Raw genomic sequence first — 54731 nt, forward strand, 5'->3', positions numbered from 1 at the left:
CCAGCTTCCGCCAGAACCTTCGTGATCGCCGCAGTCAGAGACGTCTTGCCGTGGTCAACGTGACCAATCGTCCCGATATTGCAATGCGGCTTGTTGCGCTCAAATTTTGCCTTGCCCATGGCTCTCGTCCTGCTCTGTCCGGCCCGGCTTCAGCCGTGACCTGTTGATCTGCTGTCCGCTCAGTACTCAAACTCACCTAAGGCTGGAGCGGGTGATGGGAATCGAACCCACGCAACCAGCTTGGAAGGCTGGGGCTCTACCACTGAGCTACACCCGCCAATACCGCGTTTTCATACCGTCCACCTGGAGGCCTGGCGACCGCTTGCACGGCCTCAGCGCGTAAGGTGGTGGAGAGGGCTGGATTCGAACCAGCGTAGGCGTGCGCCAACGGATTTACAGTCCGTCCCCTTTAGCCACTCGGGCACCTCTCCAATCGCTTCCTTTGGCACCTTTCCCGGCAAGGGAAAAACCACACAAACCAACGACCGGCATCGGCTAAAAAACGCGACAAAAGGCTCAGCATCGCCACTCTCCCCCCGATACACTGGGCTCGGAACGGCAATGTTGTTGCCTCTATCGCGGCGGAATATAAAGGCGGCCATGAGCCGGCGCAAGCATCAGCCCCCCCGTAATTCCCGACCCGCGCAACACGAAGCGCGACAGCAGGCCAGAAACCCTGGCCAACGCCATGATACGCCTGAGAAATCAGGCCATCATGGGCACCACCGCAAAGCCCCGCCAGGCAGTGGCCCGGTATGGCTTTACGGCACCCATGCCTGCCTCGCGGCCCTGGCGAATCCGGAACGCTATTGCCGCCGCCTGGTGCTGACCCGCGAAACCCTGGCCCAGGTGCAGCCCCGCCTGCCCGCCCAGCCCCAGCCCGAGATTGTGGATAAGTCCCGCCTCGACGCCCTGCTGCCGCCCCAGGCGGTGCATCAGGGCATGGCATTGCAGGTCGAGCCGCTGGACGATCCGGGCATCGAATCCCTGACCGAGCCGCAGGGCGGCCTGACCCCGGGGGCGCGCGAAATCGTGGTGCTGCTGGACCAGGTGACCGACCCGCGCAATATCGGCGCGGTGATCCGCTCGGCGGCGGCCTTCGGCGCCCGGGCCGTGGTGCTGCCCGACCGCCATTCGCCGGAAGCCACCGGCGCCCTGGCCAAGGCCGCTTCGGGCGGCCTGGAGGTACTGCCGCTGATCCGCGTCACCAACCTCGCCCGCGCTTTGGATCAGCTTGCCGAATACGGCTTCTGGCGCGTCGGCCTGGAAATGGAAACCGACAAGACGCTGGCGCAGGCGGTGGCTGGCATCAAGCGCGTGGCCCTGGTGCTGGGCGCGGAAGATGAGGGGTTGCGCCGGCTGACGCGGGAGAAATGCGACTTCCTGGCCAAGTTGCCGATGTCCACCCTACCAATAGGCCGGGCGGTGGAAAGCCTGAATGTCTCGGCCGCCGCCGCGGTGGCACTCTATGAGTGCGCCCGCGACGGCTGAGCCGGATCAGCGTTCTCAGACCTGCGACTGCAGGAAGTTCTGGATGCCGAGGCTGTCGACCAGGCCGAGCTGAGTCTCGAGATGGTCGATATGATCCTCGGTCTCCTTGAGGATGTGGCGCAGCACGTCGCGGCTGATGTAGTCGGCGGCGTTTTCGCAGGCCCCGATGGCAGCCACCAGGTCGCTGCGATTCTGGCGCTCCAGATCGAGATCGCCCTTCAGGCCTTCCGGCACCGTCTCGCCGATGCGCAGCTTGCCGAGATCCTGCAGGTTGGGCACGCCATCGAGCAGCAGAATGCGCTCGATGATCTGATCGGCGTGCTTCATCTCGTCGATCGATTCCTTGTATTCGTGATGACCGAGCTTCTCATAGCCCCAGCTCTTCCACATGCGCGCATGCAGGAAATACTGGTTGATGGCGGTCAGCTCATTCTTCAGCACCGTGTTGAGATGCTTGATAACGGTCTTGTCGCCCTTCATGGCGCTCTCCTATTGCTCACCCGATTGGGTTTTGCATAAGCGCCACATCCGCATCGCGCAATACAAAAGCCTGCTGTTGCGAGTGACTAGCGAAGATAGTCGCAGCAACTGCGAAGCACTCGCGAAAATGCCCGGTTTCGTGCCCGGAACGCATGATTTGACGATGATTTCACGCCAGCAAACAGGGTGGCGGTTTCATACTTTTTATCTGCCGCACCAAACTGGAATCGGTGCCTGGTTTCCTCAGGCTTACCACAATCATCTCAAGTTCAAGGGAGGCACGATCATGCCGCTTGCCCGCCGCACCCTGCTCGGCCTGCCGGCCCTGCTCTTCGCCGCCGGCCTGCCCCCAATTGCCAGGGCACAAAGCACCGGCCCGCTGAAATTTCCCACCGCAGAGATGGCCCGCACGGCCGAGGTGAAGGCGGATATGTGGAAAAGGCTGCCGGATTTCCCGCTCTGGACTGCCGATGATCAGGAATACCGCTTCCGGCAAAGCCTGGGCCGCATCACTTTCCTGCATTTCTGGGGCTCGTGGTGTGGGCCCTGCCAGCGTGAAATGCCACAGATGACGGCCTTTTATAAAAAATTCAAAGACCATCCCGATATGAACCGGCTGCTGGTGGTCTATGGCGAGCCTTTTGCCACCGGGCGGAAATATCTCGGCGGCAGCATCGACGATGCAGCGCTGTTCGATCCGCGCGAGGGCGGCCAGCTTGGCAACAAGCAGAATCTTTATCGCCAGCTATCATTGCGCCGGGTTCCCGGCACCATCATCACCGACCGCAATGGCCTGGTGATCTTCTGGATGGAGGATGCCACCGACTGGCAGCGGATTGAGCGCGAAATGCCCAACATCTTCGCCAATTCGGCGCCCTATACCGGTTCATGAAACAGCTTACGGAAACAGCGCCACCTGCCGCGTATGGCTGGACTGGCGCTGGCCCTCGGTCGTGTCATAGCGCACGCGGAATTGCACCGGCCCCTTGACCGGTGCCGCCACATTGCCCGCCGTGAACACCACCCAGCCGCCCGGCACCTGCTGGCTGCAATGCTGCCGCCGCGCCGTCACCGTCTGCTCGCGGATACTGGCGCTCAAGCCCTCCGGTCCGCTCAGGATGTCGATGCCGAGGATGCGGTTCAACTGCGACCGGCAATTCGACGTGTCGATCCAGTAGACCTCGAAAACATCCGTGCTCTCGCCGCTTTTCAGCATGATTTCCTGCGGCTGCGCCGCTGCCGGGAAGCCAGACAGCAGCAGGCAGAGCAGTAACAGGACGCGGAAACCTTGCATGTCTCTCTCCTAGAATTGCAGCGACCAGGCTTGGCTCAACACTTGCCACACCAGGGCGCGGGCCTGCTCGCGCGCCTCCGGGTGCGGCCCGTAGCCGAAACGCATGTTGCTGGCCGTGAAGGCGCCGCTGGCGGTGCCATCAAAGCCGTGAGACGCGCCGGCAAAGGCATGAAATTGGATCTTGCCCCCGGCAAGCCGCTTGCAGCGCCCGTAGCTTTCCTTGTGCTGGCCCCAATCGTCGGCGTCGCCGTAAAGGATATGCACCTGGGTCGGACCATCGGCCGTGTAGTCGCTGGGACAATAGCCTTCGCAGCCGGGATAGAAGGAAAACACCGCCGTCGGTGGCCGGTCGGCCGGGAAACTCTTGCGCGTGTTCAAGGCCTCGGTGCCGCCGCGCGAGAAGCCCATCACGGCATAGCGCATGGTGTCGATGCGCGGCTGCTCCAGGCGGGCCAGTTCCAGCACGGCAGCGGCGTCATAGTAATACAGCAGGCTACAGCCGGTGCCGGACCAGTTGCCGTTCGGTCGCTTGCGCGAGGCGGCGCTGCGAATCTGTACCGTGGCGATACCGCGCTGGTTCAGCCAGGGCGTCCAGGCATTCGGCGCCCAGGCGCGGCTGCCACCGGTGCCTTCCAGCATGATGACAAGCGGCACCTTATCCCCGCCCTCCGCCCTACCGCCTTCCGGCAGATAGAATTCAGCATAGTCGCGATAGGCGGCGGGCTGCGCCCAGGATGACCCCACCCCCATCGCGGCGAGTCCGAGCAACAGCATCAGCAAAGACGGCAGGCGGCACATCGGCATTGCCGTTAATCTGCTGCCGCGCCGTCAAAGCAGCGTCAAAAAGCACGAGCACCCGCTGAAAATTTCACACGCATGGCCATATTTTCATGGCTGAATAGGCTGTCACCGCTAAATCTCGAGGGTATGCGGGCCAGATCATGACATATTCGGCGAGAATAACCTCCCCGCCCAGGCTTGAGCGCGCCCTGCATCTCTGCCTGCTGGGGCCATTTCTAGCCAAGCTGGAAGGCCAGTCGATCACCGATGGCCTGGGCCGCAAGGCGCAGGCCTTGCTCGCCTATCTGGCCGCCCAGCCCGGCCATGCCGCTACCCGCGAGGAGCTTGCCGCCCTGCTCTGGGGCGAGCGTTTCGACGACCAGGCCCGCCAGAGCCTGCGCCAAACCCTGCTGACCATTCGCCGCCAGCTTGGCCCCAATGCCGACGCGATCCTGCAGGCCGGGCGCCTGCGCATCGCGCTGCAGCCGGCGCATTTCAGCACCGACCTGGCCGACCTGGAGGCGGCGCTGACTGCCGATGACAGCCATGTTCTGCGCAATGCGGTCGCGCTGCTGCGCGGCGACTTGCTGGCTGGGCTGGACATCGCATCCAGTGCCTGGGAGGAGTGGCTGCGCGTCCATCGGGTGTTATGGCGGGAAAAGGCCCTGGCATTGCTGGGCCGGTCGCTGCGCGCCAGCGTAGCCGCCGGGGCCGCAACCGATGCCCTGATTGCGGCGCAGAAACTGCAGCAGCTTGATCCCTTTGATGAAGCGGCCCATTGCCTGGCGCTGGAGGCAATCGCCCGCTTCAAGGGCCTGGCAGCGGCGCAGCAGGCGCATCGCGATTTCGCTGCCATGCTGGATACCGAACTCGGTGTGCAGCCAAGCCCGGAAACGCTGGCCTTCCTGGCACAACTGGAAGCCGCGCCGCTGACACCGCAGGTGGCGAAAATCCCCAGCCCTGCGGCAGCGCAAGCCGCATCGCCGCCTGCCGGCTGGCGCCTGCCCTATGGCCTGGCGGCCGCCTGCGCCGTGATCGCCCTGGTCGCCGGGCTGCTGCGCCCCGCATCCACCCCGCAAGCCGACGTGCCGCGTTTCGCCTTCGCACTGGCGCCATTGGCGGTGCTGGATCGCAGCGATGTTACCGCGCGCCAGGCCCAGGCCTTCGCCGACGACCTCGCCACCGCGCTCGCCGGGCTGCCGGCAGCGGCGATTGACCGCCGGCTCGGCACCAGGATACAGGGCAGCCTGCGCCAGGAACGCGATGGCTACAGCCTCAACCTGCGTGCCGAAGCAGCGAAGGATGGCCGCATCATCTGGGTGGAAAGCCGGCGCGTGGAGAGCATCACCCCGGCCTTGGCACGCGACATGGCCTTGCGTGTTTTCGTGGCGAAACTCAATGCCGCCAGCCAGGACCTGCCGCCGCGCGGCAAACCGGATGCGGCAGTGCAGGCGGAAATCAAGGCCGGCTGGGATGCCCTGCGCGGCGGGTCGAACAAGGCCAAGGCGGAAGAGTCGATCCGCCGCTTTGCCACCGCCCGCGCCCTCGATCCCGACTCAACCGACGCCCTCACCGGCTATGCCCATGGCATCGCCATGAAAGTCATCAGCGGCTGGAGCGAGCAGCGCGATGCCGATCATGCCGAGGCGCTGCGGCTGCTGGATGCCGCGATCCTGCGCGACCCACGCAACGAGACAGCGCATTTCACCGTGGCGCTGCTGCACAAGGGCCGGCGCGATTACCATCGCGGCCTGCTGGCGATGCGCGTGGTGCTGGCACTCAATCCCGGCCATCCAGCGGCCCACGCCCAGACCGCGCATATGAGTATTCTCACCGGCGACCCGGTGGCTGGCGCCGACCATGCCGAACTGGCGATCCGCCTGGGGCCGCGCGCCAATGCCATCGACCGGGCCTATCTCTATGCCGGCATGGCGCATCTGCTGCTGGGCAACTTCGCCCTCAGCGAAGAACGGCTGGCGCAGTCGCTGCGGATCAATCCGGAATTTCCCGATGCCTTCGCCTGGCGTGCCGCCGCGCTGGCGCAGCTCGGCCACCTGCAGGAAGCGCGCGCCCTGCATGGCGAGCTGCTGCGGCGCTGGCCGGACTGGCGCGTCGATCACCACCTGCTGCAAAGCCAGGACCGCGCCGCCATGGCACGCTTCACCGGCGGGCTGGAGCGCGTTACCGCGCCTGGCCGTTAAATCGGATAAGGCGGATGGATTTCAGGCTTCGGCCTGGGCCACGGCGCCAAGCGGCACGGCATGGCTGGCATTGTGGTTGGTGTTGCAGGCGGCGCGGATCATGCAGCGCACGTCACCAACACATTTACCGCATTGCGGCTTCTCGGCCAGATGCTTGTAGACCGACGCCACCGAACGGCAGCCCTGGTCGATGGCGCCACGCACATCGCGTTCGGTCAATCCATGGCACAGGCAGACATACATCGGCGGCGGAATCCGGTTGCGACTGATTATCAGACGCGAGGAATGTAGGGCGACTGCGAACCATTTGCAAGATGTCCTTGGCGCCAATTCTTCCAGCGGCTTAGATGCCGGGACGGGTTCCAGAGGCCCGCCGGGACCACCTCGCCCCCGCCCAGCCCGCTCTTGCCCTGGCGCCGCCGCTTGGCTAGAACGGCGCGGCCTTCCAGGCGGTGGATTGGCTCAGCGGATTTGCAAACCAAAGGTTAGACCGCCAATTCAATCGACGGCACGCCCCTCTTACTTTTCCATGCATCAATCATTTTAAAAAAGAATCGACGCGCCTAACCGTCGCGACGAAACACGACCAGAGGAATGTAACTTTCCGATAGGGTAATTTACGAAACTCGCAATCCAATTCGCGCGATATGCGGACTATACAAAACCGCATATGGCAGATCGCGAATTCTTTGCCTATCGATGAAATCAATCTTGGCAGAGTCCTTTCTGAAAGTTCGATTGTCGAAGAGATAATGCACGTGCCCCATCCCTTGTATATTTAGCTGTATCTCTATTTTTGTTTTCTGTTCGCCGATGTTTTTGGCCAACTCCTCATCGAATGAGAAGTTAAAATGAAACGGCGTCATCCTTGATTCTTTGATGATATACTGCCGATCATTTAATACCTCGCGCTTAATCATGCGGCTCTGAGGTTCGTCGATGCTATACGTAGAAATATCTGCCGGCCTTGAGCCTGAATTGACTTGCGAAGCATATATGTAGGACGGGTCAATCGCGCGGACAGGAAATGAACCAAAGAACAAATGGTCCTCCAGCCAAAACAGATCGCCATGCTTGATATTTCTTTGCGTATAATAATTTCGCTTAATAAGTAGAAGTTCACCTTGCAGGACATTCGGAAAACCAGCATCGGATTTATTGTATTTTAAATACCATTTCTCATCTGCAATATATCTGAGATTTCCGTCGAGAAAATATACACCCCAAGACACAACCGCCAGCACCAATATTGCAATCGAGTAGAGTGCGTTTCCTTCACTGGTCAGTGATTTCATTCCTCCATTTTTCTCTCTCAGAAGGAATGGAGCAAAGATGATAATCAATCCGAGGAAAACAAAACTATACAAAGCCCCTATCAGTAAAAGTATGGCTGAATTCTCATCTCCAATATCAATGGTGCGTATGGCTGAATAGGCAAGCAGTGCAAAAACATTGGCGAGCGCGAGAAAACAACCAGCTCGACGATAGCCCAAATAAGCAATCCCAATTCCTGGCACAAACACGTTCAGCAGGGCAATTAGGAACCTTCTCATGCGGAGCCTGATCTGCCGCAGTTTCCACCCAAATACTTGCAAACAAATTGCTGCCTGAGGCGGTCAAGCTGCACGGTCTTGTTGTTGGCAGATATATGGAAATAGGAAGCGCGAACGTTAGGCTTTATCGCCCATTCGTCAAATGCATTCAGTATCGGCATATGATCACACTTGCGGCGAAAAATAGAGATTCAAAAAGAAAACGACACCCTAAAGAGGTAGCTTAAACTATGGCGCTATCGAGAGATAGACCAAGGTGAGCTTGATGCGTGGTCCCGGATGAGCATACCTCCCCCTCGTCTTCCAACTTCAGAAACAGGATTTTCGCCTTGTGTCGCTTCCTTGACGTAACTGAAACGCCCGAATAAAACCGCGGCTTCTCAAATTGGACGCCACCGTGAAGAATCGGGCGCGCCAAAACGTCGCATTGTTCTTTTTATTCAAACAGTTGCCGGATTAGCTCAGCGGTAGAGCAGCGGTTTTGTAAACCGAAGGTCGGGGGTTCAATCCCCTCATCCGGCACCATTCCCCACGAAAAGCCGCCCCCTACTTGAAGGGATACGGCCCTGGGAAACGCTCCACATAGACATAGTTGCTGACCAGCCCCTGCTCCGGGCGCCAATCGTGCAGCGCAATCTTTGACGGCTCGAAGCAGAAGCCGAGCGGCGCGTTCTCGCGCAGATCAAGCTCGATCTGGTGCGCGGATGACGGCGCCAGCAGCACCGGCACACCGGCGATGCTGGCATGGATCACGCGATGCACATGGCCGCAAAGAATGCCGGCGATGCGCGGCGCGTGGCGCGTGATGAGCGCGCGGAAAGCCTCGAGGCCTTCCAGCACGCCGCAGGCATCCATTGGCGCGATGCCGGTGCGGAATGGCGGATGATGCATGAACAGCAGGGCCGGCTGCTCGGGCGTGGCTTTTGCCACTTCCGCTTCCAGCCAGGCCAGACGCGCCGCATCGAGCGCGCCCTCCGAGCGGCGCGGCACGATTGAATCGATGCCAATCAGCCGCAGCGGCCAGTCATCCCGGGTGGTGGCATGGCAGAACGGCGCGTCCGCCTCGGCCGCCGGCAGCATATCCGGAAAGGCGCGGCGCATGGCGGCGCGGTCGTCGTGATTGCCCGGCACCACCAGATACGGCAGGCCGAGGCCATCCAGCCCGGCCTTGAGATAAGCATATTCGCCATCCGTCGCCGTCTCGGTGAGGTCGCCGGTCACCAGCAGCAGGTCGGGGCGCGGATCAAGACTCGCCAGCCGCTCCAGGCAGCGCGAAAAAGCGGCATGGGTATCCACCCGGCCGGCCAGCAACTCAGCCCCGCGCGTCACATGCAGATCGGTGATTTGCGCTATCAGCATTTTTACGCCTCCTGGTGGCATCCAAGTCCAATCGCACTGCAACATGAGGAAATATGTGAGCTTTTAGTTTAATGCCAGATTTATTTTGTGGCATTTTGCGTAAAATTTTGGCTGAATAAGTGCCGGAAATCGACCATCTTTGCCAAAGATGAAAAATAAACGGGGGACACGAACCAACAAAAACCAACAAAACTCACAATTTTCATCAAAAGATCATCAAAGCGTAAACAATGGCACGGATCGTGCTGTTCCCCCAGCCGGCACTTCCCGACCGGCTGGCGGCAGCAAGGTCCGGCCGGGGCAACAAGAGTGGCGTACGAGAACCGGATCAACGGCTACCAACCACGAGGAACTCAACGATGACCAAGATGAAATCCCAGATTTCCCGGCGCCACTTCCTGCAGGGAAGTGCTGCGGCGGTTTCGGCGGCCGGCATGTTCGGCTCCAGCCCGCTTTTCGCCCAAGGCAGCGACGTGGTGAAGCTGCAATTCATGTATCCGATCGGCGTGTCGGGCGATATCAACCGCATCGTCACCGGCATGATCAACGAGTTCAACGCCGCCCATGACAAGATCAAGGTGGAGGCGATCTACGCCGGCAGCTACGACAATACCGAGCAGAAGGTGATGACCTCGCTGGGCGTGGGCGATCCGCCGGCCACCTGGCTGCCGATCAACTCGGCGCTGCAGACCTTCCTCGGCATGGATGCGCTGGCCGATGTGACCGCGCTGGCCAAGGCCGACGACATCTACCAGGACTTCCTGCCCGGCTTCCTCGGCATCTGCGAATCCGAAAGCAAGCTCTACGGCCTGCCCTTCCAGTGCTCCACCCCGGTGCTCTATGTGAACAAGGCCGCCTTCGCCAAGGCCGGCATCACCAAGATCCCCGATACCTGGAACGAACTGCTCGAGACCGCCAAGGCGCTGACCATCCGCCAGGGCGCCGACGTGACCCAGTGGGGCCTCACCATCGGCGGCGGCTGGCATGACTGGATCTTCGAAAGCTATGTGCGCCAGAACGGCTTGGTGCCGTGGCAGAAGGACAAGGTGCTGTTCGAATCGCCGGAAGCGATCGACGCCCTGGAATTCTGGGTGAAGATGGTGAAGGCGGGCGTGATGCCGGCGGCTTCCACCTGGGAAAGCTCGGCCAACGATTTCATGGCCGGCCGTACCGCGATGCTCTACCACTCCACCGGCTCGCTCACCAACCTGCGCAAGTCCTCGCCGTTCGATGTCGGCGTGGCCTTCATGCCGAAGAACAAGACCTACGGCGCCACCATCGGCGGCGGTCCGATCTTCATCGCCAAGAAGCAGCCGGACGCCCACCTGAAGGCAAGCTGGACCTTCGCGCGCTGGATGACCAACACCAAGAACCAGACCGAATGGTGCCAGGCCACGGGCTATATCGCGGCGCGCAAGTCGTCGTGGGAAAGCGCCGAGCTGAAGAAGTTCGTGAACGAGGTGCCGGCGGCCAAGGTGGCGCTGGATCAGGCCGCCTATGCCGGCGCCTTCCTGCAGGTGCCGGGCTATCACAAGGTGCGCGAATTCCTCAAGAGCGCACTGGACCGCACGCTGGCCGGCGAGATCAACCCCACCGCCGCGCTGAAGGAAGCCAACGCCAAGTCGAACCAGGAAATCCAGCGCCTGATGCGGCGCCGGACCTAACGGTCGCAGCCGGCCGGCGCAACCGCGCCGGCCGGCTTTTCCGCTTCACCTGTCCCGGCAATCCTGCCCGGTAATCCTGCCTGGCAATTCCGCACGAGTTATCCTGTATGCGACGTATCCTATCGGCCCCAATGCGCGAAGCGATGGTGGCAGCGGTGATGCTGCTGCCCTCCCTCGTCTTTCTAGCCGCCTTCACCTATTGGCCGATCCTGCGTTCGCTGTATTTCAGCTTCCACGACGTGATGCTCGGCTCCAGCAAGATCATCTATCTCGGCTGGGAGAATTACGAGCGCCTGTTCCAGGATGAACTATTCTGGAAATCCTTCCGCAACACCGCCTTCTACACCCTGATCACTATTCCGCTGGCACTGACCTGCGCGCTGCTGCTGGCAGTGGCGCTGGACAGCAAGATCCGCGGCATGGCGATCTACCGCTCGGCCTTCTTCTATCCGGTGATGATCCCGTCGGTCGCCGCCGGCATGGTCTGGGTGTTCCTCTACGCGCCGGGCTACGGCCCGATCAACGGCATGATGGACGCGCTCGGCCTGCCGAAGCTGGAATGGTTGTATTCCTCCGACTGGGCGATGCCGGCGATCATCGTGATGAGCATCTGGAAATATTCCGGCTACTTCATGCTGATCCTGCTCGCCGCTTTGCAGCTTGTGCCGCGCGACCTCTATGAAGCCGCCAAGCTGGATGGCGTGTCGGCCTGGCACCAGCTTATCCACATCACCATTCCGCTGATCTCGCCGACGATCTACTTCGTGATCATCATCGGCATCCTGCATTCCTACCAGATCTTCGATTATGTGTTCGTGATGACGCTTGGCGGACCCGCCGACGCGACCAATGTGCTGACCTTCTACATCTACCAGAACGCCTTCCAGTATCAGGATATCGGTTTCGCCAGCACGGTGGCCAATATGCTGCTGCTGTTCATCGGCGGCCTGATTGCGGTGATCGCCTCGACCATCGGGCGCCGCGTGCATTACCTGGGGCGCTGATCATGACGAAAACCCTCAAGCGCAACTGGCTGCATTTCGTGCTGATCCCGCTGAGCCTGCTGTGGCTCAGCCCGCTGGCCTGGATCCTCATCACCTCGGTGAAAACCCGTATCGAGGTGTTCGACCCCAAGGCCGGCGTGCTGCCGAAATCCTTCATCTGGGACAATTACCCGGCGGCCCTGGCGGTGGCGCCGTTCGATACCTACCTGATCAACTCGGTGCTGGTCACCGGCTCGATCCTGGCAGCCCAGCTCGTCACCATCTCGCTCGCCGCCTATGCCTTCGCCCGCCTCACCTTCCCGGGCAAGAACGTGATCTTCGGCCTGTTCCTGCTGCAGATCATGTTCCCGATCTACGCCATCTTCCTCACCAACTTCGTCACCGTGCGCGAGATGGGCCTGCTCAACAGCCTGCCGGCCATGGTGGTGCCCTTCGTCGCCAGCGGCTACGGCACCTTCATGCTGCGCCAGGCCTTCCGCCAGGTGCCGACCGAACTCGGCGATGCCGCCAAGCTGGATGGCTGCGGCCATTTCGAAACATTGTGGCATGTCTACCTGCCGCTGGTGCGCCCCACCCTGGTCGCTTTCGGCATCATCTCCGTGGTGACGCACTGGAACGACTATATGTGGCCGTTGCTGGTCACCAACTCGGAAGCCGTGCGCACCATGCCGATCGGCCTCGGCCTGCTCGCCAAATCCGATAGCGGCGCCGACTGGACCCGCCTGATGGCGGCCACCGTGATCGTGGTGTCGCCACTGCTGCTGCTCTTCGTCATCTTCCAGCGCCGCTTCGTCGACAGCTTCATGCATGCCGGCCTCAAGTAAGTAAGGACCCAATCATGGCAACCGTTTCGCTCCGCCAGATCACCAAGCGCTATGGCACCCAGACTGCGGTGCAGGCGCTCGACCTCGAAATCGCCGACAAGGACTTCATGGTGCTTGTCGGCCCATCGGGCTGCGGCAAATCCACCACGCTGCGCATGGTCGCCGGCCTTGAAGACATCACCGCCGGCAACCTGCTGATCGATGGCGTCGATGTTACCGAAGTAGAACCGCAGCGCCGCGATATCGCCATGGTGTTCCAGTCCTATGCGCTCTACCCGCATATGACCGCCTATATGAACATGGCCTTCGGCCTGATGAAGACCACCAAGCTGTCGAAGAAGGAGATCGAGGCCCGCGTGCTGGAAGCCTCGGACATCCTCAACATCCGTGAATTGCTGCAGCGCAAGCCGAAGGAAATGTCCGGCGGCCAGCGCCAGCGCGTCGCCATCGGCCGCGCCCTGGTGCGCAAGCCAAAGGTCTATCTGTTCGACGAGCCGCTTTCCAACCTGGATGCCAAGCTGCGCGGCCGCATGCGCGGCGAGTTGAAGCGCCTGCATAACGAACTCGGCATCACGGTGATCTATGTCACCCACGACCAGGTGGAGGCGATGACGCTCGGCACCCGCATCGCGGTGATGGCGGATGGCCGTATTCAGCAGCTCGGCGAACCGATGGATGTCTACCGCCGCCCCAGCAACGTGTTCGTCGCCTCCTTTATCGGTGCGCCGGAAATGAACATGCTGCATTGCAAACTCGATGGCGGCGGGCTGTCGCATCCGGGTTTCCTCAAGCCGCTCGGCCTTGGCCAGGGCCAGAGCAGCGGCGAGGTGCTGCTCGGCGTGCGGCCGGAGGAAATCGCCGTTGCACCGCTCGATGCGGCCACCCTCACCGGCCGTGTCGAGCGCGTCGAACTGCTTGGCGCCGAGGCACTGGCGGAACTGCGTGTCGGCGTCGACCGCATGGTGGCACGCCTGCCGGTGGAAGGCGTGCCGGAAGTCGGCACCGAGGTCGGGCTTGCGATTGACACTGGCCGGGCGCGGCTTTTCAATGCCGCCTCTGGTCAGGCGATTTATACTTGAACTCATTTCCGAACGGGGCGTGGCGATGCGCGATAGTGGCACGCTGAATATCCGGCAACGCAGCATTGCCGAATGGCTGCAGAAGACCGAGTCCGCCTCGATTCAGGACCTGAGCGAACAGTTCCAGGTTTCCGACGAGACCATCCGCCGCGACCTGCGCTTCCTGGAACAGCAGGGCCTGGTGGAGAAATTCCATGGCGGCGCGCGGCTGAACGAGGAGCGCAAGGAAGCGCCGTTCCAGCGCCGTATGCGCGAGATGGCGGATGCCAAGCGCCGCATCGGCATCGCTGCGTCGCGGCTGATCCCGGATGAGTCCACGGTGTTCCTAGATAACTCCTCCACCTCCTGCTTCCTGGCCCGCGAACTGGCCAAGCGCAGCGGCCTCAGCATCATCACGCTGTCGCTGGAAGTGGCGAAGATTCTTTCCGCCGGCAGCGGCCGGCACCGCGTGATCCTGCCGGGCGGCGAATTGCGCGTCGAGGATCAGACCCTGATCGGCGCCGATGCGATCCGCTTCGTGTCGCAGTTCACGCCCAGCATCTGCGTCATCTCGGTCGCCGCCGTGACGCCCGAACATGGCTGCATGGATTTCGACCTGTTCGAAACCGAGTTCAAGCGCGTGATGATGCCGCTGTCAAAGACCGTGCTGCTGCTGGCCGATAGCAGCAAGTTCCGCAAGTCCGGCCTGGTCAAGGTCTGCGACCTCGCCGCTTTCGACATCATGGTGACCGAGGCCGAACCGCCTGGCGTGATTGCCGACCAGCTCGCCATGGCCAATGCCAGCCTGGTGCTGGCCGGCGGCGAGCAGGATTAGGCAGCCCCAGCCGAGCCTTCCGCCGTTTCCGACTTTCGGCCTAGGATACGCGCCCGTCTCCAATACGCGCCGTATCCCCATGTTCGCTGCTTTCTCGATCTCAGCTTTTGCCGCCGGTCTGCTGGCCGGCTTCGTCGGCTTCGCCTCCTCCTTCGCCGTGATCATCCAGGGCCTTGTCGCCGTGGGCGCCAGCCCGGCCCAGGCGGCATCCGGCCTGATGGCGGTGTCCATCGCTATGGGGCTGTGCGCGGTGATCGTCAGCCTGCGCCTGAAAATGCCGGTCAGCATCGCCTGGACCACGCCGGGCGCCGCCCTGCTGGCGGCTTCTGGCGCCGCAACGGGTGGCGACTTCGCCGCCGCCACCGGCGCCTTCCTGATCTGCGGCCTGCTGATCTTCATTGCCGGCCTGTGGCAGACGCTGGGCCGCTGGGTGGCGGCGATCCCGGCGCCGCTGGCCAATGCCATGCTGGCCGGCGTGCTGCTGCCGCTCTGCCTGGCGCCGGTGAAGGCGGTGGCCGCCGATCCGCTGCTCGGGCTGCCGATCGTGGTGAGCTGGGCGCTGATGGCGCGCTGGAAACGGCTCTGGGCGGTGCCGGTAGCCGTATTGGTGGCGGTGGTGCTGATCATCGTGGCGACACCGCCGATTCAGCTCGATCCCGCCACACTGTGGCCGAACCCGCAATTCGTCATGCCCCGCTTCACGCCGGAAGCGATGATCGGTGTGGCGCTGCCGCTGTTCATCGTCACCATGGCGTCGCAGAACATCCCTGGCATCACCGTGCTGCGGGTCAATGGCTACCAGCCCGACCCCAATCCGCTGTTCCGCGCCACCGGCCTGTTCAGCATGGCGGCGGCGCCCTTCGGCGCCGTCAGCGTCAATCTCGCCGCCATCACCGCCGCGATCTGCGCCGGGCCGGAAGCCCATCCCGATCCGGCACGCCGCTACTGGGCCGCCACGGTGGCCGGCCTGTTCTATATATTGATCGGTCTCGGCGCCGCTGCGGCCACCGCCTTCCTGATCGCGGCACCGCCGCTGCTGATCCAGGCAGTGGCCGGCCTCGCCCTGCTGGGTGCCTTCGGCAATTCGCTGATGGGCGCGGTGGCGGAGCCGCGCGATCGCGAGGCCGCCGTGATTACTTTTCTGGTGGCCGCATCGGGGGTGAGTTTCCTCGGTATCGGCGGCGCCTTCTGGGGTCTGCTCGCCGGCGGCGCGGTGATGGCCCTCACACGCTGGAGGGGCATAGGCTGAATCCCTCTAAGCCCTTGATAGATTGGGGACAGAATCAATCAGCTTTCGTCTAGATTGTACTGAATTGTTACCTTGGGTTGCTCCGCTCCCAAGGCTTAAAATCGTCGGCAGCGATCGCAGAAAAGCGGATCGAGGATGCCGAAATGCCGTTGCCCAGTCTGAACCTCTCCAACTTCACCTTCTTGGTTGCTGACCCCAATCCGTATTTCCACAGCTTGCTCAAGGGCGTGCTGCATGCTTTCGGTGTGCGCTCGGTGGTTTCGACCAATAACGGCGGCGAAGCCTTGCAGATTACCCGCAGCCAGAGCTTCGACCTGATCTTCAGCGACTGCCTGCTGCCGGAACTGGATGGCTTCGATCTGGTGAAGCGGATCCGCGCCGATGGCATGAACCCGAACCGCTATGTGCCGGTGATCACGCTCACCAGCCACACCCAGGAACGCCATGTCGCGCATGCGCGGGATTGCGGCACCAGTTTCGTGCTGGCCAAACCGATCTCGCCGAAACAGCTTTATGACCGCCTGGCCTGGGTGGCCGATGACCAGCGGCCCTATGTGATGTCGGAGAACTATATCGGTCCCGACCGCCGCTTCAATCAGGATAGCCGTTATATGGGTCCGGAGCGCCGCCGCGCCCTTGTTGACGATTCCGATGACGGGCTTGAACTGCCGACCATACCCGGTCCGCAGCAAAACAGCCTGACCAAGGCATGAACGAGCCTCACACCCCCGCCCTCCTGCTTACAGTCACCTCGCGTTTTGCCCGTCTTGCCAAACGCGAAGGCGGCAAGAGTGCGGCTGAGGCCTTGCAAGCAGCGGAAAGCTTCATCGAAAGCCAGCAGGAGAAGTATTTCGGCTGGGTCACCGCCGATCTCGAACGGCTCAACAAGCTGCTCACCCTGCTGGATGCCGATCCGGCCAGCGACAAGGCAAGCGAAGCGGCTTACCGCAAGGCGGTACATATCCGCGATCTCGGCAGCAGTTTCGGCCATGCCATCATCACCGAAGTGGCGGACAGCCTCTGTGAGCTGCTGTACCGCTTCCGCATGAACCGTATCTACAATCATGAAGCCGTGGCCGCGCATCGCGCCGCGCTGAAGCTGGTCTGCACCCTGCAATTCAGCACCATGCCGGCAGAGGCCGGCCTCACCCTGCAGGACGGCCTGCGCAAAGTGGTGGCGAGATATCCCAAGGTGGAAGACTGAGCGGCTGGAAAACCGGGTCAAAAAACACTGTTACGGGCTCTGCCCGGCTGGTATAGGCTGGCGACAGCAAACACAAAGAAAAAGCCGAGTTCTCCCCATGCCGCTTTCCGCTCCGGCCCCGCGCCGGCATTTCCACACCCGCGCCATCGAGGCCCAGGGTTTCCGCCGTGATGACGGCCTCTGGGATGTGGAAGCCCATATCCGCGACACCAAGGCCTACGATTACGAGGAATTCTACCGCGGCAAGATGCCGGCCGGGCGGCCGGTGCATGCCATGAGCATCCGCCTCACCTTCGGCGACGACATGATCGTGAAGGAAGTGGAGGCCGTCACCGATGCCGCCCCCTACTCGCCCTGCCAGGATGTGGCGCCGCGTTTCCAGCAGCTCGTCGGCCTGCGCATCGGCGGCGGCTGGCGCATGCAGACGCGCCAGCGGCTGGGCGGCACCAAGGGCTGCACCCATATGGTGGAGCTGCTCGACGTGATCGCGACGGTGGCGTTCCAGACCATCACCAGCGGCCATGAGCCGGAGAAGCGCAGCGCCGCCAATATGTGGCACAGCGAAGGCGACAAGCCACCCTACTATCTGGATGGCTGCCATTCCTGGAATCGCAGCGGCGAGGTGGTGCGCGCGCAATTGCCGCAATTCTACATCGCTCCGGCACCCGCCGATCCAAAGGACGATTGACGCAGCAGCTAGCCCGGTCCTAGCATCGCCTCTGGCTGAATAACCAGACAGATCGGAGGAAACGGCCATGAAACTGCGGCAATTTACGCTCGCATTGACCACGCTTGTCGCCGCCTCGCTTGCCGCTACGGCAGGCATGGCGCAATCGAAGCCGGCCCTGAAGGAACTGGGCGGCAATCCGCCGGCCTCGATCATCTTCATCGGCAACAGCTTCTTCTATTACAACAACTCGATGCATGGCCATGTCGGCGCCATGGTCGCCGAGGGCATGCAGGGGCATCGCGTGCGCGGCTCGTCGGTGACGATCAGTGGCTCCGGCCTCGACTGGCATGACGTGAATTCCTACTTCCGCCCCGATGGCGTCGGCCGCTATTCCTTCGTCGCCAACAACGAAGTGGTGTTCAACCCGCCCACCGACAAGCTGTTTGAAGTGGCGGTGATGATGGATTGCAGCCAGTGCCCGGTGCATCCGACGCTTTCGAAGGTGTTCACCGAATACACCAAGAAGCACTCCGACACCGTGCGCAAGCATGGCGCCAAGCCGGTGTTCTTCATGTCCTGGGCCTACCAGGACAAGCCGGAGATGACCGAGCAGCTTGCCGAGGCATATACCAAGGCGGCGAATGACAATGGCGCCCTGGTGATCCCGGCCGGCCTTGCCTTCGCGCGCTCCATCGCGCAGAAGCCGGACCTCAACCTCTATGTCGCCGACAAGCGCCATCCCAGCCTGCCCGGCACCTACCTGGCGGCTGCCGTCACCTATGCCACGCTGTTCGGCAAGTCGCCGGTCGGCCTGAAATACAGCGCCGGCCTCAGCCCGGACGTGACCGCGCATCTGCAGCAGGTGGCACAGGATACCGTGAAGTCCTATCTCGGGCGGTAATACCCGGGCGGTAATCCTGGCCTGAACCGCTTTAACACCCCGCCCCAGCAATACCGGGGCGGGGTGTTTCATTTTCACAACCTGCCTGCTTGAGTCAGGTCCGCAAGCCTGCCAAGCTCAGGTTATGTGCCGCTGGTGCGATACCGATAGCGACCCGACGATTGCGCAATTGCCGCCCCAGGCGCAGAGCCTGCAGCGCCGCATCACGCAGTTGCTCCCCCTGCTCGAAACCCCCGATGCCCTGCCGCCCGCCGATGCCCTGCGCATCAGCCAGATGATCCTCGGCCTGCTCGACCAGTTCGACGCGCTGCTGGGTGAGGACGCGCCCTGCCGCGCCCGCCTCGGCCTGCCGCGCGCGCTCGCCGGCCAGGCCCCCGCCTTTCCCGCCCTGCAATAGCCCAGAACAGAAAGCTCCACGATGACCGCGCAGAATATCAGCCGTTCCGCCAAGGCATTCCAGATGATCGATGGCCTGCTGCCGGAACTGGAGCGGATCTATCTCGACCTGCATGCCAACCCGGAATTGTCGCTGCAGGAAGTGCGCACCGCCGGCATCGCCGCCACATGGCTGGAGACTTGCGGCGCCGAGGTGCATACCGGCATCGGCAAGACCGGCGTGGTCGGCCTGCTGAAGAATGGCGATGGCCCGGTGATCCTGCTGCGCGCCGATATGGATGCCCTGCCGGTAAAGGAAAAGACCGGGCTGCCCTATGCCAGCACCGCCACCGGCATCGACCGTTTCGGCCAGTCGGTGTCGATCATGCATGCCTGCGCCCATGACATGCATGTCACCTGGCTGATGGCGGTGATGAAGATCCTTAGCGAAACCCGCGATAGCTGGCGCGGCACAGTGATGGCGGTGTTCCAGCCGGCCGAGGAAATCGGTGCCGGCGCCAGCGGCATGCTGGCCGATGGCATGGTGAAGCGTTTCCCGAAGCCGACGGTGTGCTTAGGGCAGCATCTGGTGCCGCTGCCCGCCGGCCAGATCGGCTACCGCCCCGGCACGGCGATGTCGGCCGCCGACAGTTTCGAAGTACGCATGTTCGGCCGCGGCGCCCATGGCTCGCAGCCGCAGAACAGCGTCGATCCGGTGGTGATGGCGTCCGCCACCGTGATGCGGCTGCAGACCATCGTCAGCCGCGAAGTGGCGATGATGGATTCAGCCGTGGTCACGGTCGGCACGATTCAGTCGGGCCTGAATGAAAACGTGATCCCCGATGAAGCGATTCTCCGCCTAAACGTGCGCAGCTTCAAGGAACAGGTGCGCCAGCGCGTGCTGGCTTCGGTGAAGCGCATCATCGAGGCGGAAGCCACCGCCTCGAACGCACCGAAGCCGCCGGCCTTCACCACGATCAGCCAGTTCCCGGTCACCATCAACGACGAGACCGCGACCGCACGCACCATCGACGGCATGAGCCGCCATGCCAGCGTCGCGCCGGTGGAATTGCCCGAGCCGCTGACGGGGAGCGAGGATTTCGGCCTGTTCGGCACCGCCTGGGGCGTGCCTTCCGTGTTCTGGCTGATCGGCGGCACCGATCACGGCATCTGGCAGGCAGCGCAGGAAAAAGGCGAGCCGCTGCCGGTGAACCACTCGCCGTTCTTCGCGCCACAGATTCACCCGACGCTCAAGACCGGCGTGCAGGCGATGCTCGGCGCGGCTTATGCGTGGCTCGACTAGGCAGCCCTTACGGTAAAGTCGACATGGATGGCATCGAAGGGGAATTCGATCTTGCCGTCCTCCCGCTTCCATAGCAGACCGGCGGCAAGCAGCGCCTTGATGTCGCCATGCACGCCGCTGGGATCGCGCCCAACCTTGCGCGCCGCCTCGCGGACGCCAAGCGGCCCCGCACCGGCCAGGGCTTCGAGCAGCGACCAGCGGCGCGGCGCCAGCACCTGCCAGAGCAATTCGCGCGAGGCAAAAGATATGCGCGGCGGCAGCTTACGGCCCTTGGTGGCGGCAGCCATGCGTTCCGCCATCTGGCGGCGCATGTCATCCGGTGCGGCGATGTCGATAGTCAACGTCCTCATTTCCGCCTCCATGTATCCACCTCCGCCCAGAAATCGGCGAGCAACGTGTCAAGGTCGCTGAACGCATAGGGCCGTTCCTTGCCGCCGGCATGGCGATGGTCGCCTTTGCCTGCCTCGTTGTCGTAACGGATCACGCAGATACCATCCTCGACATAGGCCAGCCTATATTTCAGCGGATGCTGGGAACCGCGCAGCGGGCGCTCCAGCCGCCAGACCACCAGTTCGACGAAGCTGGTTTCGTCAAGGATGTAGCGTTCGTCGATCAGCAAATCAGCCGGCATGTTGCGATTTAGAACAACACACCGGCTGTATGTTGTCAATTTCAACAACACATCGGCAGAATTGCTTGCATCATCAAATTCTGTGGCAAAATACTGCTTCACTCACTCACTCGATCTGCATTATAATGCAGGAATGGCTGCGCGAGCGGCCTGGGAGGGGTGAAAGGGCGCAAGCCCATGCTGCGCGCGGTGGCCAACCGCCCGCTTCGACCATTTTCCTGCCAGTGCCAATACCCGCAGCTTAAGGCTCGGCGTGGACTTAAGCCCTAGCTGCCATTACGGTTTCGCGTGATGGTGGGCAGCGGCTGAGACTGCGGCCAGCCGGGTGAGGAATAATCGGTGGGGGCAAGGCGCGGCCGGGGTGGCCGGCCCGGTATCTCCCGCCGGATCAGGGGAGAGAAACATGAAAGTGTCCACGCTGCTTCGCATGACCAGTGCCCTGGCGCTGGCCGCGCCGCTGGCTTTCGGTGCCATGGAGGCTGCCGCGCAGCCGGCCAAGAAGATCAAGATCGGCTTCGTCACCACGCTGTCCGGCCCCAACGCCGCCTATGGCCAGGACATGAAGAACGCCTTCGACCTGGCGCTCGAGCATCTTGGCAAGAAGATGGGCGGCATCGCGGTGGAAGTCGTCTATGAAGACGACGAGCAGAAGCCGGAAGTCGGCAAGCAGAAGACCGAGAAGCTGCTGCAGCGCGACAAGGTGGATTTCGTCGCCGGCTTCATCTGGTCGAACGTGCTGCTGGCGTCCTACAAGCCGGTGGTGGATGCGCAGACCTTCCTGATCAGCGCCAATGCCGGCCCCTCCCAGCTCGCCGGCGAGATGTGCAATCCGTATTTCTTCTCGGCCTCCTGGCAGAACGACCAGAACACCATGGCGATGGGCGAATTGCTGAACCATAAGGGCGCCAAGAAGGCCTATCTGGTAGCGCCGAACTATGCCGCCGGCCAGGACATGGTCAACGGCGTGAAGGCCACCTTCAAGGGCGAAGTGGTGGGCCAGGACATGACCAAGTGGCCTGACCAGCTCGACTTCTCGGCCGAGATTTCCAAGATCCGCGCCGCCAAGCCGGATGCGGTCTTCGTCTTCTTCCCCTCGCGCTGGGGCGTGCAGTTCTACACCCAGTATGCCCAGGCCGGCCTGAAGAAGGACATCCCGCTCTACTCCACCTACACGGTGGACGCGGTGACCCTGAAACTGCAGAAGGACCTAGCGCTGGATACCTTCCTCACCCTGTGGTGGGCGCCGGATCTGCCCTATGCCGCGAATCAGAAGATGGTCGGCGACTTCAAGAAGAAGCATGGCTCGGCCCCGACCTTCTACGGTGCCCAGAGCTATGACGCCGCCAACCTGATCAACTCCGCCGTGGTCGCCACCAAGGGCAACCTGAAGGACAAGGAAGCGGTGCGCGCGGCGCTGAAGGCGGCGAAGTTCGATTCAGTGCGCGGCCCGATCAAGTTCGGCAACAACCAGTTCCCGATCCACAACATCTATCAGCAGGAAGTCTACAAGGTGTCGGATACCGAATACGACATCCGCACCGTGTCGACCGTGCTGAAGGATTTCCAGGATCCCTATGCCGCGAAGTGCCCGATGAAGTAACGCTGCGATGGCGGCCTGGATTTCTCCGGGCCGCCATTTGCTTTGACTGACATTCGTCCGTAACGTATCGGCCAAGGGGGAACATCCGCAGGGCAATGTGTTTTCAACCAGGCAGCGCCGGCCGGCAGCCGGCAGCGCCGCCATTGCATCTGCAGGAGATCGTCATGCCGCCGCGTCCGTCCGCCCTTTCCTTCCGCATCACCGCCCTTGCTGCCGCCATGCTGGCCTGCGGCAGCCTCAGCGCCCTGCCTGCCCAGGCGCAGCCAGCCAAGAAGGTCAAGATCGGTTTCGTCACCACGCTGTCCGGCCCCAATGCCGCCTATGGCCAGGACATGAAGCAGGCCGTGGAACTGGCGCTCGAGCATCTCGGCAAGAAGGCCGGCGGCGTGCCGCTGGAGGTGCTGTTCGAGGATGACGAGCAGAAGCCGGAAGTCGGCAAGCAGAAGACCGAGAAGCTGCTGCAGCGCGACAAGGTGGATTTCCTCGCCGGCTATATCTGGTCGAACGTGCTGCTGGCTTCCTACAAGATCGCCACCGACAACCAGACCTTCCTCATCAGCGCCAATGCCGGCCCGTCGCAGCTTGCCGGCGAGCAGTGCAATCCGTATTTCTTCTCGGCTTCGTGGCAGAATGACCAGCCGCATATGGGCGTCGGCGAATTGCTGAACCAGAAGGGCGCGCGTCGTCTCTATATCGTGGCGCCGAATTATGCCGCTGGCCAGGATGGCGCCAATGGCGTCAAGAGCCTGTTCAAGGGCCAGGTGGTGGGCCAGGACATGACCAAGTGGCCCGACCAGCTCGACTTCTCCGCCGAGATCACCAAGATCCGCGCCGCCAAGCCGGATGCGGTCTATGTCTTCTTCCCCGGCCGCTGGGGCGCGCAGTTCTTCACGCAATACAGCCAGGCCGGTCTCAAAGCCGAGGTGCCGCTCTATTCCGCCTTCACGGTCGATGCCGTGTCGCTGAAACTGCAGAAGGAAACCGCGCAGGACACCTTCCTCGCCATGACCTGGGGACCGGACTTGCCCTATGCCGCCAACCAGAAGCTGGTCGGCGGCTTCAAGCAGAAGCATGGCTCCAGCCCGACCTTCTACGGCGCCCAGAGCTATGATGCGATCAACCTGATCGCCTCGGCGGTGGCGGCGACCAAGGGCAACCTGAAGGACAAGCAGGCGGTTGGCGAGGCACTGAAGGCGGCCAAGTTCGATTCCGTGCGCGGCCCGTTCAAGTTCGGCAACAACCAGTTCCCGATCCAGAACATCTACCAGCAGGAAGTCTACAAGACAGCCGATGGCGGCTTCGACCTGCGCACCATCAGCACGGTGATGACCGCGCACCAGGATGTGCATGCCGCCAAATGCCCGATGAAGTAACCCTCTAGCGAAAGCGTAAAGCGCCCATCATGCTGTTGTTGATCCTCGAGCAATTCCTGAACGGCCTGCAGATCGGTCTGCTGCTGTTCCTGCTCGCCGCCGGCCTCACCCTGGTTTTCGGTATCATGGACCTGGTGAACCTGGCGCATGGTTCGCTCTACATGATGGGCGCGTATTTCGCCGCTGTCTTCGTGCAATGGACCGGCAATTTCTACATCGGTGCCTTGCTGGCGCTGCCCGCCGGCCTGCTGCTCGGCATCGCCACTGAATATGTCGCGCTGCGCAGCCTCTATGCCCGCGACCATCTCGATCAGGTGCTGGCGACCTTCGGCCTGATCCTGTTCTTTAATGAATTCGCCCGCCTGATCTTCGGTGCCGGCGGCATGGCGATCGAACTGCCCGCCATCCTCGCCGGCCAGATCGAAATTGTGCCCGGCCTGCCCTACCCGACCTACCGCTTCGTGATCATCGCCATGGGCCTGCTCTGCGCCGGCATCTTGTATCTGCTGGTTCAGAAGACGCGGCTCGGCATGCTGATCCGCGCCGGAGCCTCGAACCGCGAGATGGTTGGCGCGCTCGGCATCGACATCAAGCTGCTGTTCACCCTGGTCTTCGGCCTCGGTTCGGCGCTGGCAGCCCTCGCCGGCCTGATGGCCGGGCCGATTGCCACGGTGCAGATCGGCATGGGCGACAATGTGCTGATCCTCTGCCTTGTCGTCATCGTCATCGGCGGCCTCGGTTCGATCCGTGGCGCCTTCATCGCTGCCGTGCTGGTCGGCGTGCTGGAAACCATGGGCCGCGCCTTCCTGCCGCAGATCCTGGGCCAGTTCCTCAATCCGTCGCAGGCAGGTTTCCTGGCGCAGTCGCTCTCCTCCATGCTGGTCTACATCTTGATGGCCGGCGTGCTGGTGTTGCGCCCGGCCGGCCTGTTCCCGGCCCCTGGCACGCCGGGGCGCTGACCATGCAGACACGCTTTTCCATCAGTACAGTCGTTGCCCTGGTCCTGCTCACCCTGCTGGCACTGGTGCCGACCGCCTCGCAGGTGTTCCAGGATCCGTTCCTGCTGACGCTGTTCACCCGCATTGTCATCCTGGCGCTCGCCTCGGTGTCGCTGAACTTCATCCTCGGCTATGGCGGCCTGGTCAGCTTCGGCCATGCCGCCTTCATCGGCGTCGGCGGCTACACCGTCGGCATCATGGCCAAGCACGAAGTCTATGCGGCCTGGTTGCAATGGCCGCTGGCGCTGGCGATGTCCGCCTTCGTCGCCCTGATCATGGGGCTGCTGTCGCTCCGCACGCGCGGCATCTTCTTCATCATGATCACCCTGGCCCTGGCGCAACTCGTCTACTACATGGGCAACGGCGCCTATGCCTATGGCGGCGACGATGGCCTCACCATCCTGCGGCGTTCGGATTTCGCCGGCCTGATCGACCTCAAGCATCGCCCGAGCTTCTATTATCTCTGCTGGGCTTTGCTCTGCCTGGCGCTGTATCTCTGTCACCGCGTGGTGAATTCACGCTTCGGCATGGTGCTGCAAGGCGCCAAGAGCAACGACCGCCGCATGGCCGCCATCGGCTTTCCGGTGTTCCGCTACCGCCTTGCCGCCTTCGTCGCCGCCGGCACCACCTGCGGCCTAGCCGGCGTGCTGCTGGCCAACCACACCGATTTCGTCAGCCCGGCACTGATGCACTGGACCCGCTCCGGCGACCTCATCGTCATGGTGGTGCTGGGCGGCATGGGCAGCCTGTTCGGGCCGCTATTCGGTGCCCTGAGCTTCCTGGCGCTGGAGGAAATCCTCTCCAGCTACAGCGAATACTGGAAGCTGTTCTTCGGCCCGCTGCTGGTGCTGGTGGTGATCTTCGCGCGCGGCGGCATCGATGGCGCCCTGCAGCGCGGCCATGGCGGCATCCTGCTGGCGATCCTCGGCGGCTTCGTGCTGCTGCATGGCATCCACCTGTTCTACGATGACCTGTGGTACATCCCGGCGGCGCTGATTGCAGCAGCAATCGCGCTTGCTGTGGTGGCCAACCGTGGCCTGCGGAGGCTGTCATGAGCCAGCCTGTGCTTGAGGTGAGCGGCCTGATCAAGCGGTTCGGCGGCCTGCTCGCCACCGACAATTTCTCCATCGATATCCGGCCCGGCGAAGTGCATGCGGTGATCGGCCCCAATGGCGCGGGCAAGACCACGCTGATCGGGCAGTTGATCGGCGAACTGAAAGCCGATGCCGGCTCGATCAAGTTCTTGGGCAACGAGATTTCCGACCTGCCGGTGCATCGCCGTTCGCATCTCGGCCTCGCCCGCTCGTTCCAGATCACCTCGATCTTCCATGCCTTCACCGCGTTGCAGAATGTCGCCCTGGCGGTACAGGCGCATGACGGCCATTCCTTCCGCTTCTGGCGCCCGGCGGCGAGCGATCCGAGCCTGACAGAGCCGGCGATGGACGCCCTGAAGCTGGTCGGCCTGGAAGCGCGCGCCCATGTGCCGGCCAATGCCCTGAGCCATGGCGAGCATCGCCAGCTCGAACTGGCCATGGCGCTGGCGACCAAGCCGAAGCTGCTGCTGCTGGACGAGCCGATGGCCGGCATGGGGCCGGAGGATTCCCAGCGCATGGTGCAGATGCTGTTGAAGCTGAAAGGCTCGGTTTCGATCCTGCTGATCGAGCATGACATGGAGGCGGTGTTCGCGCTGGCCGACCGCATCACTGTGCTGGTCTATGGCCGCGGCATCGCCACCGGCACGCCGGACGAAATCCGCCGCAACGAACAGGTGCGCGAAGCCTATCTCGGCGCCGAGGCCCAGCCATGACCGGCCTGCTTGAAGTCGATGGCATCGACACCTTCTATGGCCGCAGCCAGGTGTTGTTCGGCATGCGGCTGGCGATCAAAGCCGGCGAGGTCGTGACGCTGATGGGCCGCAACGGCATGGGCAAGACCACCACGATCCGCTCGATCATGGGCCTGACCCCGCCGGCCGAGGGCCGCATCGCCTTCCGTGGCGCCGAGATCGCCCGGCAGCCGGCCTATCGCGTCGCCAAGGCCGGCATCGGCCTGGTGCCGGAAGGCCGCCAGATCTTCCCGAATTTGAGCGTGCGCGAAAACCTGGTCGCCACCGCCGCCAACCGCCAGGGCCTCAAGGCGCCCTGGACCTATGACAAGGTGGTGGCCCTGTTCCCGCGCCTCGCCGAGCGTGCCGGCAACATGGGCAACCAGCTTTCCGGCGGCGAACAGCAGATGCTGGCCATCGGCCGCGCGCTGATGACCAACCCGCATCTGCTGATCCTGGACGAAGCCACCGAGGGCCTGGCGCCGCTGATCCGCCAGGAAATCTGGGCCTGCATCGGGCAGTTGAAGGCAGCCGGACAGTCGATCCTGATTGTGGATAAAAACGTCGAGGCCCTGACCCGGCTGGCCGACCGCCACTACATGATCGAAAAGGGCCGCGTCGTATGGGAGGGCTCGTCCGCCGACCTGGCCGCGAATCCGGACGTGCAGCACCGCTATCTCGGGGTCTGACGGCGGCTTACATGGGGCCTGCTGGCGGCTTTTTTCTGCGCAACTTCTACCGCTGGCTGCCTGTTTTCAGGGCCTTCGCCCAGGCATGAAGCGTTTGTGACAAAATCTTGCTAAATCCGACGCACTGCCGTTGCATTGGCCCGGCACCTGGCTTCATATGGAAGCCTCTTGAGGGGGAGTTGGCGCGTGTATTCCGAAGACATGCACCGGGCGGCTGAGTTTGCCCACGCGGCTGTGGCGAGCATGGCCAAGCACGGCATTGCGCCCACCCCGATCAACTTCACCGTCTGGTACGAATACCATGCCGGCCGCGACCATAATCTGGCCCGCGCCGTGGATGGTATCATCGCCGCCCAGCAGCGCTTCACGCCGGAAGTGGTGCTGGCGCTCTACGAGCAGCATCTGTCGCCGGCCCGCCTGTTCCATGCCTCGCGCCACACCGCCGAGAAGCTGGATGCGGTGATGCATGAATTGCGCGGCCATATCGATCAGGCGGAACAGAACACCCGCGCCTATGGCAGTCAGCTCGAACAATTCTCCGGCCAGCTTGATGCCCTGCCCGATAGCCCTGCCGGTGTCGACAGCCTGGTGGATACAATGCTGCTCGATACCCGCGACATGCAGGAGCGCAACAAGGATCTGGAAAGCCGGCTGGCCGAGGCCACGGCGGAAGTGCAGCAATTGCGCCAGAGCTTCGAGCAGGCGCGGCGCGAAGCGTTGACCGATCCGCTCACTGGCCTGGCCAACCGTAAGGCCTTCGAACAATCGATGCATCTGCTGGTGCAGGACACGCTGAAAGGCCAGGCGCCGCTGTCGCTGCTGATGCTCGACATCGACCATTTCAAGCATTTCAACGATGAATATGGCCACCAGACCGGCGACACCGTGCTGCAGCTTGTTGGCCGCATGCTGGCCGACAATGTGAAGGGCCAGGATGTGGCGGCACGTTATGGCGGCGAGGAATTCGCCATCCTGCTGCCGTTCACCATGCTGGAACAGGCGATCAAGCTCGCCGATGGAATCCGCCGCACCATCGCCGCGCGCAAGCTGGTGAAGCGCACCAGCGGCCAGGATTTGGGCCGCGTCACCATCTCCGTCGGCGCCGCAGAATACCGCCCGGGCGAAACTCTCTCCGGCCTGATCCAGCGCGCCGATGATGCGCTCTATGCCGCCAAGCGCGCTGGCCGCGACCGCGTGCTGAGCGAGCGCGACCTGATCGTCGCCGCCGCAGGGCAATGAACCCGATACTGCTTGAACGCGACGACGGCGTCGTCCGCCTCACCCTGAACCGGCCCGAGCGGCTCAATGCCATGAGCGTCGACCTGATGCTGGCATTGCGTGCGGCGCTGGATGAAATCGCCGCCGACAAGGCCAACCGCTGCCTGCTGCTGACCGGCGCCGGGCGCGGCTTCTGCGCCGGTGCCGATCTTTCCGGCGGCGGCATCGAGCCGGGCGAAAGCGACCTCGGCGATGTGATCCACAACTGGTTCAATCCGGTGGTGCGCCAGTTGCACGCCTTGCCGATGCCGATTGTCGCCGCCGTGAACGGCATTGCGGCCGGCGGCGGCGCCAGCCTGGCACTGGCCGCGGATATTGCGCTGGCAGCGCGCTCCGCCAGCTTCAGTCAGGTCTTCTGCCGCATCGCTCTGGTGCCCGATGTCGGCAGCACCTATTTCCTGCCGCGCACGGTCGGCCCGGCCCGCGCATTGGGCATGGCGATGCTGGGCGAAGTGGTAAGCGCCGAGGACGCTGCAGCGCAGGGCATGATCTGGCGCTGCGTCGAGGATGCCGACCTGCTCTCCGAAGCCACGCGGATCGCCCGCCGGCTGGCACAGGGCCCCACCGCAAGCCTGGTCGCCACCCGCCGCCTGCTGCGCCGGGGCGCCGATGCCGCCCTTGATGATCAGCTCGAAGCCGAGGCCCTGGCGCAAAGCGCCGCCGGTCGCCGTGCCGATTTCGCCGAAGGCGTTTCAGCCTTCCTTGCCAAGCGCCCAGCAGCCTTCACCGGGCGATAAAGCCTTACGCCCTTTCTTCATGGCATGCTTACGCCACGTCAGGCTTTTGCCGCCGCAGCGGCTCGGCTAACATCCGTTCGATAACCGCTTTCGGGAGAGAAACACATGGCTTACGCCACCCTGTTGGTCGAGAAGAAAGACCGCGTCGCCACCATCACGCTGAACCGGCCGGATCGCCTCAACGCGCTCAGCCTGGAGCTGATGACCGAATTGAATGCCGCGCTGCGCGACATCGAGAATGACGGCGAAAGCCGTGCCGTGCTGCTCACCGGCGCCGGCCGTGGCTTCTGCTCCGGTGCGGATCTTGCCAGCGGCGACCTCAACCAGGGCGATGGCCCGCCCGATCTCGGCACGGCACTGCATGATCGCTATCATCCGGTGATCCGCCGCATGGCGAATTACCGCATGCCCATCGTCTGCGCCGTGAACGGCCCCGCCGCCGGTGCCGGCATGAGCCTGGCGCTGGCCGGCGATATCGTGATCGCCGCCAAGTCCGCCACCTTCCTGCAGGCTTTCTGCAATATCGGCCTGGTGCCCGATGCCGGCAGCACCTATTTCCTGCCGCGCCTCGCTGGCTCGGCCCGGGCGCTTGGTCTCGCCATGCTGGGCGAGAAACTGCCGGCGGAAACCGCCGCCGAATGGGGCCTGATCTGGAAGTGCGTCGAGGATGCCGAGCTGATGAGCACAGCCGGTGCCATCGCGGCCAAATTCGCCAATGGCCCCACGGTCGGCCTCGGCCTGATCCGCAAGATCGTGCGCCAGTCGGCCTCCAATACACTGGACCAGCAGCTCGAAGTCGAACTTGAGGCGCAGCGCGTCGCCGGCCGCAGCCGCGATTTCATCGAGGGCGTCACCGCCTTCCTGCAGAAGCGCCCGGCCAAGTTCACCGGCAAGTAGGCCGGTGGCACAGGATCCGCAAGCAATCGCCGAGGCGGTCGGCCGTGCCATGGCCGCCGCCGATACGGCAACGCGCGAACTCGGCGTGGAACTGCTCGAGATCGGTCCCGGCAGCGCCAAGCTGCGCATGATTGTGCAGCCGAAGATGCTGAACGCAGTTGGCATCTGCCATGGCGGCTATATCTTCCTGCTCGCCGATGCCGCCTTTGCTTTCGCCTGCAATTCCTACAACCGGGTGGCCCTGGCGCAGCGTGCCGATATCAGCTTCACCGCCAAGGTGGCGCCCGGCAGCGTGCTGACAGCGACGGCACGCGAGGCAGCGCATACCGGCCGCAGCGGCGTTTACGATATCGAGGTACGCGACCAGGACAGCACGCTGGTCGGCCTGTTCCGCGGCCACTCGCGCGAAGTCAAAGGCGAAGTGGTACCCGGCTTGACCTGAAGCCTGACTTGACCTTGGAAACAGGGGCGCCATCTGACCGGCCAGCAGGGAGGCTGCGCATGGATGAAACTGGCCTGCGGCACGAAGCCGCCGCGTTCTTCGATCAATTCGTGGAGAATTTCGCCAGCTTCAGCGGGCCCCGCATTGTGTCGCTCTATGCCGTGCCCGGTCTGGCGATCCGGGGCGATGGCGTGGTGCAAGTGCTGCAATCGCGGCCCGATCTGGAGGCCTTTTTCCAGCAGGCGGTGGATGGCTATGCCAGCCTCGGCTGCCGCGCCTGCCGCTACCGCGAGCTTGCCGTCACGCCTATTGGTGGCCGCGCCATGCTTGGCAGCGTTACCTGGGATTTACTCGATGCCGACGGCGCGGTGCTGAAAAGCTGGCGGCAATCCTACAATCTGGCAAAATTGCCTGAGGGCTGGCGCATCGTCGCATCTACAGAACACCTATATTGATTTTTGGGAAGGAAACACCCGTGGCTCTGCAACAACGCAAGCTGGGCCGGCATGGTCCCATGGTATCGGCACTCGGCCTCGGCTGCATGGGCATGTCGGAATTCTATGGCGCCACCGATGACGCGGAATCGCTCCGCGTGCTGCTGTACGCCGCCGAGCGCGGTGTCAGCTTTTTCGATACCGCCGACATCTATGGCTTCGGCCGCAACGAGGCATTGCTGGCGCGCTTTCTCAAGCAATGGCGCCAACCGGTGGTGGTCGCTACCAAGGGCGGCATCGTGCGCAAGGAAAACAGCTACGAGCGCCGCATCGATAATTCGCCGGCCTATATCCGTGGTGCGGTCGAAGATTCGCTCAAAAGGTTGGGGCTTGAGCGCATCGACCTGTACTACATCCACCGCAACGAGGAAGGCCGTGCCATCGAGGAGGTGATCGAGACCCTGGCGGCGCTGGTGCGCGAGGGCAAGATCGCTCATATCGGCCTGTCGGAAGTCTCGGTCGCCAATCTGCGCCGCGCTGCCAAGGTGCATCACGTCGCGGCCGTGCAGAGCGAGTATTCGCTGTGGAGCCGCGAACCGGAAGACGGCATGCTCGCCGCCTGCGCCGAACTCGGCACCGCCTTTGTGCCTTACTCGCCGCTCGGTCGTGGCTTCCTGTCGGGCCAGTTCGAGGATGCCGCAGCGATTCCCGATGGCGATTTCCGCAAGTCCAATCCGCGCTTCCAGGCCGAAGCCTTGGCGCGCAACCAGGCAGCACTCGCCGGCTTCAAGAAGCTGGCGGCTGAGCGCGGCGCCACACCGGCGCAGCTGGCGCTGGCCTGGGTGCTGGCACGCGGCGATCATTTGATTCCGATCCCCGGCACCAAGCGCCAGAGTTATCTGGAACAGAATCTCGGCGCGCTGGATATCGCGCTCAGTGCCGCCGATCTTGCCGCCATCGAGGCCATTCTGCCGCGCGGCTTCGCCGCCGGTGCGCGCTATACGCCGGAAGGCTTCAAGGGCACGCAGGCGGATGAGGGCTGAGGCATCATGCTGAACACCGAACCGAATATCCCCGATCCGGATGGCTTCTACGAACAGCTTGTCGCCATGACGCAAGGACTGGATGAGCGCCGGGCAAGGTTGGCGACGGCCAAGCTGGCTTTGTTGCTGGCCAATCACATCGGCGACCGCGCCGTGCTGGCGGAAGCCATGCGGCTGGCGCGCGGCGAGGCGGAAGTGGGCTAGACTCTAGCGGCGGTGACGCGCCATCGTCGGGCGACGGCTCGGCGGCGGTTCTTCCGCCTTCTGCTTGCGCGCCACGGCATAGGCCTTGCGCGCCCAGTCGAGCAACTCGTCCTGATCGTCCATCAGGTCGGGCGGCAATTGCCAATAGCTCATCGCCACCGGCTTGCCGCGACCGTTATACACAAAGGGGCCGACCCCGCGTGCTTCAAAGTCGCCCTTGGTCTCGGCATCGGCCTTGAGATAGAGCGTGTCGTCGACGATCAGCGCGAACATGATGCCGCGGCAGTATACGCCAGCGCCGCCGAACATGCGGCGCACGGCAATCGGACCGAGCGGCGCGAAAAGCTCGGCAGCATGGTCCATGAAGGCATTGGAGGCGGTCATGGGCCGGAGGTTAACGCGATGGCCGCCGCAGTGAAAGAGCAAGCTGCGGAAACTTTGACGCTTTTCGGCCCTTCAGCTAGCCTGGGCGCCATGCAGGCCTATCTCCTCATCGCCACCGGCGGCGCCCTCGGCAGCATTGCGCGCTACTGGATGGCCAATGCCATCGACGGACGCCACACCACCGGCTTTCCCTGGGGCACGGTGATGGTCAACATCCTCGGCAGCTTCGTGATCGGCATGGCGGCGGCCCTGGTAATCGGGCGCGGCCTGTGGACCGAGAATGCGCGGCTGTTCGTGATGATGGGCGTCTGCGGCGGCTTCACCACCTTTTCCACCTTCAGCCTGCAAACCCTGACCCTGCTGCGGGACGGCCTGATCCTGCGCGCCGGGGGCAATATCGCGGTGTCGGTGATTGCCTGCCTGCTGGCCACCTGGGCCGGCCTGGCGCTGGTGCAGGCGCTTGAACGGAGTTAGCCGGGCCTAACCCATCATATTGCGCGTGGCGGTGGGCAGTTTCACCACCAGGCCGTCCAATGCCTCGGTGATCAGCAACTGGCAGCCGAGCCGCGAGGTCTTGGTCAGGCCGAAGGCGAGGTCGAGCATGTCTTCCTCGTCCGGCTTGGCCGCCGGCAGCTTGCCGTACCATTCCGGATCGACCACCACATGGCAGGTGGAGCAGGCCAGCGACCCTTCGCAGGCGCCCTCGATATCGATGCCATGCTTGTGCGCCACTTCCAGCACCGAAAGGCCGAGCGGGGCATCCACCTCGCGGCGGCTGCCATCGGTCTGGATGAAGGTCATCTTGGGCATGGGGGCGGCTCCTGACTGGACGCGCCTGATATAGCGTCCCCGGCCAAACCGGGCAACTAACCGCGCTTGCGGCGATAGAGCGCAATCCAGGCCTCGGCGGCGCGGCCGGCATCGTCCGGGGCGCTGTTCCAGCCAAAGCTGAAGCGTACCGCCTCGCGCGCCGCCGCCTCGCCGCTGCCCATGGCGCTGAGCACATGGCTCGGCTTCATCTTGCCCGACGAACAGGCCGAACCGGCGGAAACCGCCAGGCCGGCAAGATCGAAGGCCATCACCTGCAATTCCGCCGCCACGCCGGGCATGCCGATGCAGCTTGTATTGGGCAGCCGCGCCACGCCGCCGGCATGGATCACCGCGTCTGCCGCCGCCGCGCGAACCGCTGCCTCGAAGCTGTCGCGCCAGGCGGCAATCGTCGCCATATGGCCGAGATCACCCTGGCCAAGATCACGCTGGGCGGCCTCGGCGGCAGCGCCGAAGCCGGCAATACCGGAGAGATTCTCCGTGCCGGCGCGGCGGCCAAGTTCCTGCCCGCCGCCAAGCTGCAGCGCCTCGATGGCAAGGTCGCCGCGCAGCACCAGGGCGCCTATCCCGGTCGGCCCGCCGAGCTTGTGGGCGGACAGGCTCATCATGTCGGCCTGCAGCCCCGAGAAACGGACCGCCAGCTTGCCCGCCGCCTGGATCGCATCCACCAGCAGCAGGCCACCGGCGGCGCGCACCAGAGCCTGCGCCTCGGCCACCGGCTGGATGGCGCCGGTCTCGTTGTTGGCCAGCATCAGGGCCACCAGGGCCGGCCTGGGCGCCTCGGCCAGCAGCCGCTCCAGCGCCGCCAGGTCGACCAGCCCGGAGGGCAAAGCCGGCAGAATGTAGACCGGTTTGCCCCCGACTCGGGCCAGGGTTTGGGCGGGTGCCAGCACCGAGTCGTGCTCCAGGGCGGAGACAATCAGGCTGGCTGCGGGGGCTCGGGCGAGCGCCAGGTTGTTCGCTTCCGTGCCCCCGGAGGTGAACAAAATCTCGGCCGGTTCCGCCCCCACCAGGGCGGCAACCCGGGCCCGCGCGGTCTCCTTCACAGCCCGGGCTCGGCGCCCGAAAGCGTGTATCGACGAAGGGTTACCGGGTTCGGCAAGGGCCGCCAGCATGGCCTCGCGCGCCTCTGGCCGCAGCGGTGCGGTGGCGTTGTAATCGAGGTAGAGCGGGGCCTGCGGCATTGTCAGGGGCCAATCAAGGGCTGTGGATGGATCGTTTTTAGCTTGAATCCGGAACCGGCGTTTATGGTAAAATCCCGCTGGTTTCAACTGGTTAAATCAACGACCGCCGCCCAGGTGTAGTTCCGCCCATGCCCGATGTCATTTTCCCCGGTCCTGATGGTCGCCTCGAAGGCCGGTACCAGCATGGCTCGGAGGCCAATGCGCCGATCGCCCTGATCCTGCATCCGCACCCGCAATACGGGGGCACGATGAACAACAAGGTGGTCTACAATCTGTTCCATGTTTTCGCCAAACGCGGCTTCTCCGTGTTGCGCTTCAATTTCCGTGGCGTCGGCCGCAGCCAGGGCACTTACGATAATGGCGAAGGCGAACTTTCCGATGCCGCCTCGGCGCTGGACTGGCTGCAGACCTACAACGCCAATGCCTCGGCCGTGTGGATCGCCGGCTTCTCCTTCGGTGCCTGGATCTCCATGCAACTGCTGATGCGCCGGCCGGAGATCGATGGCTTCATCTCGGTGGCACCACCAGCCAACATGTTCGATTTCGGCTTTCTGGCGCCCTGCCCGTCCTCGGGCCTGATCATCCAGGGCACCGACGACAAGATCGTGCCCGAGAATGATGTGGCCAAGCTGGCGCAGCGGCTGTCGCTGCAGAAGGGCATCAAGATCGACTACAAGAAAGTGCCCGGCGCGGATCACTTCTTCGAGGGCAAGCTTGATGAACTCACCTCTGCTGCCGACAAATATGTGAAAGCGGCGCTCGCTGCTTCCGCCGGCCCGCGCCCGATACCCGGCAAGGGCAACCAGACCCAGGTCTAGATCAGTTTTTGGCGCGGTAAAGCCGCCCGCCGCTGGCCGGAAACGGCACGCCCGTGGTGCCCGGCAGGCTGAGCGGCAGGCCGGCTGCGGCACGCGCCGCGAGATAGGCGAAAGCCTCCGCTTCCAGTGCATCGCCGCGCCAGCCGACGCTTTCCACCGGTTCCACTGGCATAGCCAGCCGCTCAGCAAGTTCGCGCATCATGGTGCGGTTATGCCGCCCGCCGCCGGTGACCAGGCAGCGCAGCGGCCGGCTCGGCAAATGCTCCAGCGCGCGCGCCACGGCGGCAGCGGTGAAGGCGGTGAGCGTCGCAGCACCCGAAGCAGGCCAGAGATGCGCCACGCTTTCGGCACTGAAATCATCGCGGTCGAGCGATTTCGGCGGCCTGGCCTGGAAGTAGGTATGCGACAGCAGCCGCGCCAGCGTCGGCTCATCCACCTCGCCCTGGGCACCAAGCTTGCCACCTTCATCGAGCCGCTGGCCGGTATGGCGCAGCAGCCAGTCATCCAGCAACGCATTGCCCGGCCCGGTATCGAAGGCCAGCAGGTCCTCGTCGCGCGGGCCACCGATATAAGTGATGTTGGCAACGCCGCCGATATTCAGCACCAGCAGCGGCAATTCCAGTTTCGACCAGCCTGCCAATGCTGCGTGATAGAGTGGCACCAGCGGCGCCCCCTGCCCGCCCAAAGCCACATCCTGGCTGCGGAAGTCCGCCACCGTGTCGATGCCGGTCAGCCGCGCCAGCAGAGCGGCATCGCCGGCCTGCCAGGTGCGGCCGCGCTCCGGGCGGTGCAGCAGGGTATGGCCGTGGAATCCGAGCAGGCGAATGTCCTCTGGGCGCAGCCCGGCTTCGTCCAGTAGCCGCCGCACCGCTTCGGCATGGGCCTCGGCCAGGGTGCGGCGCAACGTCATGGCGCCATGGCCACCCTCGCCCAGCGCGGCACGGATGGCCTGCCGCTGGGCATCGCTGTAGGCCAGCGTCAGGGCCGGGCCTAACCCGCCCAGATTACCGCCATCGCAGCGCAGCAGCGCGGCATCGACGCCATCCATCGAGGTGCCGCTCATCAGGCCGATGATCCAGGGGAGCTGGGACAAGACAGGAACTCCAGAACTAGGCTTACAGCCGGGCCTATGGTAAACCAACGCCGCTTTTCCCGGCAGTATTGGTGATGACGATGACCGAGTTCAAATCCGACTTCCTGCGCATCATGGCCGAGCGTGGCCACCTGCATCAATGCACGGAACCGGCGCAGCTCGACGCCAAGGCGCAGGCGCCCGGCGGCATCATCGCCTATGTCGGCTACGACTGCACCGGCCCCAGCCTGCATGCCGGCCATCTGCTGTCGATCATGATGCTGCGCCGGCTGCAGCAATGCGGCCACAAGCCCATCGTGCTGATGGGCGGCGGCACCACCAAGGTCGGCGACCCGTCCGGCAAGGACGAGCAGCGCAAGCTGCTCACGGTCGAGACCATCAACGAGAACATGGCCAGCATCAAGCGGGTGTTCAACCGCTTCGTGACATTCGGCGACGGCCCCACCGATGCCATCATGGTGAACAACGCCGATTGGCTGGATGGCCTCAACTACATCGACTTCCTGCGCGACTATGGCCGGCATTTCTCGGTCAACCGCATGCTCAGCTTCGACAGCGTGAAGCTGCGGCTGGACCGCGAGCAGCCCTTAAGCTTCCTCGAATTCAACTACATGATCCTTCAAGCCTACGATTTCGTCGAACTGGGCCGCCGCTATGGCTGCAACATGCAGATGGGCGGCTCGGACCAGTGGGGCAACATCATCAACGGCGTCGAGCTTGGCCGCCGTGCCGCCGAGATGGAGCTATTCGGCCTCACCTGCCCGCTGCTCACCACCGCGTCTGGCGCCAAGATGGGCAAGACCGCCAGCGGCGCCGTATGGCTGAACGAAGACATGCTGGCGCCCTACGATTACTGGCAATACTGGCGCAACACCGAAGATGCCGATGTCGGTCGCTTCCTGCGCCTGATGACCGACCTGCCGCTGGACGAGATCAAGCGCCTGGAAGGCCTGCGCGGCGCCGAACTGAACGATGCCAAGAAAGTGCTGGCCACCGAAGCCACGGCTTTGTGCCATGGCCGCGAGGTGGCCGAAGCCGCTGCCGAGACCGCCCGCAAGGCGTTCGAGCAGGGCGAATTCGGTGGCGACCTGCCGATCATCGCCGTGCCGCGTGCGCGGCTTGCCGCCGGCATTGAAGCCTTCCAGCTTGTGCTGGAAGCCGGCTTCGCCAAGAGCGGCGGCGAAGCCCGCCGCCATGTTCGCGGCAATGCCATCCGACTCAACGACCAGCCGGTGGCGGAGGAAACCCGCGCCATCACGCTGGCCGATCTCGGCGCCGATGGCCAGCTCCGCCTCTCCTTTGGCAAGAAGCGCCACGTGCTGGTGCAGGCAGCGGATTAAAGCTAGCCAATTAAGGTTGGCGCTTAAGGCGCGATCTGCGCTGGTGGCGGCGGCACTTCAACCGGCTGATCGCCAGTGCTATTGCCGCTACTGCTGCCACTGGCCTGGAAGATGCGGCGCAGGAAGCCCGGCGCGATAGCCGAGAGCGGATTGATGCTCATCTCGGTCTTTTCCTTCGGGCCACTGACGGCGAAATTCACGCCGATGATCCCGTCGCCGATAAACAGGTCGCCGAGCAGCGGAATACGCCCGAGAATGGTGTTGAGCACGAAGGCCGGCACGGCTGTGCCATTGATGCTGACGTGATTGGTCTTGCGGTTGATGGTGCCTTCCAGGGTGATGCCAAGCTGCGGGCCGCGGATGCGGCTCGGCTGCAAGGTCAGCACGCCGTCCTTCTGTGTGAACGGGATATGCGCCGTGTCGAAATTGATCCCCTCGCCTGAAAGCAGTGCGGCAAGGCCGGTGAAGGAGCCAATGCCGAGCAGCCGGGCGAGGAACGGCGCCTGCACCGCCTTGAACTGCCGGGCATTCAGCACCCCTTCGAGCGGCTGGCCAGACTTGGCGTCGTCATAGACGCCATCAACCGTAAGAGTACCGCCCTGCATCTTCTCGACGCCGAGATAATTGAATACCGCACCGGCATTGTCGCTGCGCACCGTAAGTTGCCGCTGCCGCTTGGCCTTGTCCGCTACCGGCGCGATACGCACCGCCAGCGTGCCGCCGCCATGGAAGGCACCCGACAGATCAAGCTGTTCGGCAAACAGCGCACCCCGCTGCAAATCAAGCGCGAAATTGCGCATCGCCGTGGTTTCATCCAGCCGCACATCGTCGAAGCGCAGCCGTAGGTCCAGCAGCGGCTGCGGCTGTGGTTCCCCGGTATCCGCATCCATCGCCTTCACAAAAGGCGTCAGGTCGTAATGCTTGCCCTCGGCCCGCAGCACCGTATCGCCATTGGCGGCCCGGCGCAGATTGACGTTGGCCTCGTTCTCGCCGATCCGCAGCAAGCCGAGCTTGAGCGACCAGGCGCCATCAGTCGCCAAGGACGCGCTGCCATCGGCGACGAACTGATCCGCCGTGATGCGCAATCCCTCGAATTCGGTAGGCGCATTCGGCTTCAGCCGCGCGGTAAACTGGGCGGCGCCAGTCTTGCCCACCGGCTTCTCCCAAAAAATCTCGCTGATTGCCAGTTTCGCCGGCGTCAGATCCAACTGTGTCCGGATCACCGTCTCATTGCCCAGACGGCGGCTTTCGATCTCAGCCAGGGCATCGACCGGACCATCGATCATCGACTCAAGATCGAAGCCAAGCGCCTTGCGCCCCTGGTTATCGGCACGGCCTGAAATGCGGTAGCGCGCCGTCACCGCCTGGCGCGAATCAAATTCCTGCCGCCAGTGCAGCCGCACCGGCACCTCGTTCAGCGCCGCCGTGCCATCGGTATCGAGCCCCTTGGGATCGACCTTGAGCTGCATGGTGCCATTGGTGAGGGCAAAACGATCGTAGATATCCGGGATCGCCAGATTGACCAGGTCGGCCTTGGCGGTGAATTTCACGTCATCAAGCTTCAGCTTGTGTTCGAGCGGGAAGTTGAACGTGACATCGACACGGCCCTGGCCTTCCACCACTGCCGGCTTGATGCCAAGCTGGGTGGCATACCCGAGCGGCTTCTGGTCGATCAGCCCGAGCAATTCCCTATTGGCGCCGGCCGCTGTCACGGCAATATCGGCGAACTGGTCGCGTGCCTGCAGCCCGTTGATGCGCAGCTTGCCATTGCTGGTGGCGAGCGGTCCGACCTTGCCACTGGCCAGCGTGAGATTGAACTCGTCGGCATCCAGCACCGCATCGCCGCGCGCCTCGGTCAGGCGCGTCAGCGGGGCGAAATAATCGACGCTGAGCCCCTCGAAACCGAACGCCAGTCGCACAGCATTGCGCGACAGCTTCTGCTTGCCCGAGAGCATCGCCGGGCTAAGCTGCGCCGCGAATTCCGCCTGTGGCACCCGCCCGCCCCGAATATGCGCGGAAATCCAGTCGATGGCATTCTTCGCGGCATCCTGCGGCCAGTAGAGCTTCAGGCGATCCATCGCCAGGTCGGTGAACTGGCCCTTGATATCGAGGGCGAATTCGCCGGGCGCCGGGCGAAGCAATTCACCGCTGAAACCAAGCCGCACGCCATCCTCGAAATGGAAACTCGCTGCTTCGATGGCCAGGGTATCGCCAATACCCGGCGTGGCCGACGCATTCATCGCGCCCTGTATACGCGCCTCGCGCAGCCGCAGCGGCTCTTTCCACAATTCCGGCAATTCTACCAGGCCGGCACCGGCATTGAGGTCGTAGCGCAGGTTGGCGATATCGCCGCTCTGCCCAAGGCGGAAGGAAAGCTGGCCCGCCAGCGGCATATGCAGACCGGCAAGCTCCTTCACATCCGGCACCAGATCGGCAAAGTCGGCCGGCTCGACACCATCGAACCGCAGATAGGCCTGCGCGGCGCGGTCGGCGGCGGAATAGACTGCCGTCAGCGCCAGACTGAGAGACTTATTGCGCCAGGCTAGGCTGCCCTGCAATTGCGCCCGCACGCTGTTCTCGCCGCGATCCGCCTGGAACCAGGCGCCGGGCGCCTCCCAGCGGCGGCGCAGCTTGCGATCAATGATCACCAGCCGGGAAATCTCCATTGAGACCTGGCTGATCTGGCCGAGCGGATCGTTCAGGTCCACCGGCTGCGACAGGCGTTCGAACAGATTGGCGAACAGCAGCGGCATGAAGTCTTCGCTGCCTGGCTGCGGTTCCGCCACCGCATCCGCTGCCGGCTCCTGGGCTTCGGGCAGGCCGAGGCGGAAACGGCCATCGGCCTCGCGCAGCAATAGCGCATCAACGCCACGCACCCGCATGTAGGTAGGCGCCAGCACGCCGCGCAGCAACGAAGCACCACTCAAGCCGATATCAATTTCCGGCAGCTTCATCGACTGGCCGCGCTCGCCGGAAATAGTGGTGTCGACAATACGCAGGCCCAGCGCCTGCTCATCCTGCTTCCAGGCCAGCACCACGTCGGAAAAGCTGACCTTGAGGCCGATATCGGCAAGGCTCAGGCTTTCCTGCAAATAGGGCACCAGGAAGTCGAGCGACAACGGCTCGCGGCTCACCCGCCAGACCAGGGCGCCAGCCAGCAGGCCTGTGACCACGCACAGGCCAAGCACAGTGCGGATGAACAATCGACTCCAGCGCAGCATCGCGAAGCAGCTTGCCTTTCCAACGCGTTAGCGGAACCGGCCGAATGCTTGACCGGTAGGTGAGTTTAGCCGAACTTGGCCCCGGATTTCGAGGGAAACGCCATGGCAAAACTGCCATCTTTGGAATGGTCACGCCTGCCGCCGGCCCGGGATGGGGAAGCCGTGGCGCGTGGCCTGGATGCCTGGCAGTCGATGCTGGCCGATCTTGCCGCCGAAGACCGTGCCTGCGCTAAGCTGGCCAAGGCCCTGGGAACCGAATCCGCCAAGGCCCCGGCCCGCCGCCTGCTCGACTGCCTGTGGAGCCACAGTCCGTATTTGAGCGACCTGGCCCGCCATGAACCGCAGGCAGTACTGGCCCTGCTGCGCCAGGGGCCGGATGCCGCGCTCGGCGAAACCCTCGATATTCTGCACAAGGCCGCCGCCACTGCCGAGGATGCAGAGGCGCTGATGCTGCCGCTGCGCCGCGCCAAGCGCCAGGTGGCGCTGATCATTGCGGTAGCGGATATCGCACAACTCTGGCCGCTGGAAACCGTGACCGGGAACCTGAGCGACTTCGCCGCCCTGGCGATCGACCTGGCCATCGGCGCGGTGTTGCGCGATGCCGCCGCACGCGGCGACGTCGAATTGCCCAACCCCAAGACACCATGCCTGGGTTCCGGCTTCGTGGCACTCGGGATGGGCAAGCTCGGCGCGCGGGAACTCAACTATTCCAGCGATATCGACCTGATCATGCTGTTCGATCAGGAAGTGGTGCGCTATCGCGGTCGCAAGACAGCGCTGGAATGCTATGTGCGGTTGACACAGCAGATGGTGCGTCTGCTGCATGAGCAGACCGCCGATGGCTATGTGTTCCGCACCGACCTGCGGCTCAGGCCCGATCCAGGCTCGACGCCGGTGGCGCTCTCCATGGCGGCAGCCGAAGCCTATTACGAAAGCTTTGGGCAGAACTGGGAACGCGCCGCGATGATCAAGGCGCGGCCAGTCGGCGGCGACATCGAGGCTGGGCGTGGCTTCCTCAAGCGTCTGACGCCCTATGTCTGGCGCAAGAACCTGGATTTCGCCGCCATCGAGGACATCCATTCGATCAAGCGCCAGATCCATGCCCATAAGGGCCATGGCGAGATCGCCATCGAGGGCCACAATCTGAAACTCGGGCGCGGCGGCATCCGCGAGATCGAGTTCTTCGCCCAGACGCAGCAGCTCATCGCCGGCGGCCGCGACAGCCGGCTGCGCGCCATCGGCACGGTGGAAGCGATCAATGCCCTGGTTGCCACCGAGCGGCTCGATCCCGGCACGGCCGAGGAACTGATCGCCGACTACGGCTATCTGCGCAAGGTTGAACACCGGCTGCAGATGGTGAACGACGAACAGACCCATACCCTGCCCGATGATGCGGAAGGTATCGCGAAGCTGGCGGACTTCCTCGGCGAAACCAGTGCCACTGCCTTCCGCGCCAAGCTGCTGGCCCTGCTTGCCCGAGTGAAGACGCATTACGACGAGCTATTCGCCGAAGCGCCGAGCTTAGGCAGCAACCAGGGCAGCCTGGTTTTCACCGGCACCGACGACGATCCGGAAACACTGGCCACCCTGCAGGGCCTCGGCTTCAGCCAGCCGCCGGAAATCGCCGCCATGGTGCGCGGCTGGCATTTCGGCCGCTATCGCGCCATGCGTTCGGAACGAGCGCGCGAGAAACTCACCGCCATCATGCCGCAATTGCTGGAAGCCTTCAGCCGCACCGGCAGCCCCGACGAGGCAATCCGCCGCTTCGATCATTTCCTCGGGCAATTGCCAGCCGGCGTGCAGTTGTTCAGCCTGCTGCAAAGCAATCCGGCGGTACTCGACGTGCTGGCCGAACTGCTCGCCGCAGCCCCGCATCTCGCTGAAAGCCTGGCGCAGAACACGGCTTTGTTCGACAGCCTGCTGGAATATGCCGAGACGCCGCCGGATTTCACACCGGAGCGGCTCGCCGTCTCGCTGTCGCGCCAACTCGGTTCGGCACGCGACTTCCAGGATGTGCTGGACTGGACCCGGCGCTGGACCGGCGAGTTGCGGCTGCAAGTTGGCATCGGCCTGTTGCGCGGCCAGTTGGATGGCACTTCCGCCGGCCGGGCGCTGAGTGCCGTGGCCGATACCGTGCTGGACGAATTGCTGCGTCATGTGCAGGCGGAATTCGCCCAGCATCATGGCGTGGTGCCCGGTGCCCAGGTGGCGCTGATCGGCTTTGGCCGGCTCGGCAGCCGCGAACTGACGCTGGAATCCGATCTCGACCTGCTGCTGCTCTATGATCATCCGGCCAAGGCGCAGCAATCGGATGGCAAGCGGCCGCTTACGCCGGGACTCTATTTCGCCCGTCTCTGCCCGCGCTTCATTAATGCCATCACCGCGATGACCGGCGAAGGCCGGTTGTTCGAAGTCGATATGCGCTTGCGGCCCTCGGGCAATGCCGGGCCGATAGCCACCGCCCTCAAGGCCTTCAAGGACTACCAGGAAAAGGAAGCCTGGACCTGGGAGCATATGGCACTCACCCGAGCGCGCGTCATTTCCTCTCCGCCGGCACTGGCGAAGAAATTCGATACCGTACGCCGGGCCGTGCTTGCCAAGAAACGCGACCCCAAGAAACTGCTGGCCAATGTGGCGCATATGCGCGACCGGCTGGCGCGAGCCAAGCCGGCGCGCGATGCCTGGGCGCTGAAGCAGGCGCGCGGCGGTTTGGTGGATATCGAATTCATCACCCAGTATCTGCAACTGCGCCATGGCGCCACGGCCGCCGCGATTCTCGATCCCACGCCGCTGCAGGCTTTGCAGGCGCTGCGCGACACGGGCTGCATCGAATTGCAAGCTGTGGACATGCTGATCGGGGCAGCCAAGTTTCAGGGCCACTTGCTGGCGCTGACGCGGCTGGCGGGACCGGCGGCGAAACGGCCAGAGCAATGGCCCCCTGCGCTGGCCAAACGGCTACCCGCCTTGCTCGGCGAGCCGGACCTGACGCGCCTGACGCAACGGCTCGAGGCGACGCAGGCAGCGGTGTTCAAGCTCTATCAGGCTCTGGTGGAGGCGCCAGCCGCACCCTATCTTGCGCTCGCCGACTCCCTTCGCGGCGATGCCACTACAGGAGCAGACCCAGATGAGCAGCAAGAGCGTTAATCTCAAGCCCGGCGACAAAGCCCCGGCCTTCACCCTGCCCGGCGATAACGGCAGCAAGCTGTCGCTCAGCCAGTTCAAGGGCAAGCCGGTAGTGCTGTATTTCTATCCCAAGGACGATACGACCGGCTGCACCAAGGAAGCGCTCGACTTCACTGCCGCGCAGGCGAAGTTCGACAAGCTCGGCGCCGTTGTGATCGGCTGCTCGCGCGACAGCGTTGCAGCACACGATAAGTTCAAGACCAAGCACAAGCTGTCAGTGAAGCTGGCATCCGATGAAGAAGGCACGGTGACCGAAGCCTATGGCGTGTGGGTGGAGAAGAGCATGTATGGCCGTAAATACATGGGGATCGAGCGCGCGACCTTCCTCATCGATGGCAGCGGCAAGATTCGCCAAATCTGGCACAAGGTGAAAGTGCCAGGTCATATCGCGGAGGTTTTAGCCGCCGTGCAGGCTCTTTGAGAATCAATCGGTTGCGGGTGTTATCCACACCCTGTGCATAATACGCGCGACAAATTCGCCCCACTGTTTGTCGCGCGTTTCTTTCAATTTGCAACAGATACTGGCTTGCATTAACCAAGCCAAATACGTCCTAATTACGCTGGTTTAGAGCAATCGGCGATAGATGCGAACGGGGGGCCGGTGAGCAGACGCGCATTGAGGCAATGGCGGGAGTGGCGCGACCGCAATTTTCCGGAGCGGCAAATTATTTTCCGCAGTCGCGGCGACGTTCGCTATGTCGCTCTGTCCGGACGCACCCAGCTCATGCTCGGCATCGGCGTACTCGCCTTCGCCGGTTGGATTGGTTATGCCTCGGTGAACGCGATCTACCGCGACACCCTGCTCGAGAGCCGCGACCGTCGCATCGCCGAACTCACCATCGCTTATGAACGCCTGGCCCAGGATTTCGAGCGCAACCAGGAAAACTTCCTGATCGCCTCGCGTGATCTGGAAGACCGCTATCGCCGCCTGCATGATATGGCCACCAAGGCCCAGGCCGATGCCCCTGCCACCAATACCGCCGATGCCAAGGGCGCGCCCCGCCCTGCCGACAAGCCGGCTGCTGATAAGCCTGGCAATGCCTTGGCCAGTGCCGCGCTGCCAAAGGCGGCGGAAACGAAGGCCGAAGCAAAAGCCGAAGCCAAGCCAGCCGAAAAGCCTGCGGACAAGGCCGTTGAACTGGTGAAGGCGCAACCGGTGAAGCCTGAAGCGGCGGACACCGCTGATGCGTCGCCGCGCAATATCGAAGACCTGGAAGCGATGCTGCGCAGCAGCCGGCAGAAGGGCGCCGGACAGCCGGCACCGAAGGCCGGCGAGATCGAGAGCCGCATCCTGGCCCTGCGGGGTCGCCAGCGCGACGTGCTGGATGACCTCAATCAGCGCACGGACAAAAATGTTGCCACGCTGGAAAAGACCCTGCGCGGCACCGGCCTGGATATCGAAGCCCTGCTCAAGCGCCATGCCGCCGCCCGCGCCGAAGTGGGCATCGGTGGCCCGCTGCGCACCGTGGCCGATGCCACACCGGGCACGGCTCCGGCAGCCGACGCCGCCGCGGCCTCGCTGGCGCTGGCCGACCCGATCGACCGCGACGTGGCCAAGCTGGAAGGCAAGCTCGGCCGCTGGGGCGAACTGGTCGCCCTGGCCCAGCGCCTGCCGCTGGCTTTGCCGGTAAACCCAGATGAAACGGAAATGTCGAGCGGCTTTGGCCGCCGCATGGACCCCTTCACCAAGCAATGGGCCTTCCATGCCGGGCTCGACCTGATCGGCCCGCGCAACGCCCCGGTGCTGAGCACCGCCGCCGGCGTGGTGGTGTTTGCCGGCCGCAAGGGCCCCTATGGCCGCGCGGTGGAAATTGACCATGGTCTTGGCATCAAGACGCGCTATGCTCACCTCAACACGATTGGCGTGCAGGTGGGTGACGTGGTTACCTACAGCAAGCGTATCGGCACCATGGGCTCCACGGGCCGTTCCACCGGGCAACATCTGCATTACGAAATTCTGCTCGACGACGAACCTGTCGATCCGGGCAAATTCATCGAGGCGGGCTATCATGTTTTCAAGCAGCAAGAAGACACAAACGCCGGGCGCCAGTAAGGCCCCACCGTCGCTCCTCAGCGTCGGCCTCACGGTCAATGGCGACCTCGCCTCTGAAGGCGAAGTGCAGATCGACTGCGTGGTGAATGGTGATGTCACTGCCGAGCGCCTTGCCATCGGCGAGAATGCCCGCGTGGTCGGCGAAGTGGTGGCCGATCATGTGCTGATCCGCGGCGAGGTGATCGGCCGCATCCGCGCCAAGTCGGTGGAACTGGACAAGACCGCTCGGGTGCGCGGCGATATCTGGCACGAGCTGCTCTCGATCGCCGCCGGCGCCAAGATCGAAGGCCTGTGCAAATTCGCCGAGAACCCGCGCGAAGCAGCAGCGAAGTTCAGCGTGGTGACGCAGATCACCCACAACCCGGATCCGCAGCCGGCACCGGGAAAGGCTGACAAGGCCGAAAAGATCGAGAAGGCCGACAAGCAGGCGGAAGCCCTGCGCGCCAGCTCGTAAGCTCCAGGCTAGCCCCCCGCACCGGTCATGCCCGCGAAAGCGGGCATCCCATTTTGCGGCATGAAATGGGACTCTCGCTTACGCGAGAGTGACATTCGAAAATTACTCTCCGAACCGGCCTGCTTCGAGGAAGCGCCGCACCGCGGCGATCACACGTTCATCATCGCAGATGAAGGTATGCGCCACATCGACGCTGAGGAAATCCGTCATGCCCGGCAGCATGGCGGAATCGAGTTCCACTGTGCCGTCATGGGCAACCTCTCCGGCCAGCAGGGTGTTAAGCCAGCTAGCCGGATTGAGTGGATGAAAGCCGCGTGTGCCGGCGATCACACCGATGTCGGCCTCCGGCATGCCGATGCTGCCGAGCCAGGCGGCATCGCGCCCCAGTTCCAGCGCCGGACGCCCGAACAGGCGCGGCAGATCGGCCAGCAACCGCGTGGCGGTGAGCCGCGTGATGATGCCGGCACCGCGATTGGGCGAAGCAACCAGCACCAGCCGGCCCAGAGCGAAGCCGGGTCGCCAGCCAGCCAGGCCGGCACGAATGATCAGGCCGCCAAGCGAATGGCCGACGAAATGCGTCAGCTTCGGCTGCTTGGCCAGTTCATCGCAGAGTGCGCGAAACAAAACCACCAGCTCGGCGATGCTGTACCGCCGGCTCGGGTAATCCCAGTTGATCACCTCATAGCCGGCCTCGCGCAGAGCAGCCTCCAGCCGGGCCAGCGAACGCCGGGTGCGCGACAGGCCATGCAGCAGCACCACGCGCTGCGCTTCAGAACCGGCAATCATGGCAGCAGATGAGCAATCGAATAGGCGTAATAGCCGAGAATCGGCCGGTCGGCGGCGTTGAGGCGGTAGAGCCCGGTGTCATCGCGCAGGATGATGCGCCGCAGGCTCAGCATGCGCAAGCCGGTCTCGATGGCATAGTCGAGGTCTCCGCGCGGCACATAGATGCGGGCGCCGTTGCCTTCCAGGCGCTGGATCAGTTCCAGGCAGCGCGCCTTGATCTCGACACTGGAAAGTGCCTCGCCCTCGCTCAGCCCGAGCAGCACCTGCGATACCAGCGCGGTCGGCAGCACCGGCACTACGGCGCCGACACGCTGCATCAATTCCGTACCCAGCGCTGCGACATGGCTGGAGCGCGCGTCCTTCTCCACCAGACGCAGATCACCGGCACCGCGTTCCTGCAGCCAGTGGCGCAGCGATAGCGGCGTGCCGAAATTGACGCAGGCATAGCCGAAACGATACCAGCTGCCAGAAATCGCCCGCAGCAGGTTGCGGCCGACGAAGCGCAGCACAGTGCCAACAGCGGCACTGGCACTGACTCGCTTGGCGTCGGGGTCGAGCTTGCGCAGCAGGCTGCGGTCTTCCAGCACGCGGTCGTAGTTGATGCCAACTGGCACAAACACCACGTCGCGGCCCTCCACCGGATCAAAGGCGCGGGCCAGATAATCCAGCAAGCCGAGCTTGGGCGGGCGCATGCGGCCATCGAGGGTCAGGCCGCCTTCCGGGAAAATTGCCTGGGGCACACCACCGGCCGTAGCGGTCTGCACATAGCGCTCCAGCACCTTGCGATACAGCGGATCGTTGGAATTGCGGCGGATGAAATAGGCCCCCATGGCGCGGATAAGCTGCTGCAAAGGCCAGACCCGCGCCCATTCGCCCACGGCATAGCTCAACGCTGCCTGGTCGGCGGCGAGATAGGCCACCAGCACGTAATCCATGTTGGAGCGGTGATTCATCACGAACACCACGGTGGCATCGCGCGGCACCGCATCCAGCCCGGCGCTGTCGGTGAAGCCGACGCGGACACGGTAGAGGGTGCGGGCCAGGCGGCGCGCCAGCCAGTAGCCGATGCGGAAGTAGAAATAGGCATTGAAGGCCGGCACGATCTCGCGGGCGTATTTCTCCACCTGCGCCATCGCCACCTCGCGCGGCATCTCGCGCTCGCGCGCATGCGCCTCGGCGGCGGCCACCACCTGCGGATCGTAGAGCAGCCGGTCAATCAGGGATTGCCGGCGGGTCAGGGTGATCGGGCGGAGCTTGAGTTGCAGCCGCTGGTTCAGGTCGTCGATCACCCGGTTGAGACGGCGGCGCAGGAACCAGCGCACACCCGGCACCAGCAGGCGGTCGGCCAGGCCGATGGCGGCCAGGATCGCCGCCAGCACCGCGAACCATAGCGGTATCTCGATGGTCTGATGCACGCCCTCGCCTCCCCGGCCTTGGAGCAAGACTGCTCTGGCGGGGCCGCGCGGCTTCTAGTCGGCCTTGGCCCCGACCTTGGATGCTAGCTGGGCAGCCATGAACCTGTCCAGGTCGCCGTCCAGCACGCCCTGGCTGTCGGACGTCTCCACGTTGGTACGCAGGTCCTTCACCATCTGGTAGGGGTGCAGCACATAGGAGCGGATCTGGTGGCCCCAGCCAATATCGGTCTGGCTGTCGATCACGGTCTGCTTCTCGGCCTCGCGCTTCTGCAACTCGCGCTCATAGAGCCGGGCCTTCAGCATCTTCATCGCCTCATCGCGGTTGCGATGCTGGCTCTTGTTGGTCTGGCAGGCGACCACGATGCCGGACGGCATATGGGTGATACGCACGGCAGAGTCAGTCTTGTTGACGTGCTGGCCACCGGCGCCCGAGGCGCGGTAGGTATCCACCCGCAGGTCCTTTTCCTGCACATCGACTTCGATACTGTCGTCGATCACCGGATAGGCGCCGACCGACGAGAAGCTGGTATGGCGCCGGGCATTGGAATCGAACGGCGAGATACGCACCAGGCGATGCACGCCGGTCTCGTTCTTCAGCCAGCCATAGGCATTCGGACCGCTGACCTTGATGGTGGCGGACTTGATGCCGGCTTCTTCGCCTTCGCTCTCTTCCTGGAATTCCACCTTGTAGCCATGCTGCTCGGCCCAGCGCACATACATGCGCAGCAGCATCGAGGCCCAATCCTGGCTTTCGGTGCCGCCGGCACCGGCATGGACTTCAAGGAAAGCATCGTTGGCATCGGCCTCGCCCGAGAGCAGGCTCTCAAGCCGTGCCTTCTCGACCTCGGCGCCGAGCGCGCCGATGGCCGCCTCGGCCTCGGCAACCACAGCCGCGTCGCCCTCGGCTTCGCCGAGGTCTATCAGGTCGATATTATCCTGTAGCGCCTGCTCCAGCTTGCGCTGGGTGCCGATCTGGCGGTCCAGGCGGTTGCGCTCGCGCATCACCACCTGGGCTTCGGCGGGGTTGTTCCAAAGGCTGGAATCCTCAGCCTTGGCGTTCAGTTCTTCGAGCCGTTTAACCGAGTTATCCCAGTCAAAGAGACCTCCTCAGCAGTTCCAGCGACTGCTTGATCTCATCGGCTACGGCCTTGATTTCGGCACGCATGGCGGTAATCCACGACAAATAGTTAATTTCGCGGGCGGACCATAAGGGCAGCCGGCGGCGCTGTCAATTTTCCCCAAGGGGCCACCGGATGGCGGCTTAGCCGCCGCGCTGCCGCTTCACCAGTTGCCGCATCGCCTCCAGCGGGATGGCACCAGGCACGATCTCGTCACCGATCACGAAACCCGGGGTGCCCTGGATGCCAAGTTTGGTCGCCAGCGCCAGGTTGCGCTCGATCACCTCGGTCACGCGCGGCGCAGCCATATCGGCCTTGAGCTTGGCGACATCCAGGCCACTCGCCTTGGCGATACGCAACACCTCGGCCTCGGGCAACTGGCCGCGATGCTCCATCATCGCGTTGTGGAAAGCGAAATACTTGCCCGGCTGCTGCTGTGCCGCAATGGCGGCGCGCGCGGCGACGACGCTATCCGGACCCAGCACCGGCAATTCCTTGAGCACCACGCGCAGGCGGCTGTCTTCCTTCAGCAATGCCAGCACCGAGGGCTGCACCTGCTTGCAATAGCCGCAGCGGTAATCGAAGAACTCCACCAGCGTCACGTCGCCCTTGGGATTGCCGGCGACATGGGACACGCCGTCGTCGAAGATTTCCTTGCGGTTCTCCGTCAGCGCCGCCTTGATCGTCGCTTCCTGCTGCTTCAACTCCTGCCAGGCCTCGTTGATCAGCTCAGGATGCCGCACCAGCACTTCCAGCAGGCGCGGGCTTTCCAGCAGGCTTTCCTTCACCGCGTCGCGCAGCTCCTGCGGCACCGGCTCGGCCTTTTGCTGTGCGGCTACCGGCCCGGCGACGAAACCGGCCAGCAGCAGGAGGGCAATCAGCAGGCGACGCAACAGCGGCATGGTATTTCCTTAAACACAGTGAAAATGGTTGCGGACTATGGCCGCAGGCAGCAGCCGGAGACAAGCCACGAAACGGTGAGCCCCGGCTCTGGGCAGATAGTTCAGCGGTTGCGCGCCTCGCGGCGGCGTTCCTTGGCGGCGGCGATCACATCCTGCGCCCGCAGCCAACCCGGCGTGCCCTCTTTCAGCAGCCGCTGGGCACGCTCGGCCTGCCCTTGAGCATCGCGCAGCGCGCCCTCGACCAGGTAGCGCTCGGCACTGGCCAGCGAGGCCATGCCGATATCGCCGCTTCGGCCATAGGCAATGGCAAGCTGCTGCCAGGCGGCAGAGCTTTCCGGTTCGCGCTGCACCACATCCTTGAGGATGGTGACAGCCTCCGGCAGCAGGCTGTTATCTTCCAGCGCCACCAGCACGCGGGCATAGCCATAGGCCAGCAGCGGCTCGCGCGGCCCCAGTTCATGGGCGCGGCGATGCGGCTGCAAAGCGTCGCGCACATTGCCCATGTCGATCAGGATGTCGCCCTTGAGTTCGTGATAGTAGGGATCATTCGGAAACTCGGCGATCAGGCTGTTCACCTCGGCCTGGGCGCGGGTGAAATCCAGGGTGCGGAAATAGGCGAAGGCGCGGGCATAGCGCGCATAGGGGCTGGTATCGCTTTCCGGGTATTTGCGCAGCGTGGCGCCAAGGCCATCGAGATAGCCCATCAGCTTGGCCTGCATGCGTTTGAAGCGTTCGACATTCTCCGGGTTGTCCGGCACCTTGGCATAGCGCGACTGCTCGGCGCGGGCCGTCAATGCCGCCACGCGGTCGGCGGAAAGCGGGTGAGTGCGCACATAGGGGTCCTGGCGTTCCGCCTGCAATGCTTCCTGGTTGGCGAGGACCTTCATGAACTCCACCAGGCCCATGATGCTCTGCTGCGTCGCATCGAGGAAATTGGCGCCGGCCTGGTCGGCCGCCGCCTCCTGCCCGCGCGTAAACGACAGGAAGTTGCGCTCGGCGATCTGCTGTCCGGCCAGCATGCCGGCCACGGCGGCATCCGAACTGCCGGAAACAACACCCGCCGCAACGCCCAGCAGCATTGAGGCGATCATCAGCGCCGAGGCATTGCTGAGCGAGTCCTCCATCCGCGACAGGTGACCGCCGGAGATATGGCCAATTTCATGGGCCAGCACGCCGATCACCTGGGCCGGGCGCTCGGCCCGCTGCAGCAGGCCGGTATGGACGAAAATGCGCTGGCCGCCGGCCACGAAAGCGTTAAGCGAGCGGTCGTTAACCAGATGCACCTGGACCGAGTCGGCGGTCAATCCGGCCGCCGCCAACAGTGGCAAGGCATAGGCTCGGATGGTATTTTCGATCTCGGCATCGCGCACCAGCGACACGCCGCGCCGCTGCGCCAAAGCCTCGCCGGAAATGACCGCCGCGAGGGTGGGCAGGAGGGCGGCAATGGCGAAGACAAGGGCGCAACCGACCGCCAAGGGTCGGCGCAGAGAGGACCAGCGTAAAGCCATGATGAATTCGAGTCCGAACCGGCTGGTGGTTTCGTGCCAGCCCCAGAAAGGTAGGCAGCGGGCCGGCCTGCGTCAATGCACCGCCCCCTCCCTCGCCCTGGTACTAGCCCTGCTGGTGCTGGCGGGTTGCGGCAAGAAAGCTGCCGAAGCCAATGATCCAACGCCCGAAGCGGCAAAAGGTTTCACCGGTGTTGTTACCAGCGATGAACCCCGCGCCACGCTGGTCGCCCGTAATATTCTTGCAGCAGGCGGCAGTGCCGCCGATGCCGTGGCCGCCGGTACGCTGGCCATGGCCGTCACCTATCCCACCGCCGTATCGCTCGGCGCTGGCGGCCTCTGCGTGGCGGTGGACCCGGCGCGCAAGCGGGCGGATACCATCGAGTTCCTGCCGCGTCTGCCGGCCGGCGGCGGCGCTGTGCCGATCCCCGGCCTGCTGCGCGGCCTGGCCATGCTGCAGGGCGTCTATGGAACCCTGCGCTGGGAAGCCGTGGTCTCGCCCGCCGAGGCCCTGGCGCGGTTCGGCGAACGGACCAGCCGCGCCTTCGTGCAGTCGGTGCAGGAAGCCAATCCGCCGGCGCTCGGCGATCCCGCCCTGGCCCGGCTGCTGGCCGGCCCCGGCGGCAGGCCGCGCGCCGAGGGCGATCTGCTGGTGCAGAACGAACTCGCCTTCGTGCTTGGCCGCGTCCGCAGCGCCGGCCCGACCGATTTCTACCAGGGCCAGGTGGCCCGTCAGATCGTGGCCGATTCCGCCCGCATCGGCGGTGCGATCAAGGAAGATGACCTGCGCGGTTTCGCCGCCCAGGTGACCAAGCCGATAGAACTGCCGTTCCAGTATGCGATGACGGTCTATGCCTCGCCGAATGCACGCGGCGGCGCCACCGCCGCCTGGCTGGTGGAACAGGGCTTCAGCCCGGCAAGTGCTTTCAGCATCCAGAGCGTCGGCAGCGCCAAGCCGCGTGAATTCGCTACATCCATCGGCCAGGCCTATCGCGGCCTGGAAGGCAACGCGCCGCTATTCGAGCATGGCTCGGCCAGCATCTCCGCCATCGACAAGGATGGCCGCGCGGTTTCCTGCGCCATCGGCCTTGGCCGTGCCTTCGGCAGTCGCAAGATCGGCAGTGAAACCGGCATCCTGTTTGCCGCCACCCCTGGTATTGCAGGCGATGAAACGCCCTTCCTCGCCGCCATGGTCGCCGCCAACTACACCGCGAAGCAGAGCTTCGCCGCTGGCGCGGTGAGCGGCGGCGCCCCCGGCCCTGCCGCCCTGGCGCAAGTGATGATCGAGGCCTTTACAGGCAAGCAGCGGATCAATCAGGTGATCGCCAGGCCGCGCCTGTTCCAGCCCGGTCCGCAAGCGCCGGTGATGCATGAAGCCGGTGTCGATGCCGCCATGCTTGGTGCCATCACCCAGCGCGGCGTGCCAGCGGTGGAAGTGCGCCGTTTGGGCCGCGTTACCATGGCGGTGTGCAGCAATGGCGTGCCGCGCAGCCCCGAGACGTGCCGTGGCGGGGCCGATCCGCGCGGCTTCGGCCTCAGTGCCGGCGATGAATTCTGATTTGGAGTGACGCGATGTCCAGCGTTCTGAAGCCGCTTGCCGGCCCCCTGCCCTCGCGGCGCGGCGCCATCGATCCATTCTTCGTCATGGAAGTGATGAAGGCCGCCGCCGCGCGCGAAGCCGCCGGCGGCGATGTGATTCACATGGAAGTGGGCCAGCCTTCCACGCCAGCGCCGCGCGCCGCAATTGAAGCGGCGACGAAAGCCGCGCAGACCAACCCGCTGGGCTACACGCTGGCACTCGGCGTTCCCGAACTGCGCGAGGCGATCTCCGGCCATTACCGCCAGTATTATGGCCTCGACGTGCCGGCCGAGCGCATCGTCGTCACTACCGGTTCATCCGCCGGCTTCCAGCTTGCCTTCCTCGCCGCCTTCGATGCCGGCGACGAAGTGGCGCTCGGCGAACCGGCCTATCCGGCCTACCGCAACATCCTCAAGGCGGTCGATCTGGTGCCGCAGATGATCGTGACGGAAGCCGAAACCCGCTTCCAGCC

At 63.9% G+C, this 54731-nt stretch carries 56 protein-coding genes and 3 tRNA genes (1 of these 59 running past the window's edge); 38 read left to right on the plus strand and 21 right to left on the minus strand.

From position 1 onward, the window contains the following. From V6B08_RS20550 to V6B08_RS20560, 3 genes are all read right to left on the minus strand, one after another. The coding region (locus V6B08_RS20550) for a GTP-binding protein (protein ID WP_341984892.1) at positions 1-119 on the minus strand (119 nt) is incomplete at its 3' end. Positions 120-203: 84 nt separating this feature from the next. Continuing rightward, positions 204-277, minus strand: a tRNA-Gly gene (locus V6B08_RS20555). A 68-nt stretch (positions 278-345) separates the two neighbouring features. Continuing rightward, positions 346-431: transfer RNA gene (locus V6B08_RS20560), tRNA-Tyr, on the minus strand. Between the two features lie 169 nt (positions 432-600). Between V6B08_RS20560 and rlmB the strand changes: the two genes are divergently transcribed. Beyond that, on the plus strand, positions 601-1491 hold the full coding sequence (gene rlmB, locus V6B08_RS20565; RefSeq protein WP_341984492.1) for a 23S rRNA (guanosine(2251)-2'-O)-methyltransferase RlmB: 891 nt from the start codon (positions 601-603) through the stop codon (positions 1489-1491). Positions 1492-1506: 15 nt separating this feature from the next. Here the strand turns inward: rlmB and bfr are convergent, their stop codons facing one another. Continuing rightward, positions 1507-1971 carry a bacterioferritin gene (gene bfr / locus V6B08_RS20570; RefSeq protein WP_341984494.1) on the minus strand — a complete coding sequence of 155 codons (465 nt, stop codon included), beginning with the start codon at positions 1969-1971 and terminating at the stop codon, positions 1507-1509. Between bfr and V6B08_RS20575 the strand changes: the two genes are divergently transcribed. Beyond that, positions 1970-2863, plus strand: a complete 894-nt coding sequence (locus tag V6B08_RS20575) for a redoxin domain-containing protein (RefSeq protein WP_341984496.1) — start codon at positions 1970-1972, stop codon at positions 2861-2863. The two genes, bfr and V6B08_RS20575, sit on opposite strands and share 2 nt — an antisense overlap. Positions 2864-2869: 6 nt before the next feature. Here V6B08_RS20575 and V6B08_RS20580 read toward each other — a convergent pair whose 3' ends face one another. Both V6B08_RS20580 and V6B08_RS20585 read right to left on the minus strand, forming a co-directional pair. After that, positions 2870-3265, minus strand: a complete 396-nt coding sequence (locus V6B08_RS20580) for a hypothetical protein (protein WP_341984498.1) — start codon at positions 3263-3265, stop codon at positions 2870-2872. A 9-nt stretch (positions 3266-3274) separates the two neighbouring features. Further along, on the minus strand, positions 3275-4069 hold the full coding sequence (locus V6B08_RS20585) for a dienelactone hydrolase family protein (protein ID WP_341984500.1): 795 nt from the start codon (positions 4067-4069) through the stop codon (positions 3275-3277). Positions 4070-4206: 137 nt separating this feature from the next. On the opposite strand from V6B08_RS20585, the gene V6B08_RS20590 reads away from it, so the two are divergent. Next, positions 4207-6246 carry a BTAD domain-containing putative transcriptional regulator gene (locus V6B08_RS20590; RefSeq protein WP_341984502.1) on the plus strand — a complete coding sequence of 680 codons (2040 nt, stop codon included), beginning with the start codon at positions 4207-4209 and terminating at the stop codon, positions 6244-6246. Between the two features lie 21 nt (positions 6247-6267). On the opposite strand, the gene V6B08_RS20595 is transcribed toward V6B08_RS20590, so the two are convergent. Then, a complete protein-coding gene (locus V6B08_RS20595; RefSeq protein ID WP_341984504.1) occupies positions 6268-6489 on the minus strand; it encodes a (2Fe-2S)-binding protein in 222 nt (73 codons plus the stop codon). 374 nt (positions 6490-6863) lie between these two features. After that, positions 6864-7799, minus strand: a complete 936-nt coding sequence (locus tag V6B08_RS20600) for a hypothetical protein (protein ID WP_341984506.1) — start codon at positions 7797-7799, stop codon at positions 6864-6866. Between the two features lie 450 nt (positions 7800-8249). On the opposite strand from V6B08_RS20600, the gene V6B08_RS20605 reads away from it, so the two are divergent. Then, positions 8250-8324: transfer RNA gene (locus V6B08_RS20605), tRNA-Thr, on the plus strand. A 21-nt stretch (positions 8325-8345) separates the two neighbouring features. Here the strand turns inward: V6B08_RS20605 and V6B08_RS20610 are convergent. Further along, a complete protein-coding gene (locus V6B08_RS20610; protein WP_341984508.1) occupies positions 8346-9158 on the minus strand; it encodes a phosphodiesterase in 813 nt (270 codons plus the stop codon). A 359-nt stretch (positions 9159-9517) separates the two neighbouring features. Between V6B08_RS20610 and V6B08_RS20615 the strand changes: the two genes are divergently transcribed. The 12 genes from V6B08_RS20615 (at position 9518) to V6B08_RS20670 (ending at position 20245) form a co-directional block, all read left to right on the plus strand. Next, complete coding sequence (locus tag V6B08_RS20615) at positions 9518-10822, plus strand: ABC transporter substrate-binding protein (protein ID WP_341984510.1); 1305 nt, start codon at positions 9518-9520, stop codon at positions 10820-10822. Between the two features lie 107 nt (positions 10823-10929). Next, a complete protein-coding gene (locus V6B08_RS20620) occupies positions 10930-11826 on the plus strand; it encodes a carbohydrate ABC transporter permease (RefSeq protein WP_341984512.1) in 897 nt (298 codons plus the stop codon). A gap of 2 nt (positions 11827-11828) precedes the next feature. Beyond that, positions 11829-12650, plus strand: a complete 822-nt coding sequence (locus V6B08_RS20625) for a carbohydrate ABC transporter permease (RefSeq protein WP_341984514.1) — start codon at positions 11829-11831, stop codon at positions 12648-12650. A 14-nt stretch (positions 12651-12664) separates the two neighbouring features. After that, a complete protein-coding gene (locus V6B08_RS20630; protein WP_341984516.1) occupies positions 12665-13729 on the plus strand; it encodes an ABC transporter ATP-binding protein in 1065 nt (354 codons plus the stop codon). Between the two features lie 25 nt (positions 13730-13754). Further along, positions 13755-14543: a DeoR/GlpR family DNA-binding transcription regulator gene (locus V6B08_RS20635; RefSeq protein ID WP_341984518.1), complete on the plus strand. Its 789-nt coding sequence runs from the start codon at positions 13755-13757 to the stop codon at positions 14541-14543. A 79-nt stretch (positions 14544-14622) separates the two neighbouring features. Beyond that, positions 14623-15792: a benzoate/H(+) symporter BenE family transporter gene (locus V6B08_RS20640; RefSeq protein ID WP_341984520.1), complete on the plus strand. Its 1170-nt coding sequence runs from the start codon at positions 14623-14625 to the stop codon at positions 15790-15792. 143 nt (positions 15793-15935) lie between these two features. Beyond that, a complete protein-coding gene (locus V6B08_RS20645; protein WP_341984522.1) occupies positions 15936-16505 on the plus strand; it encodes a response regulator in 570 nt (189 codons plus the stop codon). Beyond that, positions 16502-16996 (plus strand): hypothetical protein, encoded by a 495-nt coding sequence (locus V6B08_RS20650; RefSeq protein WP_341984524.1) that lies wholly within the window; start codon positions 16502-16504, stop codon positions 16994-16996. Before V6B08_RS20645 ends, V6B08_RS20650 begins: the two co-directional genes overlap by 4 nt. Before the next feature lie 97 nt (positions 16997-17093). Beyond that, entirely contained in the window at positions 17094-17684 is a 591-nt protein-coding gene (locus tag V6B08_RS20655) for a DUF2889 domain-containing protein (protein ID WP_341984526.1), read from the plus strand. A 67-nt stretch (positions 17685-17751) separates the two neighbouring features. Continuing rightward, a complete protein-coding gene (locus tag V6B08_RS20660) occupies positions 17752-18567 on the plus strand; it encodes a DUF4886 domain-containing protein (protein WP_341984527.1) in 816 nt (271 codons plus the stop codon). Between the two features lie 124 nt (positions 18568-18691). Then, positions 18692-18964, plus strand: coding sequence for a hypothetical protein (locus V6B08_RS20665; RefSeq protein WP_341984529.1), 273 nt, complete (start codon positions 18692-18694; stop codon positions 18962-18964). 21 nt (positions 18965-18985) lie between these two features. Then, positions 18986-20245, plus strand: coding sequence for an amidohydrolase (locus V6B08_RS20670; protein ID WP_341984532.1), 1260 nt, complete (start codon positions 18986-18988; stop codon positions 20243-20245). Here V6B08_RS20670 and V6B08_RS20675 read toward each other — a convergent pair. Beyond that, positions 20242-20595, minus strand: coding sequence for an HVO_A0114 family putative DNA-binding protein (locus V6B08_RS20675; RefSeq protein WP_341984534.1), 354 nt, complete (start codon positions 20593-20595; stop codon positions 20242-20244). The genes V6B08_RS20670 and V6B08_RS20675 overlap by 4 nt on opposite strands. Next, entirely contained in the window at positions 20592-20978 is a 387-nt protein-coding gene (locus V6B08_RS20680) for a toxin-antitoxin system TumE family protein (RefSeq protein WP_341984536.1), read from the minus strand. The genes V6B08_RS20675 and V6B08_RS20680 overlap by 4 nt, the downstream gene beginning before the upstream one ends. A gap of 301 nt (positions 20979-21279) precedes the next feature. Here V6B08_RS20680 and V6B08_RS20685 point away from each other — a divergent pair, with 301 nt between their 5' ends. The 13 genes from V6B08_RS20685 (at position 21280) to V6B08_RS20745 (ending at position 32396) form a co-directional block, all read left to right on the plus strand. Next, positions 21280-22476, plus strand: coding sequence for an ABC transporter substrate-binding protein (locus V6B08_RS20685; RefSeq protein WP_341984537.1), 1197 nt, complete (start codon positions 21280-21282; stop codon positions 22474-22476). Between the two features lie 164 nt (positions 22477-22640). Beyond that, a complete protein-coding gene (locus tag V6B08_RS20690; protein WP_341984539.1) occupies positions 22641-23849 on the plus strand; it encodes an ABC transporter substrate-binding protein in 1209 nt (402 codons plus the stop codon). A gap of 29 nt (positions 23850-23878) precedes the next feature. After that, positions 23879-24808, plus strand: coding sequence for a branched-chain amino acid ABC transporter permease (locus V6B08_RS20695; RefSeq protein ID WP_341984541.1), 930 nt, complete (start codon positions 23879-23881; stop codon positions 24806-24808). A gap of 2 nt (positions 24809-24810) precedes the next feature. Next, complete coding sequence (locus tag V6B08_RS20700; RefSeq protein ID WP_341984543.1) at positions 24811-25902, plus strand: branched-chain amino acid ABC transporter permease; 1092 nt, start codon at positions 24811-24813, stop codon at positions 25900-25902. Beyond that, on the plus strand, positions 25899-26654 hold the full coding sequence (locus V6B08_RS20705) for an ABC transporter ATP-binding protein (protein WP_341984545.1): 756 nt from the start codon (positions 25899-25901) through the stop codon (positions 26652-26654). The genes V6B08_RS20700 and V6B08_RS20705 overlap by 4 nt, the downstream gene beginning before the upstream one ends. Then, a complete protein-coding gene (locus V6B08_RS20710) occupies positions 26651-27361 on the plus strand; it encodes an ABC transporter ATP-binding protein (RefSeq protein WP_440588830.1) in 711 nt (236 codons plus the stop codon). The genes V6B08_RS20705 and V6B08_RS20710 overlap by 4 nt, the downstream gene beginning before the upstream one ends. 243 nt (positions 27362-27604) lie before the next feature. Further along, positions 27605-28600: a GGDEF domain-containing protein gene (locus V6B08_RS20715; protein ID WP_341984547.1), complete on the plus strand. Its 996-nt coding sequence runs from the start codon at positions 27605-27607 to the stop codon at positions 28598-28600. Further along, complete coding sequence (locus tag V6B08_RS20720) at positions 28597-29376, plus strand: enoyl-CoA hydratase-related protein (RefSeq protein ID WP_341984550.1); 780 nt, start codon at positions 28597-28599, stop codon at positions 29374-29376. Before V6B08_RS20715 ends, V6B08_RS20720 begins: the two co-directional genes overlap by 4 nt. A gap of 105 nt (positions 29377-29481) precedes the next feature. Beyond that, on the plus strand, positions 29482-30273 hold the full coding sequence (locus tag V6B08_RS20725; protein WP_341984552.1) for an enoyl-CoA hydratase-related protein: 792 nt from the start codon (positions 29482-29484) through the stop codon (positions 30271-30273). A gap of 4 nt (positions 30274-30277) precedes the next feature. Beyond that, positions 30278-30715, plus strand: a complete 438-nt coding sequence (paaI, locus tag V6B08_RS20730) for a hydroxyphenylacetyl-CoA thioesterase PaaI (protein WP_341984555.1) — start codon at positions 30278-30280, stop codon at positions 30713-30715. 59 nt (positions 30716-30774) lie between these two features. Continuing rightward, the gene (locus V6B08_RS20735; protein ID WP_341984557.1) at positions 30775-31170 is read left to right on the plus strand and encodes a DUF6841 family protein; all 396 of its coding nucleotides are present in this window, start codon (positions 30775-30777) and stop codon (positions 31168-31170) included. Positions 31171-31190: 20 nt separating this feature from the next. Beyond that, the gene (locus V6B08_RS20740; protein WP_341984560.1) at positions 31191-32192 is read left to right on the plus strand and encodes an aldo/keto reductase; all 1002 of its coding nucleotides are present in this window, start codon (positions 31191-31193) and stop codon (positions 32190-32192) included. A 6-nt stretch (positions 32193-32198) separates the two neighbouring features. Further along, the gene (locus tag V6B08_RS20745) at positions 32199-32396 is read left to right on the plus strand and encodes a DUF2783 domain-containing protein (RefSeq protein WP_341984562.1); all 198 of its coding nucleotides are present in this window, start codon (positions 32199-32201) and stop codon (positions 32394-32396) included. Positions 32397-32399: 3 nt separating this feature from the next. Here the strand turns inward: V6B08_RS20745 and V6B08_RS20750 are convergent, their stop codons facing one another. Next, a complete protein-coding gene (locus tag V6B08_RS20750) occupies positions 32400-32780 on the minus strand; it encodes a TfoX/Sxy family protein (RefSeq protein WP_341984564.1) in 381 nt (126 codons plus the stop codon). Positions 32781-32870: 90 nt separating this feature from the next. Here V6B08_RS20750 and crcB point away from each other — a divergent pair, with 90 nt between their 5' ends. Then, positions 32871-33254, plus strand: coding sequence for a fluoride efflux transporter CrcB (gene crcB, locus V6B08_RS20755; protein ID WP_341984566.1), 384 nt, complete (start codon positions 32871-32873; stop codon positions 33252-33254). 6 nt (positions 33255-33260) lie between these two features. Here crcB and V6B08_RS20760 read toward each other — a convergent pair whose 3' ends face one another. Both V6B08_RS20760 and V6B08_RS20765 read right to left on the minus strand, forming a co-directional pair. Beyond that, positions 33261-33590, minus strand: a complete 330-nt coding sequence (locus tag V6B08_RS20760; protein ID WP_341984568.1) for a ferredoxin family 2Fe-2S iron-sulfur cluster binding protein — start codon at positions 33588-33590, stop codon at positions 33261-33263. Between the two features lie 56 nt (positions 33591-33646). Then, entirely contained in the window at positions 33647-34792 is a 1146-nt protein-coding gene (locus V6B08_RS20765) for a cysteine desulfurase family protein (RefSeq protein ID WP_341984571.1), read from the minus strand. Between the two features lie 128 nt (positions 34793-34920). Between V6B08_RS20765 and V6B08_RS20770 the strand changes: the two genes are divergently transcribed. Then, positions 34921-35610 carry an alpha/beta hydrolase gene (locus tag V6B08_RS20770; RefSeq protein ID WP_341984573.1) on the plus strand — a complete coding sequence of 230 codons (690 nt, stop codon included), beginning with the start codon at positions 34921-34923 and terminating at the stop codon, positions 35608-35610. A 1-nt stretch (position 35611) separates the two neighbouring features. On the opposite strand, the gene V6B08_RS20775 is transcribed toward V6B08_RS20770, so the two are convergent. Continuing rightward, complete coding sequence (locus tag V6B08_RS20775; RefSeq protein ID WP_440588831.1) at positions 35612-36673, minus strand: anhydro-N-acetylmuramic acid kinase; 1062 nt, start codon at positions 36671-36673, stop codon at positions 35612-35614. 110 nt (positions 36674-36783) lie between these two features. On the opposite strand from V6B08_RS20775, the gene tyrS reads away from it, so the two are divergent. Continuing rightward, positions 36784-38043 (plus strand): tyrosine--tRNA ligase, encoded by a 1260-nt coding sequence (tyrS, locus tag V6B08_RS20780; RefSeq protein ID WP_341984578.1) that lies wholly within the window; start codon positions 36784-36786, stop codon positions 38041-38043. Positions 38044-38066: 23 nt separating this feature from the next. On the opposite strand, the gene V6B08_RS20785 is transcribed toward tyrS, so the two are convergent. Continuing rightward, on the minus strand, positions 38067-41264 hold the full coding sequence (locus V6B08_RS20785; RefSeq protein WP_341984580.1) for a YhdP family protein: 3198 nt from the start codon (positions 41262-41264) through the stop codon (positions 38067-38069). 102 nt (positions 41265-41366) lie between these two features. On the opposite strand from V6B08_RS20785, the gene V6B08_RS20790 reads away from it, so the two are divergent. From V6B08_RS20790 to V6B08_RS20805, 4 genes are all read left to right on the plus strand, one after another. Next, positions 41367-44408, plus strand: coding sequence for a bifunctional [glutamine synthetase] adenylyltransferase/[glutamine synthetase]-adenylyl-L-tyrosine phosphorylase (locus tag V6B08_RS20790; protein ID WP_341984582.1), 3042 nt, complete (start codon positions 41367-41369; stop codon positions 44406-44408). Then, positions 44389-44868 carry a thioredoxin-dependent thiol peroxidase gene (gene bcp, locus V6B08_RS20795; RefSeq protein ID WP_341984584.1) on the plus strand — a complete coding sequence of 160 codons (480 nt, stop codon included), beginning with the start codon at positions 44389-44391 and terminating at the stop codon, positions 44866-44868. The genes V6B08_RS20790 and bcp overlap by 20 nt, the downstream gene beginning before the upstream one ends. 303 nt (positions 44869-45171) lie before the next feature. Further along, a complete protein-coding gene (locus V6B08_RS20800; RefSeq protein ID WP_341984586.1) occupies positions 45172-46500 on the plus strand; it encodes a M23 family metallopeptidase in 1329 nt (442 codons plus the stop codon). Beyond that, complete coding sequence (locus tag V6B08_RS20805; RefSeq protein WP_341984589.1) at positions 46457-46954, plus strand: bactofilin family protein; 498 nt, start codon at positions 46457-46459, stop codon at positions 46952-46954. Before V6B08_RS20800 ends, V6B08_RS20805 begins: the two co-directional genes overlap by 44 nt. A 102-nt stretch (positions 46955-47056) precedes the next feature. Here V6B08_RS20805 and V6B08_RS20810 read toward each other — a convergent pair whose 3' ends face one another. The 5 genes from V6B08_RS20810 to V6B08_RS20830 all read right to left on the minus strand — a co-directional run bounded on the left by V6B08_RS20810 (position 47057) and on the right by V6B08_RS20830 (position 52683). Further along, positions 47057-47740 carry an esterase/lipase family protein gene (locus V6B08_RS20810; RefSeq protein WP_341984591.1) on the minus strand — a complete coding sequence of 228 codons (684 nt, stop codon included), beginning with the start codon at positions 47738-47740 and terminating at the stop codon, positions 47057-47059. Further along, positions 47737-49155 carry a 1-acyl-sn-glycerol-3-phosphate acyltransferase gene (locus tag V6B08_RS20815; protein WP_341984594.1) on the minus strand — a complete coding sequence of 473 codons (1419 nt, stop codon included), beginning with the start codon at positions 49153-49155 and terminating at the stop codon, positions 47737-47739. The genes V6B08_RS20810 and V6B08_RS20815 overlap by 4 nt, the downstream gene beginning before the upstream one ends. Before the next feature lie 54 nt (positions 49156-49209). Further along, positions 49210-50320 (minus strand): peptide chain release factor 2 gene (prfB, locus tag V6B08_RS20820; RefSeq protein WP_341984596.1). Its coding sequence is split into 2 segments (ribosomal slippage): positions 49210-50250 and positions 50252-50320, totalling 1110 coding nucleotides; the frame shifts between segments, so codons are not numbered across the junction. Between the two features lie 96 nt (positions 50321-50416). Further along, positions 50417-51175, minus strand: a complete 759-nt coding sequence (locus V6B08_RS20825; RefSeq protein WP_341984598.1) for a DsbA family protein — start codon at positions 51173-51175, stop codon at positions 50417-50419. A 101-nt stretch (positions 51176-51276) separates the two neighbouring features. Further along, on the minus strand, positions 51277-52683 hold the full coding sequence (locus V6B08_RS20830) for a M48 family metalloprotease (RefSeq protein ID WP_341984600.1): 1407 nt from the start codon (positions 52681-52683) through the stop codon (positions 51277-51279). Here V6B08_RS20830 and V6B08_RS20835 point away from each other — a divergent pair. Both V6B08_RS20835 and V6B08_RS20840 read left to right on the plus strand, forming a co-directional pair. After that, a complete protein-coding gene (locus V6B08_RS20835; protein ID WP_341984603.1) occupies positions 52682-54238 on the plus strand; it encodes a gamma-glutamyltransferase in 1557 nt (518 codons plus the stop codon). The genes V6B08_RS20830 and V6B08_RS20835 overlap by 2 nt on opposite strands. Positions 54239-54252: 14 nt before the next feature. Continuing rightward, a protein-coding gene (locus V6B08_RS20840) for a pyridoxal phosphate-dependent aminotransferase (RefSeq protein ID WP_341984605.1) crosses the window boundary here: on the plus strand, positions 54253-54731 show its 5' portion. Its footprint extends 694 nt past the window's final position; the window shows 479 of its 1173 coding nt (coding positions 1-479); the start codon lies at positions 54253-54255; the stop codon falls past the right edge of the window.

Source organism: Ferrovibrio sp. MS7, from assembly GCF_038404985.1.
Taxonomy (GTDB): domain Bacteria; phylum Pseudomonadota; class Alphaproteobacteria; order Ferrovibrionales; family Ferrovibrionaceae; genus Ferrovibrio; species Ferrovibrio plantarum.

What these genes read in the sequence shown, in the direction of transcription:
- V6B08_RS20675 (WP_341984534.1), bottom strand. Translation starts at nt 20,595, where the DNA reads ATGAGGACGTTGACTATCGACATCGCCGCACCGGATGACATGCGCCGC.
- V6B08_RS20775 (WP_440588831.1), bottom strand. Translation starts at nt 36,673, where the DNA reads ATGAGCGGCACCTCGATGGATGGCGTCGATGCCGCGCTGCTGCGCTGC.
- V6B08_RS20575 (WP_341984496.1), top strand. Translation starts at nt 1,970, where the DNA reads ATGGCGCTCTCCTATTGCTCACCCGATTGGGTTTTGCATAAGCGCCAC.
- bcp (WP_341984584.1), top strand. Translation starts at nt 44,389, where the DNA reads ATGAGCAGCAAGAGCGTTAATCTCAAGCCCGGCGACAAAGCCCCGGCC.
- V6B08_RS20765 (WP_341984571.1), bottom strand. Translation starts at nt 34,792, where the DNA reads ATGCCGCAGGCCCCGCTCTACCTCGATTACAACGCCACCGCACCGCTG.
- V6B08_RS20610 (WP_341984508.1), bottom strand. Translation starts at nt 9,158, where the DNA reads ATGCTGATAGCGCAAATCACCGATCTGCATGTGACGCGCGGGGCTGAG.
- V6B08_RS20650 (WP_341984524.1), top strand. Translation starts at nt 16,502, where the DNA reads ATGAACGAGCCTCACACCCCCGCCCTCCTGCTTACAGTCACCTCGCGT.
- tyrS (WP_341984578.1), top strand. Translation starts at nt 36,784, where the DNA reads ATGACCGAGTTCAAATCCGACTTCCTGCGCATCATGGCCGAGCGTGGC.
- V6B08_RS20800 (WP_341984586.1), top strand. Translation starts at nt 45,172, where the DNA reads ATGCTCGGCATCGGCGTACTCGCCTTCGCCGGTTGGATTGGTTATGCC.
- V6B08_RS20705 (WP_341984545.1), top strand. Translation starts at nt 25,899, where the DNA reads ATGAGCCAGCCTGTGCTTGAGGTGAGCGGCCTGATCAAGCGGTTCGGC.
- V6B08_RS20620 (WP_341984512.1), top strand. Translation starts at nt 10,930, where the DNA reads ATGCGACGTATCCTATCGGCCCCAATGCGCGAAGCGATGGTGGCAGCG.
- V6B08_RS20590 (WP_341984502.1), top strand. Translation starts at nt 4,207, where the DNA reads ATGACATATTCGGCGAGAATAACCTCCCCGCCCAGGCTTGAGCGCGCC.
- V6B08_RS20710 (WP_440588830.1), top strand. Translation starts at nt 26,651, where the DNA reads ATGACCGGCCTGCTTGAAGTCGATGGCATCGACACCTTCTATGGCCGC.
- V6B08_RS20665 (WP_341984529.1), top strand. Translation starts at nt 18,692, where the DNA reads ATGTGCCGCTGGTGCGATACCGATAGCGACCCGACGATTGCGCAATTG.
- V6B08_RS20720 (WP_341984550.1), top strand. Translation starts at nt 28,597, where the DNA reads ATGAACCCGATACTGCTTGAACGCGACGACGGCGTCGTCCGCCTCACC.
- V6B08_RS20585 (WP_341984500.1), bottom strand. Translation starts at nt 4,069, where the DNA reads ATGCCGATGTGCCGCCTGCCGTCTTTGCTGATGCTGTTGCTCGGACTC.
- V6B08_RS20640 (WP_341984520.1), top strand. Translation starts at nt 14,623, where the DNA reads ATGTTCGCTGCTTTCTCGATCTCAGCTTTTGCCGCCGGTCTGCTGGCC.
- V6B08_RS20790 (WP_341984582.1), top strand. Translation starts at nt 41,367, where the DNA reads ATGGCAAAACTGCCATCTTTGGAATGGTCACGCCTGCCGCCGGCCCGG.
- V6B08_RS20635 (WP_341984518.1), top strand. Translation starts at nt 13,755, where the DNA reads ATGCGCGATAGTGGCACGCTGAATATCCGGCAACGCAGCATTGCCGAA.
- V6B08_RS20595 (WP_341984504.1), bottom strand. Translation starts at nt 6,489, where the DNA reads ATGTATGTCTGCCTGTGCCATGGATTGACCGAACGCGATGTGCGTGGC.
- V6B08_RS20835 (WP_341984603.1), top strand. Translation starts at nt 52,682, where the DNA reads ATGATGAATTCGAGTCCGAACCGGCTGGTGGTTTCGTGCCAGCCCCAG.
- V6B08_RS20785 (WP_341984580.1), bottom strand. Translation starts at nt 41,264, where the DNA reads ATGCTGCGCTGGAGTCGATTGTTCATCCGCACTGTGCTTGGCCTGTGC.
- V6B08_RS20660 (WP_341984527.1), top strand. Translation starts at nt 17,752, where the DNA reads ATGAAACTGCGGCAATTTACGCTCGCATTGACCACGCTTGTCGCCGCC.
- V6B08_RS20830 (WP_341984600.1), bottom strand. Translation starts at nt 52,683, where the DNA reads ATGGCTTTACGCTGGTCCTCTCTGCGCCGACCCTTGGCGGTCGGTTGC.
- V6B08_RS20695 (WP_341984541.1), top strand. Translation starts at nt 23,879, where the DNA reads ATGCTGTTGTTGATCCTCGAGCAATTCCTGAACGGCCTGCAGATCGGT.
- V6B08_RS20600 (WP_341984506.1), bottom strand. Translation starts at nt 7,799, where the DNA reads ATGAGAAGGTTCCTAATTGCCCTGCTGAACGTGTTTGTGCCAGGAATT.
- V6B08_RS20580 (WP_341984498.1), bottom strand. Translation starts at nt 3,265, where the DNA reads ATGCAAGGTTTCCGCGTCCTGTTACTGCTCTGCCTGCTGCTGTCTGGC.
- V6B08_RS20750 (WP_341984564.1), bottom strand. Translation starts at nt 32,780, where the DNA reads ATGACCGCCTCCAATGCCTTCATGGACCATGCTGCCGAGCTTTTCGCG.
- V6B08_RS20715 (WP_341984547.1), top strand. Translation starts at nt 27,605, where the DNA reads ATGGCCAAGCACGGCATTGCGCCCACCCCGATCAACTTCACCGTCTGG.
- rlmB (WP_341984492.1), top strand. Translation starts at nt 601, where the DNA reads ATGAGCCGGCGCAAGCATCAGCCCCCCCGTAATTCCCGACCCGCGCAA.
- crcB (WP_341984566.1), top strand. Translation starts at nt 32,871, where the DNA reads ATGCAGGCCTATCTCCTCATCGCCACCGGCGGCGCCCTCGGCAGCATT.
- V6B08_RS20630 (WP_341984516.1), top strand. Translation starts at nt 12,665, where the DNA reads ATGGCAACCGTTTCGCTCCGCCAGATCACCAAGCGCTATGGCACCCAG.
- V6B08_RS20725 (WP_341984552.1), top strand. Translation starts at nt 29,482, where the DNA reads ATGGCTTACGCCACCCTGTTGGTCGAGAAGAAAGACCGCGTCGCCACC.
- V6B08_RS20805 (WP_341984589.1), top strand. Translation starts at nt 46,457, where the DNA reads ATGTTTTCAAGCAGCAAGAAGACACAAACGCCGGGCGCCAGTAAGGCC.
- V6B08_RS20625 (WP_341984514.1), top strand. Translation starts at nt 11,829, where the DNA reads ATGACGAAAACCCTCAAGCGCAACTGGCTGCATTTCGTGCTGATCCCG.
- V6B08_RS20810 (WP_341984591.1), bottom strand. Translation starts at nt 47,740, where the DNA reads ATGATTGCCGGTTCTGAAGCGCAGCGCGTGGTGCTGCTGCATGGCCTG.
- V6B08_RS20670 (WP_341984532.1), top strand. Translation starts at nt 18,986, where the DNA reads ATGACCGCGCAGAATATCAGCCGTTCCGCCAAGGCATTCCAGATGATC.
- V6B08_RS20615 (WP_341984510.1), top strand. Translation starts at nt 9,518, where the DNA reads ATGACCAAGATGAAATCCCAGATTTCCCGGCGCCACTTCCTGCAGGGA.
- V6B08_RS20700 (WP_341984543.1), top strand. Translation starts at nt 24,811, where the DNA reads ATGCAGACACGCTTTTCCATCAGTACAGTCGTTGCCCTGGTCCTGCTC.
- V6B08_RS20645 (WP_341984522.1), top strand. Translation starts at nt 15,936, where the DNA reads ATGCCGTTGCCCAGTCTGAACCTCTCCAACTTCACCTTCTTGGTTGCT.
- V6B08_RS20690 (WP_341984539.1), top strand. Translation starts at nt 22,641, where the DNA reads ATGCCGCCGCGTCCGTCCGCCCTTTCCTTCCGCATCACCGCCCTTGCT.
- bfr (WP_341984494.1), bottom strand. Translation starts at nt 1,971, where the DNA reads ATGAAGGGCGACAAGACCGTTATCAAGCATCTCAACACGGTGCTGAAG.
- V6B08_RS20825 (WP_341984598.1), bottom strand. Translation starts at nt 51,175, where the DNA reads ATGCCGCTGTTGCGTCGCCTGCTGATTGCCCTCCTGCTGCTGGCCGGT.
- V6B08_RS20655 (WP_341984526.1), top strand. Translation starts at nt 17,094, where the DNA reads ATGCCGCTTTCCGCTCCGGCCCCGCGCCGGCATTTCCACACCCGCGCC.
- V6B08_RS20770 (WP_341984573.1), top strand. Translation starts at nt 34,921, where the DNA reads ATGCCCGATGTCATTTTCCCCGGTCCTGATGGTCGCCTCGAAGGCCGG.
- V6B08_RS20685 (WP_341984537.1), top strand. Translation starts at nt 21,280, where the DNA reads ATGAAAGTGTCCACGCTGCTTCGCATGACCAGTGCCCTGGCGCTGGCC.
- V6B08_RS20735 (WP_341984557.1), top strand. Translation starts at nt 30,775, where the DNA reads ATGGATGAAACTGGCCTGCGGCACGAAGCCGCCGCGTTCTTCGATCAA.
- V6B08_RS20760 (WP_341984568.1), bottom strand. Translation starts at nt 33,590, where the DNA reads ATGCCCAAGATGACCTTCATCCAGACCGATGGCAGCCGCCGCGAGGTG.
- V6B08_RS20745 (WP_341984562.1), top strand. Translation starts at nt 32,199, where the DNA reads ATGCTGAACACCGAACCGAATATCCCCGATCCGGATGGCTTCTACGAA.